The sequence below is a fragment of the Streptomyces sp. NPDC008001 genome, assembly GCF_042958085.1.
Classification (GTDB): domain Bacteria; phylum Actinomycetota; class Actinomycetes; order Streptomycetales; family Streptomycetaceae; genus Streptomyces.
Map to the genome: position 1 here is coordinate 1 of NZ_JBIBIZ010000009.1, position 56,701 is coordinate 56,701.

Here is a 56,701-nt window from a genome sequence, read left to right on the forward strand (position 1 = left end):
ACACCGACATGATGCTGGCCGCCGCCCGCGCCCTCGCCGACGTCGTCACCGAGGACGAACTCAACGCCAACTACATCATCCCCAGCGTCTTCAACGAGAAGGTCTCGGGGACGGTCGCGGGCGCGGTGCGCGAGGCCGCGAAGGCCGCCGGCGCGGCTGTGACGGGCACCACGACCGTCTGATGACGGCGCGTCGCGGGCCTTCGGGCCCGCGACCTGCCCCTAAGGTGTCGGGCAGAAATCAGGCCGCAGAAATGCGGCTGTATCCGAGGCTGTGCCGCTTTCCGTGTGACTCTCCAGGGTGCCGGATTGGCTTTCCCGCCACTGGTGGGGGCAGGATGCGTAACCGGGCGCGAGGGTCTGGCAACGGACCCGGGTCCGGGGACTGTCCGAGGGCCCTGGCAGCATCGGCTTCGATCTCACGCCTCATTGGCAAGAAGAACACGGGAGTACAACATGAACCGCAGTGAGCTGGTGGCCGCGCTGGCCGACCGCGCCGAGGTGACCCGCAAGGACGCCGACGCCGTTCTGGCCGCGCTCGCCGAGACCGTCGGCGAGGTCGTCGCCAAGGGCGACGAGAAGGTCACCATCCCCGGCTTCCTGACCTTCGAGCGCACCCACCGTGCCGCTCGGACCGCTCGCAACCCGCAGACGGGTGAGCCGATCCAGATCGCTGCCGGTTACAGCGTGAAGGTCTCCGCGGGCTCCAAGCTCAAGGAAGCCGCCAAGGGCAAGTAAGGCCTTTAGCGCTGCGCTCAGCGCTGGAAGGGCGGTCACCCCGGTCGGGGTGACCGCCCTTCGGGCTTTCCAGGGCCCTCCACGGGGCCTGGGCGGCCCGTGGAGGGCCCTGGGGTCACCCGGATGCGCGAAAGCGCCTGCACGGGCCTTGGATGGCTCGTACAGGCGCTTACGCCCCGTCAGAATGGCTGCCCTCAGGCGCCGGTGTCGCCGCCCGGCATCTCCACGTTCGCCCCGAGGTCCTTCAATTTCTGCATGAAGTTCTCGTAGCCGCGGTTGATCAGGTCGATGCCGTGGACCCGCGAGGTGCCCTCCGCGGCCAGGGCCGCGATCAGGTACGAGAAGCCGCCGCGGAGGTCCGGGACGACCATGTCGGAGCCCTGGAGCTTCGTCGGGCCGGAGACGACCGCCGAGTGCAGGAAGTTGCGCTGGCCGAAGCGGCACGCGGAACCGCCGAGGCACTCGCGGTACAGCTGGATGTGCGCACCCATCTGGTTGAGCGCCGAGGTGAAACCGAGGCGCGACTCGTACACCGTCTCGTGGACGATGGACAGGCCCGACGCCTGCGTCAGCGCGACGACCAGCGGCTGCTGCCAGTCCGTCTGGAAGCCGGGGTGGACGTCCGTCTCCAGCGCGATGGCGTTGAGCGAGCCGCCCGGGTGCCAGAAGCGGATGCCCTCGTCGTCGATCTCGAAGGCGCCACCGACCTTGCGGTAGGTGTTGAGGAAGGTCATCATCGAGCGCTGCTGCGCGCCGCGCACGTAGATGTTGCCCCCGGTGGCCAGCGCCGCGGACGCCCAGGAGGCCGCCTCCAGGCGGTCGGAGAGCGCGCGGTGGTTGTAGCCGCCGAGCTTGTCGACACCGGTGATCCGGATGGTCCGGTCGGTGTCCATGGCGATGATCGCGCCCATCTTCTGCAGCACGCAGATGAGGTCCTCGATCTCCGGCTCCACGGCGGCGTTGGACAGCTCCGTGACGCCCTCCGCCAGCACGGCGGTCAGCAGCACCTGCTCGGTCGCGCCGACCGAGGGGTAGGGCAGGCGGATCTTGCAGCCGCGCAGCCGCTGCGGGGCCTCCAGGTACTGGCCGCCCTCGCGCTTCTCGATGGTCGCGCCGAACTGGCGCAGCACCTCGAAGTGGAAGTCGATCGGCCGGCCGCCGATGTCGCAGCCGCCCAGGCCCGGGATGAAGGCGTGGCCGAGCCGGTGCAGCAGCGGGCCGCAGAGCAGGATCGGGATGCGCGAGGAGCCGGCGTGCGCGTCGATGTCCGCGACGTTGGCGCTCTCCACGTACGTGGGGTCGAGGACCAGCTCGCCGGGCTCGTCGCCGGGGCGGACGGTCACACCGTGCAGCTGCAGCAGTCCGCGCACGACGCGCACGTCGCGGATGTCGGGGACGTTCCGCAGCCGGCTGGGACCGTGCCCGAGCAGCGCGGCGACCATGGCCTTCGGCACGAGGTTCTTCGCGCCGCGGACACGGATCTCGCCCTCGAGCGGGGTACCGCCGTGGACAAGCAGGACATCGTCAGGGCCGGTCATGGATCTCGCGTTCCTGGAGTTGGGCAGGGGGCAAGAAGAAAGGGTAATGCGACCAGGGGGCCGTCCTGCATGCCCGAGGGGCCTCCGGGCACGTCATGGCTTTGCAACAACACGCTCCGTTAATGGAATGGTCGCTACCGGTTATCGGCGGCGCGCCGGTGGCCACCCCTTTCTTGCCGGACCGGACGTCCACTCCCCGCGCGGGCCCGAAATGCGGGATCATGTGCCCATGTCCGAGGTGTCCTCGCTCACAGGACGACTGCTTGTCGCGACACCGGCGCTCGCTGACCCGAATTTCGACCGCGCGGTGGTGTTGCTGCTCGATCACGACGAGGAGGGTTCCCTCGGAGTGGTCCTGAACCGCCCGACCCCGGTCGGCGTGGCCGACATCCTGGAGTCCTGGGCGGCGCTGGCCGGGGAGCCGGGCGTGGTCTTCCAGGGCGGTCCGGTCTCGCTCGACTCGGCGCTGGGCGTGGCGGTCGTGCCGGGGGAGGGGCGCGAGAAGGCGGGCTCCGCCGCCGCCGGCGACGGCCCGCTCGGCTGGCGCCGCGTCCACGGCGCGATCGGCCTCGTCGACCTGGAGGCCCCGCCGGAGCTGCTCGCGGCCGCCCTCGGCTCGCTGCGGATCTTCGCCGGCTACGCGGGCTGGGGGCCGGGCCAGCTGGAGGACGAGCTGGTCGAGGGCGCGTGGTACGTGGTGGAGTCCGAGCCGGGTGACGTCTCCTCGCCCGACCCGTCCCAGTTGTGGCGCGCGGTGCTCCGGCGCCAGCGGAACGAGCTGGCCATGGTGGCCACGTATCCGGACGATCCGAGCCTGAACTGACGCCGCGCGCCGCGCCGTGGCCCTCGCTGGGGGCCCGCCCGGGCGGCGGCGCGTCCTGCGGCGGGCGGCGGTGCGTCCTGTGGGGGAAACGGCCGGACCGGGGATCGGACCTCGGCCGCGCTCCCCAGTACCCTTGGAGACCATGAGCACTCTTGAGCCCGAGCGCGGGGCAGGGACCGGCACCCTCGTAGAGCCGACGCCGCAGGTGTCGCACGGCGACGGCGACCACGAGCGCTACGCCCACTACGTCCAGAAGGACAAGATCATGGAGAGCGCGCTCTCCGGTTCCCCGGTCGTCGCCCTGTGCGGCAAGGTCTGGGTCCCCGGGCGCGACCCGAAGAAGTACCCGGTCTGCCCGATGTGCAAGGAGATCTTCGAGGGCATGGGCGCCGGCGGAGACGACAAGGGCGGCAAGGGCGGCAAGGGCGGCGACAAGAAGTAGTCCCCGGCCTCCCCGCCGCAGGCCCCACATCCTTCCCGGCCCCTGGGGCGCGCTTCGGCGCGCACCGGGGGCCGCGTGCGTTGCACGGTGTGCTTTCGCCGATCACAGAGTGGTCGAGACCTCTTGCCGGGCGCTGTGACGCGCACCTACGCTCCTGCCAGTTGTGCTGAGCGAAACGCCCATTGCGCATGTTGCAACGCGTTGGTTGCAACGCCACCCGGGAGGGATCCCATGACGCTGTCCGGCTGCTTATCCGGCTTATCGGTCTTACCGGGCCTATCCCGTTCGTCCGGCCGTCCCTCCGGCCACTTGTCCGGCCGCTTGTCCGGCCCCTCGGGATCGTCCGGCGTGGCGGCCCTGGTGGCGGCCGCCGCCCTCGCCGCCGTCCTGTCCTCCTGCGCCCCCTCCACGGCCACGGGTGCGGCGCAAGGCGACGACCGTACGGGCCGCCTGCGGGTCTGGCTCTTCCGGGAGGTCGGCAACGCGCCCAAGGCCGCCGTGGTCGACAGAGCCGTCGCCGCCTTCGCCCGGGAGCACCGCGGCGTCCGCGTCGACGTCACCTACATCCCCGTCGAGACGCGCGCCCAGCGGATCAAAGCCGCCTTCAACGACCCCCGGAGCGCCCCGGACGTCATCGAGTACGGCAACACCGACACCGCCGCCTATGTGAAGGACGGCGGACTGGCGGACGTCACCGCCGACTTCGCCGCCTGGCCCGAGGCGAAGGACACCGACCCCGCCGCCCGCCGCTCGGTCACCGTGGACGGGAAGGTCTACGGCGCCCCGCTGTTCGTCGGCGTCCGCGCCCTCTACTACCGCACCGACGTCTTCCGCGACCTCGGACTCCGCCCTCCGCGCACCCTGGCGCAGCTCGCGGAGACCGCGCGCCGCATCCACCGGGAGCGGCCGGAGCTCTACGGGCTCGTGGTGGGCGGCTCGTACACGTACGGCGCACTGCCCTTCGTATGGGCCAACGGCGGCGAGATAGCGGAGAAGAAGGGCAGGAAGTACGCCGCGACCATCGACAGCGCGGCCGCAAAGCGGGGCATCAGCGAGTACACCGCCCTTTTCGGCGACCACAACTGCCCGCCCGCCAAGTGCGCGCAGCTGGGCGGCAACGCCACCGTCGAGGCGTTCGCGGCGGGCAAGGCGGCCATGGCCATCGGCGGGGACTTCAGCCACCGGGCCGTCGAGAACGGCAAGGCCAAGGGCAAGTACGCGGTCGTGCCGCTGCCCGGCGTCGGCGACGGCAGCATCGCCCCCGCCTTCTCGGGCGGGAACAACCTCGGTGTCCTCAAGAGCAGTTCGCACCGCACGCTCGCCGTCGATCTGCTGCGGACCCTCACCGGCAAGCGCACCCAGTCCGGCCTCTTCGACGCCATGGGCTTCCTGCCCACCTACACGGACGTGCGCCGGGAAGCCGCCCGCAGACAGCCGTACGTGGAGCCCTTCGTGAGGACGCTCGCGTCCGGTGCGGCCTTCGTGCCCGTGACGCCCGCCTGGGGCGCCATCGACGCGGGCCAGGTCCTGCCGGTCATGTTCCAGGAGATCGTGAGCGGCCGCAGGAGCGTGGACGACGCGGCGTCGGCCGCGGCGAAGAAGATGAACAGCGCCTTCAGAGCGGCGGGCTGAGGCGATGCGGGCCCGCAACGGGATACGCGGCGCCTCCGGCGGAACGCGTGCTCCCGGCCGGGGTGCCGGCGGCGCCCGGACCCCCTGGCTCTACCTCGCCCCCGCCCTCGTCCTCCTCGGCGGCCTCCTGGTCTACCCCGTCTACCAGCTCGGGCTCATCTCCTTCCTGGAGTACACCCAGGCTCAGGTCAGCGGCGGCCGCCCGACCTCCTTCCAGGGCTTCGGCAACTATGCCGCGCTCTTCCGCGACGGCCAGTTCCGGGAGGTGCTCGTCACCACCGTCCTCTTCGCGGCCGCCTGCGTGCTCTGCACCCTCGCCGCCGGCTGCGCGCTCGCCGTGCTCCTCACCCGCGTCCGCGCGCTGCCGCGCCTGGCCCTGACGGCCGCCGCGCTCGGCGCCTGGGCCACGCCCGCCGTCACCGGATCGACCGTCTGGCTCTTCCTCTTCGACGCCGACTTCGGGCCTGTGGACAAGTTGCTCACCCGGCTCGGGATGAGCGGTTTCGACGGCTACGCGTGGACGTACGACCGCTACAGCGCCTTCGCGCTCGTCCTCCTCGAAGTCGTCTGGTGCTCGTTCCCCTTCGTGATGGTGACCGTCTACGCCGGCATCCGGGCCGTCCCGAGCGAGGTCCTGGAGGCCGCCGCCCTGGACGGCGCCTCGCAGTGGCGCATCTGGCGCGGGGTCACGGCGCCGATGCTCCGGCCGGTCCTGGTCGTCGTCACCATCCAGTCGGTCATCTGGGACTTCAAGGTCTTCACCCAGATCTACGTCATGACCAACGGCGGCGGAGTCGCCGGGCAGAACCTGACCCTGAACGTCTACGCGTACCAGAAGGCGTTCGCGTCGTCGCAGTACAGCCTCGGCTCGGCGATCGGCGTCGTCATGCTGCTGATCCTGCTCGGGGTCACCCTCGGGTACTTGCGGCTGCTGCGGCGCCAGGGGGAGGAGATATGAGCTTCACCCGGGTCCGCAGCCTCCCATACCTCCGCCGCGTCCTCCGTGTCCGCCGGCCGTGGCGCCTCGCCGCCGAGGCCGCCGCGCTGCTGACTGCCGCCGTGGTCGCCTTCCCCCTCTACTGGATGGCCCTGTCCGCGCTGAAACCGGTCGGCGAAGTGCAGTCGGACCGGCCCCGCCCGTGGACCTCCGCGCCCACCCTGGACGCCTTCCGCCGCGTCTTCGGTCAGCAGGACTTCGCGCGCTACTTCCTCAACAGCCTGCTCGTCGCGGGCACCGTGGTCGTCGTCTCCGCGCTCGTGGCCTTCCTCGCCGCGACCGCCGTCACCCGCTTCCGCTTCCGGTTCCGGACGACCCTGCTCGTGATGTTCCTCGTCGCCCAGATGGTGCCCGTCGAAGCGCTCACCATCCCGCTGTTCTTCCTGCTGCGCGACGCCGGCGCGTACGTGCCCGGCATCGGCCTCAACACACTCGGCGCGCTGATCCTGCCGCACATCGCCTTCTCGCTGCCCTTCGCGATCTGGATGCTGCGCGGCTTCGTCCGGGCGGTGCCGGAGGCGCTGGAGGAGGCCGCGTACCTCGACGGGGCGAGCCGCGCCCGCTTCCTGTGGCAGATCCTCTTCCCGCTGGTCCTGCCCGGGCTCGTCGCCACGAGCGTCTTCTCGTTCATCTCGACGTGGAACGACTTCCTCTTCGCGAAGTCCTTCATCGTCAGCGCCACCGAGAACTCCACCCTGCCGATGGCGCTCCTCGTCTTCTTCAAGGACGAGGGCAACGACTGGGGCGGCATCATGGCGGCGTCGACCGTCATGACCGTGCCGGTCCTCGTCTTCTTCGTACTCGTGCAGCGCAGGCTCGTGTCGGGCCTGGGCGGAGCGGTGAAGGATTGATGCCATGAGTCGTTCCGGAAAGTCCGCTTCCCGCCCGGAGCCGTCCCTTGCGGAGCCTCTTGCGGACCTGATCCCCGCTCCCCGCGGCATCGACGGGATCCCGCCCCACGGCGTCTTCGTCCTCGACCAGTACACCGCCGTCAGCGCCGCGCCCGGCACGGAGAGCGTCGCGCACTGGCTGCGCACCACGATCGGCGCGGCCACCGGCCTGCCCCTGCCCGCCGGTGACGACCCCTATGGGCCCGGCGACCCCCAGGACCCCGATGACGATGAACACCACGACCGCATCGTCCTCCGCATACGCCCGGAGGTGACGCGCGAGCTCGGCCCGGAGGGATACCGCCTCCGTGTCGAGGGTGACGGAATCGTCATCGACGGCGGCAGCGCAGCCGGCGTCTTCTGGGGCGCGCAGACCCTGCGTCAGCTGCTCGGCCCCGAGGCCTTCCGGCGGGCGCCCGTGACGGGCCGGCACGAGTGGACGGTGCCGATGGCCGCCGTGGAGGACGCGCCACGCTTCCGCTGGCGCGGCGTCCTCCTCGACGTGGCCCGCCACTTCCTGCCCAAGGACGGCGTGCTGCGGTACCTGGACCTGCTCGCCGCCCACAAGCTCAACGTCCTGCACCTGCACCTGACGGACGACCAGGGCTGGCGCATCGAGATCCTGCGCCACCCCCGGCTCACCGAGGTGGGCGCGTGGCGCTCCCGCACCAAGCTCGGCCACCGGGCCTCGCCGGTGTGGGACGAGCGGCCGCACGGCGGCTACTACACGCAGGACGACATCCGCGAGATCGTCGCGTACGCCGCCGAGCGCCACATCACCGTCGTCCCCGAGATCGACATCCCGGGCCACTCACAGGCCGCCATCGCCGCCTACCCCTGGCTCGGCAACACCGACGTCGTCGACACGTCGGCCCTGACGGTCCGGGACACGTGGGGCATCAGCCCGAACGTCCTCGCCCCGTCCGACCGGACCCTCGCCTTCTACGAGGACGTCCTCACCGAGGTCCTCGCCCTCTTCCCCTCGCCGTTCGTGCACATCGGCGGCGACGAGTGCCCCAAGGACCAGTGGCGGGCGTCGCCGGCCGCGCAGGCCCGGATCCGCGAACTGGGGCTGGCCGGCGAGGACGAGCTGCAGAGCTGGTTCGTCCGGCACTTCGACCGCTGGCTGGCCGAGCGCGGTCGGCGCCTGGCCGGCTGGGACGAGATCCTCGAAGGAGGCCTCGCGGAAGGCGCCACGGTCTCCTCGTGGCGCGGCTACGCGGGCGGCATCGCGGCGGCGCGCGCCGGGCACGACGTCGTCATGTGCCCCGAACAGCAGGTGTACCTGGACCACCGGCAGGCGGACGGCCCGGACGAGCCCGTGCCCATCGGCTACGTCCGCACCCTGGAGGACGTCTACCGCTTCGAGCCCGTTCCGCCGGAGCTCACCGGGGCCGAGGCCGCCCGCGTCCTGGGCGCCCAGGCCAACCTCTGGAGCGAGGTGACGGAGGACCAGCAACGCGTCGACTACCAGGCCTTCCCGCGCCTCGCCGCCTTCGCCGAGACGGTCTGGTCGCGGCTGCCCGCCCCCGCCGAGCGCGACTACCCGGCTTTCGAACGCCGTATGACCGCCCATTACGCCCGGCTCGACGCCCTGGGCGTCGGCTACCGGCCTCCGGGCGGCCCCCGGCCCTGGCAGCGCCGCCCCGGCCTCCTCGGACGCCCGATCGAGGGCGCGCCCCCGATCGTGTGAGCCACGGCCAAGCTGCGCGTCCCGGCGGCGGGCGGCTGGCACGGTGGTCCTTCACACACTGCCGTAAGTCGTAAAAAGGCCCCCTAACAATGGCAATCCGTGCACAGTGGGGACACCCCCGAAAATCGGACCATTCGCATTGCGGGGGACGGATCGGCGGTTCGTGGACCCTCGCGACGGCGGAGTCCGAAGATGTGCCAGAGTTGCCACGTCCGGGCCGTGAGGACGTACCGTACGGCGGGATCGTACGGCGGGATCAGGCCGGACAGCCGGGACCACCGGGGAAGGGGCAGCTGGGTTGACCACGCACGCACCGCAGGCGGCGCACAAGGTGACGCTGCCGGGCTCGCTCGACGAGGCCGTGGCGGCGCTGGCCGCCATGCCCGCGGCCGTGCCCGTCGCGGGTGGCACCGATCTGATGGCGGCCGTCAACTCCGGTCTGCTGCGGCCGGCGGGCCTCGTCGGCCTCGGCCGCATCAGCGAGATCCGCGGCTGGCAGTACCAGGACGGCCACGCCCTGCTCGGCGCCGGCCTCACCCACGCCCGGATGGGCCGCCCGGACTTCGCGGCCCTCATCCCGGCGCTCGCCGCCGCCGCGCGCGCCGCCGGCCCGCCCCAGATCCGCAACGCCGGCACGCTCGGGGGCAACATCGCCTCCGCCGCGCCGACCGGCGACGCCCTGCCCGTTCTCGCCGCCCTCGAAGCCTCCCTCGTCATCGCCGGGCCCGGCGGCAGCCGCCGCGAGATCCCCGTCGGCCACCTCCTGGCCGGTTACGAGATGCTCGGCCCGGGCGAGCTCATCGGCTACGTCCGCGTGCCGCTCCTGCACGCCCCGCAGACCTTCCTCAAGGCCACCGGACGCACCGGCCCGGGCCGCGCCACCGCGTCCGTGGCCGTCGTCCTCGACCCCGCCCGGCGGGGCGTGCGCTGCGCGGTGGGCGCCGTCGCGCCCATGCCGCTGCGCCCCCTCGACGCCGAGCGCTGGGTCGCCTCCCTCATCGACTGGGACGGCGAGCGCACGCTCGCCCCCGAGGCGTGCGCCGCCTTCGGCGAGTACGTCGCCGCGGCGTGCATCCCGGACCCCGCGCCCGCTCCCGACGGCGGGGAGCCGGGCACCCTGCCGCCCGCCGCGCTGCACCTGCGTCGTACGGTGGCGACTCTGGCCCGCCGAGCACTGGGGAGGGCACTCGCGTGAGTGACGAACAGCGACAGGCCCGCACGGCCGGCCCGGGCGGCTGGCAGCCGGTTCCGGGCGGCGGGGAGTACGACGAGGGCACCACGTTCCTCCAGCTGCCCCCGGAGCTCCTCGCCCACCCGGGCGCGGCCGCGTCCGGCACGGGCGCCTGGGACCCGCTGGCCGCGGCCGGTTCGGGCGGGTACACGCCGCCGCCGGCGGACTCCTGGCAGCACGCGCCGTCGGCTGCGGGGACGCACGGACAGTACGGGCAGCAGGGGCAGCACGGACAGCACGGGCAGTGGGGGTACCAGCAGGCCGGGGCGCCTGCCGGTGACGCGCACGCCGATGACGCCTACGTCGATGACGCTTACGCCGATGAGGCTCACCCCGCCGGTGCCTACACCGGCGACGCTCACTACAACGACGCCGACCCGCATGACACCGCGCAGTGGCCGGTGCCGGGTGACGGTTCGACGGGGCAGTGGTCCGTGCCGGTCGTGGGCGACGACCCCGTGGACGAGTCCGGCGAGTACCTCGTCCACGGCGGCCATGCCCCGGAGTCCGCGGGTGCGGCGCCCGGCCAGGCCCACGCTCCGGCGCCCGGCCAAGCTCACGCTCCGGCGCCCGGTCAGGCCCATGCCCCGGCGCATGATCCGGCTCCCGCTCCTTGGGCGGCGCAGCCCGTCGACGACTCCTGGCGCCAGTCCCTGGCCGCGGCCACGCCTGCTGCCGGTACGCCGGTGGTGAGCGACGGCGGAACCGGTCAGTGGTCGGTTCCGGTTGCGGAGTCTTCTGCGGTGCCTTCTGCTTCTGCGGAGCCTTCTGCGGCGCCGGCCGTGGACGTGACGGGCGCGTTCACCGTGCCGCAGTACGTCACCGATGTCACCGGTACGGGCGACAATCCGGCCGGGGCGGCGTCGGACAGCGGGCAGCAGCCTGCCGCGGAGACGGTGGAGACGGCCGCGCCGATGGTGTCGATGGCGGAGCGGGAAGGCCCGGCCGGTGCGCCGGAGCCGTCCGCGCAGCCTCAGCCTCAGCCTCAGCAGCAGCCGCTGCACGCGGGGGCGTTCCCGCACCAGGAAGGCCGGCCGGAGGCCCCCTCGGATGGTCACGCCGAGGTCCACGCCGACGGCCACTCGGATGTCCATGCCGATGCCCATCCGGACGCCCGTCCGGACGCCCTTCCGGAGCAGGCCGGGCAGCTGCCCGGCGAGGCCGGGCAGCACGCCCAGCCCACCCTGCCGCAGGATCCGGCGCAGCCCCCGCAGCCCCCGCAGCCTGCCCAGCCCACGCTGCCCGAGCAGTTCGTACCGCCGCAGGGCGGGCCGGACGCGGCCGAAGCCGTAGCGGATGCGGCGCCGGCGGCCGCCCCGGCCGAGGCCGGCGACGATTCGGCCGGGCACGGCTCCAGCGGACACGACTCCACCGGGCATGACCCCGTCGCGCCCGACCCGCTCGGCCACGACCCGCTCGGTTCCGACCCGCTCGGCCACGACCCCCTCGCCGGGCCGCACACCGAGCACCCCTGCACCTCGTACGTCCTCCGCGTCAACGGCACCGACCGGCCCGTGACGGACGCCTGGATCGGCGAGTCGCTGCTGTACGTGCTGCGCGAGCGCCTCGGTCTGGCCGGGGCCAAGGACGGCTGTTCGCAGGGCGAGTGCGGGGCCTGCTCCGTGCAGGTCGACGGGCGGCTCGTCGCGTCGTGCCTCGTGCCGGCGGCCACGGCCGCCGGTTCGGAGGTCCGTACGGTCGAGGGCCTGGCCGTCGACGGCCGGCCGTCGGACGTGCAGCGGGCGCTCGCCGAGTGCGGCGCCGTGCAGTGCGGCTTCTGCGTGCCGGGCATGGCGATGACCATGCACGACCTGCTGGAGGGCAACCACGCTCCGACCGAGCTGGAGACCCGCCAGGCCCTCTGCGGCAACCTCTGCCGCTGCTCGGGCTACCGGGGCGTGCTCGACGCGGTCCGCCAGGTCGTCGACGAGCGCGAGGCGGCCGCGGCGCACGAGCAGGAGCTCCAGCAGGATCTTCAGGACACGCATCAGCAGCACGAAGCTGCGCAGCCGGATGCGGACCAGGCCCGCATCCCGCACCAGGCGGGCCCGCACGGCGGGGGCAGCGGAAAGGCGACGGCATGACGGGAAGCGGCGGAATGGGCGGTATGACGGGAATGGCCGGCGCGGCCGACGGCGGCGCCACGGCCATCACCGTCCCCCTGCTCACCTCGCCCGGCCACGCCGAACCGTCGCACGGCATCGGCGCCTCCCTCCTCCCGGCCGACGCGGAGGCCAAGACCCAGGGCATCTACCCGTACGCGGCCGACCTGTGGGCCGAGGGGCTGCTGTGGGCCGCGCTGCTGCGCTCCCCGCACCCGCACGCCCGCATCCTGTCGATCGACACCTCCGAGGCCGCCCGGATGCCGGGCGTCCGTGCCGTCATCACGCACGCGGACGTGCCGGGCGACGCCGCGCACGGCCGCAGGATCGCCGACCGCCCGGTGTTCGCGTCCGGCATCGTGCGCCACCACGGCGAGCCGATCGCCGCCGTCGCGGCCGACCACCCCGACACGGCGCGGCTGGCCGCGGCGGCCATCGCCGTCGAGTACGAGGTGCTGGAGCCGGTCACCGACCCCGAGCAGGCGTTCTCCGCCGAGCCGCTGCACCCCGACGGCAACCTGATCCGGCACATCCCGCTGCGCTTCGGCGACCCGGAGGCGGTCGGCGAGGTGATCGTCGAGGGCCTGTACCGGATCGGCCGCCAGGACCCGGCGCCCATCGGGGCCGAGGCCGGCCTGGCCGTGCCCCGCCCAGACGGCGGCGTCGAGATCTACACGGCGTCGACGGATCCCCACGCCGACCGCGACCTGGCCGCCGCCTGCTTCGGCCTGGAGCCCGAGCGCGTGCGGGTCGTCGTCACCGGCGTGCCCGGGGCGATGGGCGACCGCGAGGACCCCGGCATGCAGCTGCCGCTCGGCCTGCTCGCGCTCCGCACGGGCCACCCGGTGAAGCTCGTCGCCACCCGCGAGGAGTCCTTCCTCGCCCACCCGCACCGCCACCCCACGCTGCTGCGCTACCGCCACCACGCGGACGCCGACGGCAAGCTGGTGAAGGTCGAGGCGCAGATCCTGCTGGACGCCGGCGCCTACGCCGACTCGTCCTCGGACGCGCTCGCCGCCGCCGTGGCCTTCGCCTGCGGCCCGTACGTCGTGCCGCACGCCTTCGTCGAAGGCTGGGCCGTGCGCACCAACAACCCGCCGTCCGGCCACGTGCGCGGCGAGGGCGCCATGCAGGTGTGCGCCGCGTACGAGGGCCAGATGGACAAGCTCGCGGCGCGCCTGGGCCTCGACCCGGCGGAGCTGCGCCTGCGCAACGTACTGGCCACGGGCGACCTGCTGCCCACCGGCCAGACCGTCACCTGCCCGGCGCCCGTCGCCGAACTCCTGCGCGCCGTCCGCGACTACCCCCTGCCCGCCTTCCCCGCCGACGACCCCGAGACGGAGTGGCTCCTCCCTGGCGGCCCCGACGGCGCGGGCGAGCCGGGCGCGGTGCGGCGCGGCGTCGGCTACGGCCTGGGCATGGTGCACATGCTCGGCGCGGAGGGCGCGGACGAGGTCTCCACGGCGACGGTCAAGGTGACGGGCCCGACGGCCACGGTCATCTGCGCGGCCGTCGAGACGGGCCAGGGCTTCGCCACGCTGGCCCGCCAGATCGTCCAGGAGGTCCTCGGCCTGGACGAGGTCTACGTCGCCCCCGTCGACACCGACCAGCCCCCGTCCGGCCCCGGCGCGCACAGCCGCCACACGTGGGTCTCGGGCGGTGCGGTCGAGCGGGCGGCGCGGATGGTGCGGACGCAACTGCTGCAGCCGCTCGCCGCCCAGTTCGGCATGTCGGCGGAGCTGCTGACGATCGCCGACGGCAAGATCACGTCGTACGACGGCGTCCTGAGCACGACGGTCGCCGAGGCCCTGGAGGGCAAGGAACTCTGGGCCACGGCCCAGTGCCGCCCGCACCCCACGGAGCCGCTGGACGAGTCGGGCCAGGGCGACGCGTTCGTGGGCATGGCGTTCTGCGCCGTGCGCGCGGTCGTCGACGTGGACGTGGAACTCGGCTCGGTGCGCGTGGTCGAGATGGCGGTGGCCCAGGACGTGGGCCGCGTGCTGAACCCCCTCCAGGCCCGCGCCCGCATCGAAGCCGGCATCACCCAGGGCGTCGGCGCGGCCCTGACCGAAAACCTCCGCACGGCCGCGGGCCAGGTCCGCCGCCCGGACTTCACGGGCTACGCCCTTCCCACGTCACTGGACACCCCGGACGTCCACATCGTGAAGCTGGTCGAGGAGCGGGACGTCGTTGCTCCTTTCGGGGCCAAGGCGATCAGCGCCGTACCGGTGGTCACGAGCCCGGCAGCAGTAGCAGCAGCCGTACGCGCCGCCACGGGCCGCCCGGTCAACCGCCTCCCGATCCGCCCGCAGGCGGCGGTGGCCGTCAACTCCTGAGCACCCGCACTTATGTGAGTGTCACTGCCCGGCAGTAGTGTGTAGCGTGAAGTTACATGTGACGGCCGGAGGTTGGCGGGGAACCGGCGGCCGGCGGGTGGGGAAGGCTGTGAAGAGGCGCACGTGACCGAGCATGCATCGCCGGGGGGATCGGCGGAGGGCCCGCAGGGCAGCGACCTGGCCCTCGAACTGGCCTCGTTGAAGAAGTTCAAGGGCCGGGTCGACGAACTGCTGCGAACGCTGGACGAATCCGACGGATCACCACATCAAGTAGCCGACACGGCCCTGTCATCGGCCGACCTCGGCAAAGACTTCAGCGCGGCGGACGCGCTGTACGGCATCTACTACACGGTCCACAACGACCTGATGACGCTGGCTCAGCTCCTCAACGACCAGATCGAGGCCATGGGTGCCGCCGTGCTGGACGCCCACGGGGGCTACGCCAACACGGACGCGGAGGAGCGGGAGAAGCTCTGGGCGATCCACGAGCGGATACAGCGCCAGTATGACCCCAAACTGGACCCGGAAGCCGACCAGGCCCGGCCCCACACGTCGCGAACCGGACCCCGCACGGAACTGCGCACCAACAGCGGCCACGGCGGGACCGGCGGATCAGACGGCCACAGCAACTTCTAGACGAGGGAAGGACGAACAGCACTCATGACCGCCCGAATCCCGGCCAAAAGCGATAAAGACCCTCGTCTCCCTCCGATGTGCACGCCCGTCCAAGACTTCTACACCATGCCGCACGAGAAACTGCAGGCCATGGTCGAGCACGCGGACCATCACCGCGTCATCGCCGTCGGCCACAAACTCAACGGCGCGGGCCAGGCCATCAAGAAGCTCGGCGACGACCTCAAGAAGCACATGGAAGGCGTTATCTGGTCGGGCCAGGCCGGCGAGGCCTTCCGCAGGTGGGGCCACTCCATGGCCAATGAGACCATCCGGCTCGGCGACTACGCCCTGAAGGCCGACGAGTGGCTGGGCCACGCCTCCAGGGACCTCAGCAGGGCGAAGGCCATGCCGAAGTACTCGCCCGAGGACAAGGCCACAGTCGACACCTGGCTGAAGAAACAACTCCTCCCACTGAAGGAGGTCCCCCCACCCTGGATGGAAGGCCTCAAGCCCGAAAGCCCCACGGACAGCCCCACGCACAAGGAGGCGTGGGACGCCCAGGAACGACTCAGGGAGAAGCAGAAGGCGGCGGCCGGCTTGATGAAGGCGCTGTCGGAGTCGTACGACCACTCGGGGACGCAGCTGCTGCAGGCGGTCAGGCCTAATTTTCGGCCTATGCCGGATGACGTGATGCCGGGCCGCCAAGATCCCACCCGGGAAGAACGTGAACATCTGGCTTTGCCTGGTGGCGGCTCCGGTGCACTGCCGTCTGGTGGAGTTGCAGGAGGTTCGCCAGCGGATTATGCGGGCGGCATTTCAACCGGTGGCGACGCCGGAGGCGTGCAGAAGTCAACCGCAACCGTAGGGCAGCCAAGTCGACGGCCAGACTTGGACCTGTCCGGCGGTGTTGAAGCACCACACCGCGTACCGGTCCCGCAGCCGGACCGGTATCCGGTCATTCCATCAGATGCCGGGAAACCTCAGATTCCTGTGCCGCACGTTCCTGTCCCGGGCTGGCCGATGCCTGACCGACGGAGCACCGATCCAGGACGCCGCCCAGGGGGGCCTATCCCTGAACGAGGGGCTAGGCCGACACCTAGGGTCCCAGGACCGGGCCCCGGGGCTGGTGCCAGTCGTCGTCCGGACATGAGGGTGCCGAATTTTCCGCGCGACGGGATTGTCGGTGGGCGTCCCACGCCGCGCGGACCGTCCGTGCCGACGCAGAACCCCAGTCGGTCTCCGGTCTTCGGCGCGGAGCCGTCCCAGAGGCAGAGTCAGCCCCGTTCTCCCATGGCCCCGGGGGCGGGTTTCGGCGGAGTGTCGACACCTCCGACGGGAGGATCAGGGGACGCAGTTGGCCGTGCTAGGGCATCAGAGCCTGGTGGAGTCGTCGGGCGTCGTCCGGGGCAAAGCCCAGAGAGGGGTGGCAGTACGGCTTTCACCCCGGGCGGTACGGGCTTGGTCCGGGGCGGTGCTGCGGGAGAGAGTCGCGGCAACTCGTCAGCTAGACGCGGCATGATGGGCGGCTTCATGCCTCCTGCGGGTGTGGGAGGCGTTACCTCGGAGCGGCCGTCCGGGGGGCGACGTCCTGACTATCTCGTCGAGGACGAGGAGACCTGGACCCAGGACGATAAGCGCGTTGTGCCCCCGGTCATCGAGTAGAGGAAGTCCGCATGCGTAGTACCTGTGCCGTACGTGGCACATGGGCGGGAACGGCTATCGCCGTTCTCGCCTCGCTGGTCTTGGTGTCGGTCTCGTCAGCCCACGCCGACACCATCCGCTCCCGTCAGTGGCATTTGGACGCCATGCACGCGGAAGAGATGTGGGAGACCAGCACTGGCGCAGGAGTCACGGTTGCAGTGATCGACACAGGCGTTGATGCGAGACTTCCTGATCTACGGGGACAGGTTCTGGAAGGGAAGAACTTCTCAGGGCAGCCAGGCGATGCACGAAGAGACAATGATGGTCATGGCAGCAGCATGGCAGGTCTCATCGCCGGTACGGGAAAGAGAGGTAGCGACACAGGATCCTATGGCCTTGCCCCTGGCGTAAAGGTCCTTCCTGTCCGCGTTGAAGCGAATAAAGACTTGTTGGACCAGAATCAAGCGATGGTCGACGCGCTCTACTATGCGGCGGATTCGGATGCAAAGATCATAAACATCTCCCTGGGTAGTCCGCGCCGGAGCGATGAGGCGGAGAAGGCCGTCGCCTATGCCCTAAGGAAGGGGAAACTGGTCTTCGCTGCGGTCGGCAACTCGGGAGACAAGAGCAACGCGGTGGAGTATCCAGCTGCCTACCCAGGTGTCATCGGCGTGGCTGGTCTCGACCAGAATGGTGACACCGCAAGTTGGTCGCAACATGGCCCTCAGGTGGACTTGTCCGCGCCTGGAGCCGGTGTCATCTCCGCCTGCCCGGGCGGCACGGAAGTCTGCCGAGGCAGCGGCACCAGCGGCGCCTCCGCCCTAGCCGCCGCCTCCGCCGCCCTAATCTGGTCCGTCCACCCCACCTGGACCGCAAACCAGGTAACCCGCGTCCTCATCAACACCGCCGGCGGCACCGGCACGGCTGAAAAGCGCAACGATTACGTCGGCTACGGCGCCGTCCGCCCCCGTATCGCCCTCAAGGACCCGGGCGACCCGGGCCCGGCCGACGTGAACCCCCTCCCGGGCCCGACCGCGTCGCAGGAACCGAAGAATGGTGACGGCACGGACACCGCCGACAGACTCTCCAAGCACGCCGGCACCGAAGCCTCGGCCAACAACGGTGGTCTCTCCACCAAATGGATCGCCCTCGGCGCCGGAGCAGCAGTCCTGCTGGGCGCGGCCATCGCCACCCCCATCGTCCTCAGCCGCCGCCGCAAGACCGATCGAGGTAGCGCCGCCCTCTGAAGCCCCAAGGCCGGGTCACGGGAGTTTCAGGTCATGGCAGCCGTGCGTCTTCGCTGAGTGTTCGGCGAATGCCTTGAGGGCAGCGCGTTCGAACTGTGGGTCCGGATTCTTGACGGTAAGGCCCTTGCCGGGGCCGACCATGATGGGTTTCAGCGTGTAGAACGAGCGTGTCGAGCTGTCGGCGCACTGGGCGCTGCCGTATCCCCGGTGGGCTTTTTCGTCGAATCCGGAATCGTCGGTCACATCGAACTCTCTGGCCGCACGGCGGACGTTCTCGGCGAGGCTCCCGTAGGAAGCCGTCAGCCGGTAGAGCTGGTAACCGTGGGCGTCGTTCAGGTAGCAGCCCTCCGCCAGTGTGTGCGGATCGGAGGGGGCATCCCCCGCGGAGGTCGCTCCGGCCCGCCGGACGCCTTCACTGAGGGCCACCACTGGGGCGCACACCCCTGTCGCCTTGTCGAGAGGGACGCGGTGCCGGACAGGGTCCGGTGCGACGCTGCTCGTGACCGCCCTGCCCACGGGGGCATCGCAGCCGAACTTTTCGGCCGCGTTCTTCGCGGTGCTGGTGGTAAATCGGGCGAGGCCTGCGCGACTCTCGTCATCAGCCTTTATGTAGAGGGCCTGCGAGGTGACAAGCAAGCCTTCGTTCTGCTTGTTGCGGCATGTGAGCTCGACGATCCCGAAAAGCTGGTCGTCGTCAGCGGCGATCGACCCGGGCCAGCCCGCCCCGATCGGGACGATGCCGGTGCGGGTGTCTTGTTGCAGCTGATACTGCAGTGTCCGCGTGGCGGTGCGGGCCTTCGAGTTCCAGTGGATGTCAACAGCGAGAACGCTGTGGGCGTCCCGGTCCTTCAGTACACAGTTGGTGATGTCGGCGTGGTCCTCGGGGAAGAGGAAGCCGAACTGGTGGTCTTGCATCGCATAGACCCGGCTCCCGGCCGAAACCGATCGGGCGTCCTCCTTGGAGAGCAGACCTTTACAGGCGGCTTTCAAGGATCGCTCGTCGCGCCAGCTCTCGTAGCCACCCGAAAGGTAGAAGGTTCCTCCGGCCACGAACAGCAGGCAGACGAGAACAGCGAATACGGTAATCAGTCGGCGAGGACGGGTGCGAGACACGGCAATGGTCCTTGTACGAGGGCGTGGATGAATCGGGCAGCAGGGCGGGCGCTGTCATGCCGTTCCTGCCCGGAACCCAGGCTCCGGAGGAGTGCACTCACGGAAGCTGTACGTCCGAGCATCCGTGACGTTCCGCTGAGCCCTTCACGAACGCAGCCAAGAGCTCGCGCTGTAGGTCAGCATCGACTGATGCCGAGGCCTTCCCGGCAGAGTCGTAGACGAGACCACTGGTGAAACGGGCTGTTCCAAAGAAGTTGTGGCATTGCGTACTTGCCCACGCGGCCCCGGAATTCTGGTCGAGGCCGGCGGGGGAAGGGGTCGGCAAAGCCTGTGTGCTGAGGAGATCACGGGCGTATGGGCCGTAGTAGGCAGAGAACCGGTACACAGAGTTCCCCTCGGCGTCCAACAGGTTGCAGTCCTCAATGAGGGAATTGTCGAGGGGTGTGTCAATCACCTTACGGATGCCCTTTGATGAAAGAGCGGAAGCGAAGGGGATCATGGCTCGGCAGCTTCCGGTTGCCTGATGGAGGGGCGGCAGCTTGCGCACCCTCTTCAGCGGGGCAGTGGCAGAGTGCACGGGGTCGCCCATCTGCGCGTTACAACCCCATTTGTGGGCCGCGTTTTGGGCGGCCAGGGTTGATACTTTGGCCAGAGCGCCGAATCCTTGGTCGACCTCATCCTCGATGAGTCCTCGATAGGACCTGACGCTCACCAGAAGGCTCTTGTCCATCCCCTGGCACGCCAGCAGCACACTTGCGTCTCCGTGGCCGCCGGACCAAGTCATGGATCCCGTCCAGCCGTTCCCGATCGGAGTAGCGGTTCCGCCGTCGCCGGCGAAGTTGACCCGGCCAAGGGCGGATAGCGGCATGCCGGCCTGGCCACTCCACCCTATGCCGAACTGAGTGGTCCCCTTTTTCCCTTCCTGTGCCTTGACGGAGCAGCCGTCCAGCCACCCGGCATTACCCTCGATCATTCGTTCACTCGTGCCGTGCAGGTCGTCCGACATCATCAGAGATTCGAGTTCACCGCGCGGCAGAATCCCTTGGCAGGTTTGAGTCAGTAACTTTTCGGCCTGCCAGTGAGAGTATCCGCCGAAGGCGAAAAATGCCCCTGCGCATGCCAGCGCAATCGTCAGCGTGAGGGCGGTGATGAGCATGGCACGACGGCGTCCCTTTATATTTGGACTCGCAGCTTCGCCCTCTGGATGCGCGGGAACTCGCTTGTTCATACTGACGTGTTCGCTTCCTGGTGTGTGCTGCAGCACTGTGTGATCGTTCGGCCCGGAGCCGCAGCCCTGCTGGACGTCACCCCCACCGTTCTCGGCAGCCGCAGAAAATCCGCTGCCCGGAGCTAGCCTTGGCGGGCGGTCGTGCCGTTGGCTCGGGCGCCCGCCTGCTTCGCCAGTCCGAACGCCGTCACCACGACGGCTCCTGCCAAGCACAACCCTGCGTAGCCCAGGTGCCGGCTCCGGGCGACGGCGCAATCCAGGTTGTACGTGGTGGACCCGACTTCTTCCCGCGGAAAAATAACCGAGCCGCACTTCAGTCGCTTAGTCTCCTTCTCGAAGATGCCATAGCTCTTTTCGAACTCGATGGGCATGAGGAGAGCAAGGACGGCACCGGCCGCCAATAGCACCAGCAGGACCAGTCGAACCTGGTGTGCCGCCTTTCCAGGGTGTCTGTCCGAGGCGCTCTTCGAGCTCGGAGTCGTGGTGTCCTGCTGTGCTTGATCCGCCATGCTTGCCTCTCTCTGACGGCTCCTCTGCAGAGCCCTTAGTTCGGTCGAAGGTAGGTGAGTGCCTTGTTGCGACCGGCTGAATAACTCTGCTCGGCTTCCTGCCTCATCTGCTTCACATCGTTGTAATGCGGGTCCCGGGGTTCCGTCGGGTCGATGTGTCGTGTCTTCGCAGAGGCGTCGATGAGATCCTTCACCGAAGCGGTGTCCTTGGTCCAGTCCTTGGCGAGTTCTCCGCGAGCCTTCTCGTCGGCAAGGTTCTTGATGTCCTTGGACCAGTCATAGGCAGCGGCGTCAATGGTTCGCTGTGCGGCGTCGCCTATGATCGGCAACCCGGTCACAGGAGCTCCGCCGAGGTGATAGCCGTACCGGGCCACATCGTCTGCCCAGGTCTTGCGCGCATCCTGCGTATCCATAATGACGTCAGCGCCAACTGCATTGAGCGCGCCGAAGGCCACTCCTACATCCCGGCTGGGCACGTTCCAATCGGTGTTTGCGCCGCTCGGCCTGTCCGGCATTCTGGCCAGCACGTCCGCCGAGTACGCGCGCTCTGTGTTGTAGATCAGGGAGAAATTCTTAGGGTCGTCGGACACTCCGCGAATCACTCTGACGAGACTCTGCTGATCCACCGCCAGGTGTGACTCGCCATCCTTGGTCCATGGGTTCTTGAGCCCACCCTCGTATCCATATCTCGGGTTCTGCCCTGTCAAGATCTCATGAGTATCGGGAGCATAGCCCGCAATTGTCCGGGCTATCGGACTGCGAAGATTCTCCGGAAGCTTGTCCCCGAATGTGCCGTTGAGGGACTCGATGGTGTTCTGCATGACCCGTGCCTGGCCCACGGTGTGGGGATCGGCCAGCTTCGCCGAGCTTTCGGGGGTGTGCCCTGTCGCTGCGGCCTCGATGGCCGAAGCGAGACCTTTGCGCGCGTCCGGGTCCTCAACCTTCCTGAACTGATCGGCATCCGGGTGCGAGTAATTTCCCGTAAGTTCGTAACGTGTCTTCCAGTCTCTGTCGTGTATGAGATACCGCAGGCGGTCGTTGCTGTTGCCGGGGCCCGGGTCGAGGAACTTCTCGGCTGTCTTGGGATCGCGGGCAGCAATGCCAAGAAGACTGTCGAGCGGGTCGGCCGCCAGCCAGCGCGGTGGATGAGCGAGTTTGTTTCCGCTCGGCATGTCCCAAGCGCCGGGGTGCTTTTTCTCGGCAGCGATGATGTCATCGCCCAGGTCGGTGATGAACCTGGCGGAATAGCCGCTTCCTTGCGACATCAGCGTCACGAGTGACTGGTAGCCCCGCACCTGTACTTTCTGCCGGCTGTCGACGACCTCCGTGCCGATCTTGCGCAGCCCTTCTCGCCACTTGTCGTAGAAGGTCGAATCCGGGTTGCTGGTTGCTGTCGCCAGAGTGTTCGCCAAGCCCCTTTCGATGCTACTGAAGTCGGATTTTGAGGCTTCGCTTGCCCCATCCACGCCCTCCTGCAGGCGATTCGTAAGGAGCAGGGTCCTTCTTGGGCCAAGCGAATCGAGGAGGGTCTGGCTGAATTCCTTGTTCTTCTCGTTGTCCCGGAACAGGCGCTGCATCTCGGCCATTTCCTTGGCGTCGAGGTGTCCCGTTGAGCTGAGCTTGGTCGCCAGTTCGGCTTGGCGGCGTCCTTCGACCTTCTCGATGTCGCCTTCGGCCTTGGCATTGAAGCTGTGGTCGATACCGTCGTTCTTGTCGGTGTCTTGGACAGCGGCTGTGAGGGCCAGCTTGACGCCCTGGTCGGCGTCGTCGAAGGCCTGGACGAGATCGCCAATGGACTTGGTCCAAGAGCTCTCCGTCGTGTGGAGGTCCGGGTCGTGACGCGCCGCGTTCGCGAGAACCTTGTCCGCCTTCTCGAAATCGAAGCGGGCGGTGCCGTCGTCGGACACCCTCATGCCCGCCTCTTCGGCCTTGGCGACCTGTGCCTTGAGTTTGCCGCGCAGATCCGTGAACTGGGCGTGTGCGTCACGCAGGAGAGAGGCGATCGCACGCGCCTCCGTGGCGGCAGCGGTGAACTGCTCGTACGTCTGCTTGTGGGTCATCTCCGCGAACGTGCGGGCGACGCCGGTCCACGAGCCGTCGGTGGCGACGCTCCGCACCTGGCTGTCGTAGACCTTCTGGACGGACTCGAAGTCCTTCGCGGCCTTGTCCCACTCCTCGGCGGCCTTCGTCAGCAGGCCGAGGTCGGTGGTCATGACCTGGTGATAGGTGAGCATGGTCCGGCCGTGCCTTTCAGTAGTCCGCCAGGCGGGACGCGAACGGCGGCTTGCTATCACCCTGGCCGGGCCCGGGCAGCACCGGGGGCGCAGCGGGGAAGCGGCGGTCGAATTCGCCACCCAGGCCCTTGTCGGCACCCTGGAGCAGCACATTGGTCCCGCTCAGGGCGGACTTCTCTGCGGAGAGACGGTTCTGCAGGGCCTTCACCGATGCCTGCCAGCCCTTCAGGGCCTCGTTAATGCCGGTCCCGGTCGCCCAGTCTTTGAAGCCCTTGCCCGCGGCCTCCATGGCGGTGTCCATGAGCTTGCCGGCGGCGCCGGTGTCGGGCTGGATGTGCTGTTCCAGGGCTGCGACGGCCGCCTTCTTCTTGGAGGCGGAGGAGGCGAGCCCCTGGTCGCCACCTGTCCCGCCGGGCGTGCCCGGGGACGTGCCGTTGAGTCGCGTGTGCGGCTGACCGGCCCCTTGGGTGCTGATGTGGCCTATTGATTCCGCCTGCAGCTTGCCCCACTCGTCTTCGAACCCCACGGTCCGTCAGTCCCACCCCTGTGGCATCAGCCGCACCAGGGCATTCAGATGTTCGAAACTAGCAAGGGTTGCATGTCGGATGCAGCTACTTGCGCATCCTTGATGAGCACGACATCACAGGCAGGGAGGGTGTTCTGCGGTCGGGGTGGCACCGGGCTCATGCCGCCGTCGGCGCGGGTGGTCACAACGTGGTGGCTCCGCGCCAGATCCACCCGGATTCCAGCACCACTTGCCGCAGGGCGTTCTTCACGTCGCGCGTGTCCAATGTCGTGACCTTACGCCGCCGGCCGTCGGGCCCCCGCTCGTACTTCCACTCCACCGTGAATGCTCGCCCACGGCTGTACGTGTGCTGCATGGACGGCCGGCCACCGAGGGAAGACCATTGCTCCTGGACGAACCGCACCTCGTGTCCTGACGGGTCCAGACGCATCCGGAGCCTGAGTCTCAGCTCCTCCAGCCGACGGGAGTCGTCGAAAATAGTGGTCCGGAACCACCACTCCGCCACCACGTCGGCGTTCTCGGCAGGGCCGGCCTCCCGTATGCGGTACGGCACACGCAGGCCAGTGACCGCGAGGAGCGCGCTCCGGACATCGTCGGCGGAAAGCGGTGTGACATCGCTGTCGGGGTACTTGGTTCCGAGCCATTTGTCTCGAAGGCGGCCCATGGTTAAGCCCCCGTGCCGGTGGCCGGGGGTCCGGTGCGTGACCGAAGTGCTTCAAAGGGCCCGGGATTCATGGGCGTTCCCCCTGCGTAGCGCTCTACCTGTCAGCGCCGAGCGGTGCAGCGGACGCCTGGCGGGCACTGTACAGACCTGCCGGTTCGGCCCTCTGCGGGGGCTTGCCGCGTGGGGGCGATTCGTCGGGCGAGCGCGACCGGCCCGGTTCCGCCTGGAGGCCGTGGCGGGAATCGAACCCGCGTTACTCGCTTTGCAGGCGAGTCCCTGAACCACTCGGGCACACGGCCAAGTTGTGCTCCTGGGGATTGACGGTACGGGGGCGGGTCGGCCCGTTCAATGGGGGTGGGCCGGGCGCAATGCGACTGCCATCTCGCGTTCACGCTTCACACGTCACGCTTCACACGTCACGTATTCACGCGTGCTTGCCCTCATGGGCCTCCGGGTCGTGGCCCCTCGTCAGGAAGGACTCCACCACCGGGCGGAAGAGGTCCGGCTCGTCGACCCAGGGGTAGTGGCCCACGCCGTGGAGGGTGCGGACGGCGGCCGTGCGGAAGGACGTCGCGACCAGTTCGCCGGCGCGCAGGCCTGCCAGGGCGTCGCGGTCGCCCGTGATGACGAGGACGGGGCACTTGACGTCGGGGAGGCGGGCGAGGAGGGCCTGGCGGGCCGGTTCGTCGACGCCTTGCCAGAAGCCGGCGCGGGGGACCGGGCCGAGCTGGGCGGGTTCGGTGGCGGCGTGGGCGCGCTGGGGGGCGTCCCAGCGGCCGTAGCCCATGGGGGCCGCGCGCAGCAGGAGGCTGCGGACCTCGTCCAGGTCGGAGGTGGTGGGGAGGGTGTGGACGGCCACGTAGGCGTCCGGCCACCAGTCCTCGTCCGCGCGGGACTCGAAGATCTCCTCGGCGTCGTCGGGCAGCTCGCCCTGGAGCCGGGACCCGGGGGTGACCAGGACCAGCCGGGTGAGGCGGTGGCCGTACTGCGCCGCGTACGCCTGGGCCGTCGCGCACGCCGCGTCGTGGGCGAGCAGGGCGAAGGACTCCAGGCCCAGGTGGGTGCGGAGGGACTCCAGGTCCTCGGCGAGCGCCGGGAACGCGTACCCCCACGGTTCGGGCGAGGGCGGCGAGGCCCCCGTGCCGCGGCTGTCCGGGATGACGAGCGGGCGGTGGGCGTCCAGCCCGCCCAGGTCGCCCAGGTACGCGGCGTCACGGCCCGGGCCGCCCGCCAGGCACACCAGCGGAGCGGCCTCCTCCGGGCTCCCCGGGCGCTCCACGACCCGGTAGCGCAGCTTCAGCCCGTCGTACGACGTGTAAGACGCGTATTGCGACATAAGTCCACCTTGCCCCATCTGCTCGCTGATCCAGAAGCAACCCCCCGCCTCTTACCCCGCTATCCCAAATTCCGCTTATGATTCCGGCGTGTTCGACTCGCGGCACATCAAGACGTTCCACGCGGTGGTCACGGCCGGTTCGTACTCCGCGGCCGCCCGCGTGCTCGGCTACACGCAGCCCGCGATCACCCAGCAGATGAAGGCGCTGGAGCGCTCCGTCGGCACCCCGCTGTTCATCCGCGTCGGCCGCCGGATGCAGCTCACCGAGGCCGGAGAGGCGCTCTCGCGGCACGCGGAGACCATCCTCGACAGCCTCACCGCCGCCCAGCAGCAGATGAGTTCGCTGACGCGGCTGCGCGCCGGCCGCGTCCGCGTCTGCGCCTTCCCCAGCGCCAGCGCCACGCTCATACCGGAGGCGCTCGCACGGCTCGCCGCCGAGCACCCGGGCATCCGCGTCGAGCTCCTGGAGGGCGAGCCGCCCGACTCGCTGCGCCGCCTCGTCCGCGGCGAGTGCGACATCACCCTCGCCTTCACCTACCCCGGCCTGCACGAGCAGGTCCCCGAGGAGCTGGTGGAGATACCCCTCATGGAGGACCAGCTCACGGTCCTGATGCCCATAGGGCACCCCCTCGCCCGCCGCCGCGCCGTCAAGCTCGCCGACCTGTCCGGGGAGCGCTGGATCGCCGGCTGCCTGCGCTGCCGCACCAACTTCCTCCACGAGTGCGCCGAGGTCGGCTTCGCGCCCGACATAGCCTTCACCACCGACGACAACCTCGTCGTGCAGTCCCTCGTCGCCGAAGGGCTCGGCATCGCGATGATGCCCGGCCTGGTGCTGTCCTTCATGCGCCACGACCGGATCACCGGACGCGCCCTGGACCCGGCCTCGCGCCGCCAGGTCTCGGCGTACGTGCTGCGCGAACACCTGCGGATCCCGGCGACCGCACTCGTCCTGGACGAACTCAAGGCGGTCGCCGCCCGGCGCGTGGGCTGCTGACCGCACGTCGGCCGCCCCGTAAACCGGTCAGCCGATTCATAAGCGCTCGTTGGGTTCCCGTCAAAAGACTGTCGTTGGACCCGCCGGACCGCCCGCCCCGACCCTGCACTCATGACCACTCCCACCGCAGCCCGGACGACCGCGCGCCTCGCCCAGCTCGTCGACGACGTCAGGGAAGCCGTAGGCCGTGGCCTGCCGCCCGACACGACGGCCTACATCGTCGGTGAGCGGCTCGCCGCCCACCTCGGCGCCGACGACCTGCTCACCGCCGAACAGCGCGAGGGCGACCCCGACCACTACCGGCAGCACATCCTGCACGCCGAGCACGACGGCAGCTTCTCCGTCGTCGCGCTCGTGTGGATGCCCGGCCAGCAGACCGCCGTCCACGACCACGTCTCGTGGTGCGTCACCGGCGTCCACGAGGGCACCGAGAGCGAGCGCCGCTACCGCCTCGTGCCCGACGGCACGACCGCCCGCCTGGTCGCCACCGAGGACGTCGTCAACCACCAGGGCGACGTGTGCGGCTTCGCCCCGCCCGGCGACATCCACCGCGTCCGCAACGCCTGTACGGCCAAGGCGATCTCCCTGCACATCTACGGCGCCGACATCTCCCGCCTCGGCTCCAGCGTCCGCCGCGTCTACGACCTGCCGGCCGACGAGATCTGATGGCACTCCTCACCGAACGACGGACGGCGGCGGCACCGCCCCGGACCGCCCCCGGCAAGCTCCCGGGCCTCGCCACCGCCGCCGCGGGCGTGGCCGTCGCCTGGGTCGTGCACCTGCTCGTCCCGGCCGTCCCCATGCTCACCGCCGCCGTCGTCCTCGGCATCGCGGCGGCCCACGTCCCGGGCGTACGGGCATGGGTGCGCGGTGCCGCCCGGCCCGGCCTCACCCTCGCCGGCAAGCGGCTGATGCGGATCGGCGTCGTCCTGCTCGGTCTCAAACTCGGCCTCGACGACGTCCTCGGCCTCGGCTGGGCCACCGTCGCCATGGTGATCGCCGTCGTGGCGGCCACCTTCGCCGGCACGCTCTGGCTCGGCCGCCGCCTCGGGCTCCGCGGCGACCAGCCGCTGCTCATCGCCACCGGCTACTCGATCTGCGGCGCCTCGGCGATCGGCGCGGTCAGCGAGGTCTCCGGCAGCGACGAGGAGGACGTGGCGACCTCCGTCGCCCTGGTCACCCTCTGCGGCACCCTCGCCATCGCCGTCCTGCCGCTCCTGCACCACCCGCTCGGCCTGGACGACGCGCAGTTCGGCCGCTGGGTCGGCGCGGGCGTGCACGACGTCGGGCAGGTCGTGGCCACCGCGCAGACCGCCGGGCCGGCCGCGCTCACCGACGCCGTCCTGGTCAAGCTCATGCGGGTGGCGCTGCTCGCGCCGCTCGTCGCCGCGGTGGCCGTCTCCGTGCGGCAGCGGCGCCGGGGCCCGGTGAAGGCGTCCGGGAAGCGGCCCCCGCTCGTGCCGCTGTTCGTGCTCGGCTTCCTCGCCATGGTCGCCGTCCGCACCACCGGCTGGGTACCGGCCGCCGGGCTGGACCTCGCCGCGCACGCCCAGGAGCTCCTGCTCGCCACCGCCCTCTTCGGGCTCGGCAGCGCCGTCCACCTGCCGTCACTGGTCCGTACGGGCGGGCGCGTCGCGGCGCTGGGCCTGTGCTCGTGGGTGGTGATCGCGGGGGCCTCGTACGGGGGTGTCATGCTGACGACTTGACCGGGTACGTGCGGTCCCGGGCGCCGCACGTACGGTCCCGGTCGCCCGTACGTGCGATCCCGGTCGCCGCGGATTCCGCCGGACCTTCGCCGCGGTGATTGCGCGCCGCGACGGCGGGGGGGCGGGCCCCGGCCCGCGTCGGTGCTCGGCAGCAGCGCTGCCCGGCCCTGTGGGCCATCCGGACCATTTCGGCCATCCGAAGTGTTTAGGACCCAAGTCCCACCCGATCTCCTCCCCGCGGCACGTGCCCGGACCCGCTCCCCTCCGTACGCTCAAGCGGTATGACCGCCGCCGAATCCATGACGCCAGCCCAGGACACCGCCCCGCACGACGCCCCGGCCGACGACCCCGCCCCCGGCATACTCGGCCGCCGTCACCGGGCCCTCACCCTCGGCATCATCTCGGTCGTCTCCCTGATCGCCTTCGAGTCGAGCGCGGTCAACACCGCCATGCCCGTGGCGGCCCGCGCGCTCGACGGGATCGGCCTCTACGCCTTCGCCTTCTCCGCCTTCTTCACCGCGAGCCTCTTCGCGATGACCCTGTCGGGGGAGTGGTGCGACCGGGCGGGCCCCCTCACCCCCCTCTTCACCGGCATCGCCGCCTTCGGCACGGGCCTCGTCATCGCGGGCTCGGCGCAGCGCATGTGGATGTTCGTCGCCGGACGCGGGGTGCAGGGCATCGGCGGCGGGCTGGTGATCGTGGCGCTGTACGTGGTGGTCGGCCGGGCGTACCCGGAGCGGCTGCGGGCCGCCGTCATGGCATCCTTCTCGGCGGCCTGGGTGGTGCCGGTGATCGTCGGCCCGCTGGTGGCGGGGACCGTCACCGAGCAGATCGGCTGGCGCTGGGTGTTCCTGGCGATCCCGGTGCTGATCCTGCTGCCCCTCGCCGTGATGCTGCCGGCCCTGCGCGCCCTGCCGCCCGCCGGTGAGCCGGGGACGGCCGACCGGCGCCGCATCCTGCTGGCGCTCGCCGTCGCGTCCGGGGCGGGCCTGCTGCAGTACGCGGGCCAGGGCCTCACCCCCTGGGCCCTGCTGCCGGCCGCCGCCGGGCTGGCCCTGCTCGTGCCGTGCGTCCGGCGCCTGCTGCCGCGCGGCACCTTCCGCGCCGTCCGCGGGCTGCCCTCCGTCGTGCTGCTGCGCGGCCTCGCGCAGGGCTCCTTCCTGGCGGCCGAGAGCTTCATCCCCCTGATGCTCGTCACCGAGCGCGGCCTGTCCGCGACCCTCGCCGGCCTCTCCCTCACGGGCGGCGGCCTGACCTGGGCGCTCGGTTCGTACACCCAGAGCCGGCGCCGGGCCGAGCCGTACCGCGAGCGGCTGATGAGCCTCGGCATGGTGCTGGTGGCGCTCGCGGTCGCGCTGATGGCGACGGTGCTGGTGCACGGCGTGCCGGTGTGGGCGGCCGGCGCGTCCTGGGTGATCGGCGGCTACGGCATGGGCCTGACGATCTCCAGCGGCGCGGTGCTCCTGCTGAAGCTGTCCCGGCCGGGTGAGGAGGGCACCAACGCGGCCTCCCTGCAGACGTCCGACGCGCTCGGCAGCATCCTCCTCGTCGGGCTGGCCGGAGTGCTCTTCGTCTCCTTCGGCGGGGGCTCGACGGCCGTGGGGGAGGCCGCCGCGGCGGCCCCGCCGCACGCCTTCGCAGCCGTCTTCGCGGCCGCGGCGGCGTTCGCGCTGGTGGGCGCGTACGTGGCCACCCGGCTCGTGCCGCGGGAGGCCGCCGGCCGCGATGTGACCTCGGTCCCACCCTCGGGTGACCCCGGGGCGTAACCCCGGAGCGTGAACCGCGGCCCCGGTAGGCTGACGCGGTTGCCGACCGCCGAACCACCCGACGGAGACCGTGACTACCACCACCACCAACCACCATCTCTCCCCTGCTTTCCCCGGCCGGGCGCCTTGGGGTACCGCGAACAAGCTCCGCGCCTGGCAGCAGGGCGCCATGGAGAGGTACGTCCAGGAGCAGCCGCGCGACTTCCTCGCCGTCGCCACCCCCGGCGCCGGCAAGACGACCTTCGCGCTCACCCTGGCCTCCTGGCTGCTGCACCACCACGTCGTCCAGCAGGTGACCGTCGTCGCCCCGACCGAGCACCTGAAGAAGCAGTGGGCGGAGGCGGCGGCCCGGATAGGCATCAAGCTCGACCCTGAGTACAGCGCGGGCCCCCTCGGCCGCGAGTACCACGGCGTCGCCGTCACCTACGCCGGCGTGGGCGTGCGCCCCATGCTCCACCGCAACCGCTGCGAGCAGCGCAAGACCCTCGTCATCCTCGACGAGATCCACCACGCCGGTGATTCCAAGTCCTGGGGCGAGGCGTGCCTGGAGGCCTTCGAGCCCGCCACGCGCCGGCTCGCCCTGACCGGCACGCCCTTCCGCTCGGACACCAACCCCATCCCGTTCGTCACGTACGAGGAGGGCAACGACGGCATCCGCCGCTCGTCCGCGGACTACACGTACGGCTACGGCAACGCCCTCGCCGACGGCGTCGTCCGCCCGGTCATCTTCCTCTCCTACAGCGGCAACATGCGCTGGCGCACCAAGGCGGGCGACGAGATCGCGGCCCGCCTCGGCGAGCCCATGACCAAGGACGCCGTCTCCCAGGCCTGGCGCACCGCGCTCGACCCGCGCGGCGAGTGGATGCCGAACGTGCTGCGCGCGGCCGACCGCCGCCTGACCGAGGTGCGCAAGTCCATCCCGGACGCGGGCGCCCTCGTGATCGCCTCGGACCAGGAGTCCGCCCGCGCCTACGCCAAGCTGATCCGCGAGATCACCGGCGAGGGCGCCACGCTCGTGCTGTCCGACGACAGCGGCGCCTCCCAGCGCATCGACGACTTCTCGCACGGCACCGACCGCTGGATGGTCGCCGTCCGCATGGTGTCGGAGGGCGTGGACGTGCCCCGGCTGGCGGTCGGCGTCTACGCGACGACGATCTCCACGCCGCTGTTCTTCGCCCAGGCCGTCGGCCGCTTCGTGCGTTCCCGGCGGCGCGGCGAGACCGCGTCCGTGTTCCTGCCCACCGTGCCCGACCTGCTGACCTTCGCCAACGAGATGGAGGTCGAGCGCGACCACGTCCTCGACAAGCCGAAGAAGGGCGACGGCGAGGAGGACCCGTACGCGGAGGAGGACAAGCTCCTCGCCGAGGCGGAGCGGCAGCAGGACGAGGACACCGGCACCGACGACCAACTCTCCTTCGAGGCGCTGGAGTCGGACGCCGTCTTCGACCGGGTGCTCTACAACAACGCCGAGTTCGGCATGCAGGCGCACGCGGGCAGCGAGGAGGAGCAGGACTACCTCGGCATCCCCGGGCTGCTGGAGCCCGAGCAGGTGCAGCTGCTGCTGCAGAAGCGGCAGGCGCGGCAGATCGCGCACAGCCGCAAGCGGCCGGACGCGGAGGCGGACCTCCTCGAACTGCCCGCGGAGCGGCGGCCGGTGGTCACCCACAAGGAGCTCCTGGAGCTCCGCAAGCAGCTGAACACGCTGGTCGGCGCCTACGTCCACCAGAGCGGCAAGCCGCATGGCGTCATCCACACCGAACTGCGCCGCGTGTGCGGCGGCCCGCCGAGCGCGGAGGCCACGGCCGGGCAGCTCAACGAGCGCATCCGCAAGGTGCGGGAGTGGGCCACGCGCATGAAGTAGCGCGGAAGGCCCGGGCGGAAGCGTGAAGTACGTACGGGCGTAAAGGCCCGAAAGCCCGGAGAAACGTGAAAGCCACGGAGAAATCCGTATTGCTCCGGACGGGATCCGGGGCTGGTGTCCGCATGGTGGGACACCGGCCCCGGTATCCGTAATTCGCCCCTGCCCTGACCGGATCGCGGGCAGACTCTTCCGATGAGCGGACCGGCGGCGCTACGGTGCCGGTCACGCACACGCCCCGTGGCAGCGCCGCCACGGAGCGCAGCCGGTGCACGCAGCAACGCATGCAGCAGTGCAGTGCACGAAGCGACAAGCCGCCGGCGGCCCTCTCCTCGCGCGCTGCCGGCACGGGACCGGCGGCGCACCCCACCCGACGAGAGCCGCCATACATCGGAGGAGGGGCGTCGTGACAGCGGAGACCTCGCAGACGCTCGACCGGGGACTGCGCGTCCTCAAACTGCTTGCCGACACCGACCACGGCCTGACCGTCACCGAGCTGTCCACCCGGCTCGGAGTCAACAGGACCGTCGTCTACCGCCTGCTCGCCACACTGGAGCAGCACGCGCTGGTCCGCCGTGACATCGGCGGCCGCGCCCGGGTGGGCCTGGGGGTGCTGAGGCTCGGCCGCCAGGTGCACCCGCTGGTGCGCGAGGCGGCCCTGCCCGCCCTGCGCTCCCTGGCCGAGGACATCGGGGCCACCGCCCACCTCACGCTCGTCGACGGCACCGAGGCGCTCGCGGTCGCCGTCGTCGAGCCGACCTGGACGGACTACCACGTGGCCTACCGCGCGGGCTTCCGCCACCCCCTGGACCGGGGCGCGGCCGGGCGCGCCATCCTCGCCGCCCGCCGCGGCGAGGCCGACGGCCCCGGCTACGCCCTCACCCACGGCGAGCTGGAGGCCGGCGCGAGCGGCGCGGCGGCCCCGCTGCTCGGGGTCCTGGGGATCGAGGGCAGCGTGGGGGTGGTGATGCTCGCGGACACGATCCCCGAGCGTGTGGGACCCCGTGTGATGGAGGCCGCGAAGGAGGTCGCGGACGCCCTGCGCTGACGTCCGCGTACGTGTGCCCGCGTACGCGTGCCCGCGTCCCTTCCGCCGCCACCGCGCCTCGCCCGGCGAGGCCGCGTGTCACGGAAGGGACGCCGGTGAACTAGATTCGCTGCATGCCCGCTCCGACCACGACCGCCCGGTCCCGCCGCGCCCGGACCCTCGCCGTCTGTGCCGTGCCCGTCGTCGCCCTGCTCGCCTCGGTGCCCTTCGTGCCGCTGCCGTTCTCGGTGGCGCAGCCCGGCTCGACGGTGGACGTGCTCGGCGCCCACGAGGGCAAGCAGGTGATCGCGGTCGAGGGCGCCCCGGCACGGAAGACCACCGGCCAGCTGCGCATGACCACGATCGTGGTGACGGGCCCGCGCGTGGACGTGGACCTCGGCGACGTGATCAGCGGCTGGACCCGTACGGACCGGGCCGTCATGCCGCACGACGCCGTGTACCCCGTCGGCGACTCCGACGCGGAGGTCGACGCGCACAACCAGGAGGAGATGAAGAAGTCGCAGGACGCCGCCACCGACGCCGCCCTGCGCTACCTGCACCGTTCGCCCGGCGAGCTCAAGGTCGGCCTCAGCCTCGCCGACGTGGGCGGGCCGAGCGCCGGGCTGCTCTTCACCCTCGGCATCATCGACAAGGTCGACGGCGACGGCCGCGGCGGCGACCTGACCGGCGGGCGCACCATCGCGGGCACGGGCACGATCGACGCCGACGGGACGGTCGGCGCGGTCGGCGGCGTCCCGCTGAAGACGCAGGCGGCCCGGCGCGACGGCGCGACGGTCTTCCTCGTCCCGCAGGGCGAGTGCTCGGACGCGAAGGCCAACCTGCCCAAGGGCCTGCGGCTCGTCCCCGTGGAGAAGCTGCAGGACGCGATCAAGTCCCTGCGCGCCCTGGCGTCGGGCGACGAGAACAACGTCCCCACCTGCTGAACCGCCGCCCCTGCAGCCACCAGCCCCCACACCCCCCTGCCCCGCCTCTCACTCGCTGATGAACCCCTCCTTCAGCAGCCACTCCCTGGCGACCTCCCGCGGGTCCTTGCCCTCGACGTCCACCGCGGCGTTGAGCTCCCGCGCCACGTCGTTGTCGAGCTTGGCCGTGATGGGGGCGAGGATGTCCTTGATCGCCGGATAGCGGCGCAGGGTGGCGCTGTTGATCTCCGGGGCGGCGTTGTAGTCGGGGAAGAAGCGCTTGTCGTCGCGCATGACGACGAGACGCATGGCGGTGATGCGGCCGTCGGTGGTGAAGACCTCGCCGAAGCCGCAGGAGGCGCCGCCGGAGACCTGGGTGTAGATGATGCCGCCGTCCATCTTCTGGATGCGGGACGCGGGCACGTTCATGCCGTACGCCTTCGCCATGCCCTGCAGGCCGTCGTCGCGGGCGGCGAACTCGGTCTCCACGCACAGGGTCACGGCCCGCGGGTCGCGCCTCGACAGGGCGGCCACGTCCGACAGGGTGCGGGTGCCGTAGCGGCGGGCGGCGGCGCGGTTCATCGCCAGGGCGTAGGTGTTGTCGAGCGCGGCGGGCGCGAGCCAGGTGAGGCCGTTGCGGGCGTCGGCGTCGCGGACGGCCCGCCACTGCCGCTGCGGGTCGGGGATCGGCCGGTCGTGGCCGAGGTAGGTGATCCAGGCGGTGCCCGTGTACTCGTACATGGCGTCCGCGCCCCCGGACCTGACCGCCTCGCGGGCCCCGATCGAGCCCTGGATGTTGGTGCGGTCGAGCACGCTCGCCCCGGCGGCCTTGAAGGCCAGGCCCATGATCTGGCCGAGCACGATGTTCTCGCTGAAGCTCTTGGACGTGACGGTCAGGGCGGCGCCCTTGAGCGGCAGGCCCTGCCCGACCGAGCCCGGCCGCACGCCGTCGGCCAGCGGGGAGCCGCTGGTCAGCCCGCAGCCGCCGGTGGACGCCAGGAGCAGCACCAGTGCCGCCGCCGGTGCCGCCCGGGCCGCTGCGCGCCGGCCGCCCATCTCAGGACGCCTCCAGTCCGCGCGGCCGCAGCAGCAGCTCGGCCAGGGACGCCAGCCAGTCCACCAGCAGGGCGAGCGCCACGGTCAGGACGGACCCCAGCACCAGGACCGGCATCCGCTGGTTGGTGATGCCCGACGCGATCAGGTCGCCGAGCCCGCCGCCCCCGCCGAAGTAGGCGAGCGTCGCCGTCCCCACGTTGAGGACGAGCGCGGTCCGGACGCCGGCGAGGATCAGCGGTACGGCCAGGGGCAGTTCGACCCGGCGCAGCACCCCGGCGGCCGACATGCCGATGCCGCGCGCGGCCTCCACCAGCGTCGGGTCGATGGCGCGCAGCCCCGCGACGGTGTTGGCCAGCACGGGCAGCACCGCGTAGACGACCATGCCGACGAGTGCGGCCTGCATGCCGATGCCCAGCCAGATCACCAGCAGCGCCAGCAGGCCGATCGCGGGCGTGGCCTGGCCGACGTTGGCGACGGCGATGACGGCGGGCGCGGCGGGGCGCACCCGGCGGCGGGTGAGCAGGATGCCCAGCGGGATGGCGATGACGAGGACGAAGAAGGTGGAGACGACGGTGAGGACGATGTGCTGCTGCAGCCGCAGCCAGACGTTGCCGTCGGCGAGCGAGTTGCGGGCGACGGAGTCGAGGTCGGCGCCGCGGAACCACAGCCAGGTCGCCAGCAGCAGAACCAGCAGGAAGGCGGGCAGGACGGTCAGCCGCTGCCAGGTGACGCGGCGGGGCGGGGGCGCGCCGGGCGCGCGGGCGGCGCCCCCGGCCCTCGCCCCGGCCGGCCTCTCCTCCGCAGCCCTTCCTTCCGCGGCCTTCTCCTCCGCAGCCCTCTCCTCCGCGGTCCCTTTCTCCGCGGCCTCCGTCTCCGCGGCCCTGGTGTCCGTCCCCGGCTCCCCGTGACTCACGCCAGCTCCTCCGGGGCGTCGGTCGTGCCCTCCTGCTCCTCCAGGACCTGCTGGGCGCGCTGCTCCTCCAGCAGGTGCTGGTGCTCGACGGCGTCCAGGCGGTCCTCCTCCAGCAGCTCGTGCACGGAGTTCATCAGCGTCTCCATGTCGACCACGCCCTCGTAGCGGCCGCGCCGCCCGGTGACCGGCACCCGGCCGGCGTTGTCGGTGAGGACGGCCTCCAGGGCGTCGCGCAGCGTCGCGTCGCGGGTGACGGTGTCGTGCACGAGGGTGCCCGCGCGGGCGAGCGACCCCTGGGCGCGCATCAGGTCGCCGCGGCGCAGCCACTTGTACGGGCGGTGGTGGCGGTCCAGCAGCAGCACCTCGTTGGCGGTGCCGCGGCGCAGCCGGTCGAAGATCGTCTGGAGCGGGTCGTCGATGGTGGCGGTGGGGAAGTCGACGACGCCCACGTCCCGCACGCGCGTGAGGTTGAGCCGTTTGAGGGCCGCGCCCGCGCCCACGAAGCCCGAGACGAAGTCGTCGGCGGGGTTGGTGAGGATGGCTTCCGGGGTGTCGAACTGGGCGATGTGCGAGCGCTCGCGGAGCACCGCGATCCGGTCGCCGAGCTTGATGGCCTCGTCGAAGTCGTGGGTGACGAACACGATCGTCTTGTGCAGCTCGTGCTGCAGCCGGATCAGCTCGTCCTGCAGGTGGTCGCGGGTGATCGGGTCGACGGCCCCGAACGGCTCGTCCATCAGCAGCACCGGCGGGTCGGCGGCCAGGGCGCGGGCCACGCCGACCCGCTGCTGCTGCCCGCCGGAGAGCTGGCGCGGATAGCGGCCCTGGAACTCGCCGGGGTCGAGCCCCACCAGGTCGAGCATCTCCTCCACCCGTTCGGCGATCCGCCGCTTGGACCAGCCGGTCATGCGCGGGACGAGCGCGATGTTCTGCGCGACGGTCATGTGGGGGAAGAGCCCGGAGGCCTGGATGGCGTAGCCGATCTTGCGGCGCAGCCGGACCGGGTCGATGCCGGTGACGTCCTCGCCGTCGATGCGGATCCGGCCCGACGTCGGCTCGATCAGCCGGTTGATCATCTTCATGGTGGTGGTCTTGCCGCAGCCGGACGGGCCGACGAAGACCACCAGCTCACCGGCCTTGATGTCCATGTTGACGCAGTCCACGGCGGGTGCCGGGTTGCCGGGATAGCGCTTGGTGAGGTTCTCCAGCCGGATGGTGGCCCCGGAGGTCCGCGCCGGGGGAGCGGCCGGCGCCCCGGGCACGGATCCCTCGCGCGCGGATCCCTCAGGCACGGATCCCCCTCGGGATGGTCAGCCTGCCGATCAGCACGTAGCCCGCGTCGAAGAGCAGGGCGAGCACGATGATCCCGAGCGTCCCCGCGAGAACCTGGTTGAGGGCGTTGGCGCTGCCCAGCGAGGAGACGCCGCGGAAGATCTCGTTGCCGAGCCCGGGCCCGGAGGCGTACGCGGCGACCGCCGCGATGCCCATCAGCATCTGCGTGGCCACCCGGATCCCGGTGAGGATCGGCGGCCAGGCGAGCGGCAGCTCGACGCGCAGCAGCCGGGCCGCGCGGGACATCCCGATCCCCTTCGCGGCGTCCACGAGCGAGGGGTCCACGCCCCGCAGCCCCACGACCGCGTTGCGGACGATCGGCAGCAGCCCGTAGAGCACGAGGGCCGTGACCGTCGGCGCCACGCCCAGGCCCGTGAGCGGGATGAGCAGGCCGAGCAGGGCCAGCGAGGGGACGGTCAGCAGGGTCGCCGTCGTGGTCACCGCCAGGTTCCCGGCCCACTCGCTGCGGTACGTGAGCACCCCGATCACCACGCCGATGAACGTCGCGGCCACCATGCACTGGAAGACGGCGCTGGCGTGCTGGTAGGTGTCCGCCAGCAGCTGCGCGCGGCGGCCGGCGAGGTACTCCCAGAAGCTCACCGGCTCGCCTCCCTCTCGCGCCTCAGGGCCGGTACGGGTCCTGCGACGCCTGCTGCACCAGCGGGATGATCCGCAGCGGCACGGCGTTCTCCATGACGATCGCCGTGGAGGCCCGCACGATGCCATCAAAACCCACAACCCGGTCGATCACACGCTGGAGGTCGGCGTTCGAGCGTGCGACCAGGCGGCAGAGCATGTCGCCGCGCCCCGTCGTGGTGTGCAGCTCCAGCACCTCGGGAACGGTCGCGAGGTGCGCCCGGACGTCCCCGCCCTGCCCCTGCTTGATCTCCAGGGTTGCGAAGGCCGTCACCGGATAGCCGAGGGCCGCCGGGTCCACGTCCGGGCCGAAGCCGCGGATGACCCCCTGCGACTGCAGCCGGTCCAGCCGCGCCTGGACGGTCCCGCGGGCCACGCCCAGCCGGCGTGAGGCCTCCAGCACGCCGATCCGCGGCTCCTCCGCCAGCAGCTCGATCAGCCGGCCGTCCAAACGATCGATCGCCATGCGGTCCTCCCAGTGGTCAGCATGTACAGATCGCCCGGTGTAACCGTCGGTCTGCTATGCAGTCTGCCCAGTGAATACGCAAACTATTGCGCACCTTGTGGATCGGCGGGACCCTGCGGCCATGACACAGACCACCGATCACACCCCGCACACCGCACGGCAGGCCGACCCCTTCCCGGTCAAGGGGATGGACGCGGTCGTCTTCGCCGTCGGCAACGCCAAGCAGGCCGCCCACTACTACTCCACCGCCTTCGGCATGAAGCTCGTCGCCTACCGCGGCCCGGAGAACGGCAGCCGGGAGACCGCCGCCTACGTCCTGGAGTCCGGCGGCGCCCGCTTCGTCCTCACGACGGTCATCAAGGCCGTGACCGACCACGGCCGCTTCCTCGCCGAGCACGTCGCCGAGCACGGTGACGGCGTCGTCGACCTCGCCATCGAGGTGCCGGACGCGCGCGCCGCCTACGCCTACGCCGTCGAGCACGGCGCGACCGGCCTGGAGGCCCCGCACGAGCTCACGGACGAGCACGGCACGGTCGTCCTCGCCGCCATCGCCACGTACGGCAAGACCCGCCACACCCTGGTCGAGCGCTCCGGGTACACCGGCCCGTACCTCCCCGGCTTCGTCGCCGCCCAGCCCCTCGTCGAGCCCGGCGACCGGCCCGGGGGTGCGGGGGTGTCCCCCGCAAGGTACTTCCAGGCCATCGACCACTGCGTGGGCAACGTCGAGCTCGGCAGGATGGACGAGTGGGTGGCGTTCTACAACAACGTCATGCACTTCACGAACATGAAGGAGTTCGTGGGCGACGACATCGCCACCGAGTACTCCGCCCTCATGTCGAAGGTCGTCGCGGACGGCACCCGCAAGGTGAAGTTCCCGCTCAACGAGCCGGCCGTCGCGAAGAAGAAGTCGCAGATCGACGAGTACCTCGAGTTCTACAACGGCCCGGGCGTCCAGCACATCGCCCTCGCCACGAACGACATCGTCGCGACCGTGCGCGCCATGCGGGCCGCGGGCGTGCAGTTCCTCGACACCCCGGACTCGTACTACGACACGCTGGGGGAGTGGGTCGGCGAGACCCGCGTCCCCGTCGACACCCTCCGCGAACTGAAGATCCTCGCGGACCGCGACGAGGACGGCTACCTGCTGCAGATCTTCACCAAGCCGGTGCAGGACCGGCCGACGGTCTTCTTCGAGATGATCGAGCGGCACGGCTCGATGGGCTTCGGCAAGGGCAACTTCAAGGCGCTCTTCGAGGCGATCGAGCGGGAGCAGGAGAAGCGCGGCAACCTCTGACGGCCCCCGCCGCCGGACGGGCCCGGTCCGGGAACCGGACGGGCCCGGTTCGGGAAGGGGCGGCCCGGGGAAGGACCCCCGCATGGGCGATCTGATCGAGCACCTGCGCGAAGGCCTCCCCCCGGAAGCCGTCCTCACCGACCCGGACGTCACCGCGTCCTACGCCAACGACATGGCGAGCTTCTGCACCGCGGGCCGGCCGGCCGTCGTCACCCTCCCCCGCACGGTGGAGCACGTGCAGCACATCATGCGCACCGCCACCGCCCTGCGCGTCCCCGTCGTCCCGCAAGGCGCCCGCACCGGCCTCTCCGGCGCGGCCAACGCCGCCGACGGCTGCATCGTGCTCTCCCTCGTCAAGATGGACCGCATCCTGGAGATCGACGCCGACGACCGGGTCGCGGTCGTCGAACCGGGCGTCGTCAACGCCGCCCTCTCCCGCGCCGTCGCCGAGCAGGGCCTGTACTACCCGCCCGACCCGTCCAGCTGGGAGCAGTGCACCATCGGCGGCAACATCGGCACCGCCTCCGGCGGCCTGTGCTGCGTGAAGTACGGCGTCACCGCCGAGTACGTCCTCGGCCTCGACGTCGTCCTCGCCGACGGCCGGCTGCTGCGGACGGGCCGCCGCACGGCCAAGGGCGTCGCCGGCTACGACCTCACCCGCCTGTTCGTCGGCTCCGAGGGCAGCCTCGGCGTCGTCGTCCGGGCCGTCCTCGCGCTCCGGCCCGCGCCGCCCCAACAGCTCGCCCTGGCGGCCGAGTTCCCCTCGGTCCGCGCGGCCGCCGAGGCCGTCCGGCAGATCATGGCCCGCGGCCACGCCCCCTCACTGCTGGAGCTCATGGACCGCACGACCGTCCGCGCCGTCAACGCCATGGCCAGGATGGGCCTCCCGGAGACCACCGAAGCCCTCCTCCTCGCCGCCTTCGACACCCCCGACCCCGCGCAGGACCTCGCCGCCGTCGCCGCCCTGTGCACGGCCGCAGGCGCCGACCAGGTCGTCCCCGCCGAGGACCCCGCCGAGTCCGAGCTGCTCCTGCAGGCCCGCCGGCTCGCCCTCACCGCCCTGGAGACCCTCCGGCCCGCCACCATGATCGACGACGTGTGCGTGCCCCGCTCCCGCCTCGCCGACATGCTGGAGGGCACCGAGGAGATCGCCCGCAAGCACGGGCTCACCATCGGCGTCTGCGCCCACGCCGGCGACGGCAACACCCACCCCGTCGTCTGCTTCGACCCCGCCGACGCCGGCGAAGCGCGCCGGGCCCGCGAGTCCTTCGACGCCATCATGGCCCTCGGCCTGGAACTGGGCGGCACGATCACCGGCGAACACGGCGTCGGCGTCCTGAAGAAGGAGTGGCTGGCGAGAGAACTGGGCCCGGTGGGCCTGGAGGTCCAGCGCGGAATCAAGGCGGTCCTCGACCCCCACAACCTCCTCAACCCGGGCAAGGTGCTGGACCTGTAAGGCACTTGACGCACCGGCGCGTCACGCGCCCAGGATCTCCTTCAGCGCCGCGTCCAGCTCCAGCCGCTCCGGCTCCGACCCCGGCGCCACCACCCGCAGCGTCCGCTCCAGCCACGCCGACACCGCCGGCGCCGGGGCCTCCAGCAGCGCCGCGCCGTCCGGCGACGACAGCGCCAGGCGCACCACGCTGCGCCCGTCCGTCCGCGTCGGCCACACCCGTACGTCCCCGCTGCCGCACGGCCGGAACACCCCCTCCACCAGCAGCTCGCGCGCGAACGTCCAGTGCACGGGGGCGTCCGACGTGACGTGGAAGACGATGTGCACCGCGTACGGGTCGGCCGTCCGGTAGCTCAGCCGCGACGGCACGGGGATGCTGCGCTCGGGCGACAGCACCAGGTCGATCTCCAGCTCTCTTTCCACCACGGTGTGCATGAAGTGCGCCCTCTCTGCTCTGCTTCCGTCGGTCCGTGGCCCCTCGCGAACGGGCCCGCACCGACAGAGAGCGCATCGACCACCCCGCCATTACGCGACTTCGGCGGACCGGTGGTGCCCACCCGGTCCGTACCCCTTCCGCGGCCGGCCCGGTGCCCGGCACCGGCCCGCCGGTCGCACGTGTGAGTGGTCCCGCCCGCGGGACGGCCGCAGAGTGGAGAGCCGTCTGGTAGACCTGTGTGCAGCGCGCCCGGTTGCCTTTTGTGCATAGAGGTCATGAGGTACGGGAGCGGCGCGCCCCACGTCGCTCGAGTGCGGCAGACTGCTTGTCGTCGCCCGCCCCACCGAGCACCGACACCGCAGTACGGCCGAGCAGATACGGGACATCGGAGACCATGAGCGCCCCTTCCTCAGGATCCGCCGACAACAGCCCCGCGCAAGGGTTCTATCCGGACCCGTCGATTCCTGGCTATATCCGTTACTGGAGCGGCACCGCCTGGGTGCCCGGCACGAGCCGGCCCGCGCCCGCCGAGGGGGAGCCGATGCCCGCGCCGCCCGCCGGCGCCCCCAAGCCCCAGGCGCCCGCGCTCGCGTCGCCCGTGCCGCCGACCCCGCGCCACCCCGGCCCCGGCCGGCAGCCCGCACAGCGCCCCGACGAGACGGGCCCGATGTTCCTCGACGAGGAGCCGGCCCTGCGCGACGCCCGCTCGGAGGAGACCCCCGCCTGGCGCGCGGAGCCCGCCCGCCAGGAGGGCTTCGGCGGCGAGCAGGACCAGCGCGTCTCCTGGGGCGACGGCCCCGGCGCCGGCCCGGGCGGGGCGATGCCCGGGCCCCGCGACCCGCGCATCGCCCCGCCCGCGGGCGTCGGCCCGGCCCGCTCCGAGCCGCGCCGCCCCGAGCCGCAGCCCGCCGGCGAGCCCGCGCCAGTAGGCCGCGCCGAGAGCAATGTCCCCGCCGTCCGGCCGGGCGGCACGATGCAGCTGCGCACGTCCGGTAAGCCCCTCCCGTCGTCCGCCGCCCCCGGCTGGCCGGACGCCCGCGCCGAGGAGGCGCAGGCCCAGCCGCCCGCCGGGCCGCAGTCCCTGCCGCCGGAGCGCCAGGCGCTGCCCGCCGTGGCCCCGGCGGCCGCGCTGCCGGCTCCCGCCCGGCCCGCTCCGGCCGCCCTGCCCGAGCGGCAGGAGCCCCGTCAGCCGGAGCCCGGTCAGCCGGAATCCCGCCGGCCGGAAGCGCGCCGGCCCGAGCCCCTTCCGCAGCAGCCCCGTGCGCAGGAGCTGCCCCGCACCGCGGAGCAGGCCCGGCCCGCGGCCGGCGGCTGGGCCCAGCAGGTGCAGCAGCTGGCCAAGCAGCAGCCCCCGGCCTCCTCGTCCGCCGCCCCTGCCGCCTCCTCCGAGGTGGCCGCGCCGTGGAAGCCCGTGAAGGACGACCCGTTCCTGCGGGCCGCGCAGGAGCAGGGCCGCCCCGCGCCGCTGGGCCGCCGGCTCGTCGCCCGCCTGGTCGACTCCGCCGTGCTGGGGGCCGTCGTCAGCGCCGTGGCCGTGCCGCTGTGGGCCAAGGCCGTCGACCACATCGACACCAAGGTCGAGCAGGCGAAGCAGTCCGGCGAGACGGTCACGGTCTGGCTGCTCGACGGCACGACCGGCACGTACCTGGCCATCGTGGTGGGCGTCCTGCTCGTCGCCGGCGTGGTCCTGGAGGCGCTGCCGACCGCCAAGTGGGGACGCACGCTGGGTAAGCGGCTGTGCGGGACCCGCGTCCTGGACATCGAGTCGCACGACACCCCGCGCTTCGGCGCTGCGCTGCGCCGCTGGCTGGTGTACGGGGGGCTCGGCGTGCTGGGCATCGGGGTGATCGGCGCGCTGTGGTGCGTCTTCGACCGGCCGTGGCGGCAGTGCTGGCACGACAAGGCGGCGCGCACGTTCGTGGCGGCCGGGAAGCGCTGACCCGAACGGCACACCGGCGGATGCGGTGTGCCGCACCCTGCGTTCTACTCGGGCCATGAGCACCGAGCCTCCGCCGCCGGCCCCCGACAACGACCCGCTCCGGAAACGGCCCGAGGAGCCGCCCCCGCCGGGGTCCCAGCCCCCTCCAAAGCCGCCGCCACCGCCCACGCCCCCGCCCCCGCCCCCGTCAGGGCCCCCGCCGGGGCCCGGGGGCGGCGGTGCGTACGGCGGCGGGCCGTACGGTGGCGATCCGTACGGCGGTGGTGGCCCGTACGGCGGCGGGCCCGGGAACCCCTACGGGGACCAGTTCGGCGCCGCCGACCCGCTCGCGGGCATGCCCCCGCTCGCGAACCGCTTCAAGCGGCTGGTCGCCCGCATCATCGACTCGCTGCTGGTGTCGATCCCGGTCACGGTCGTCTTCAAGGCCGCGATGTGGGACTGGGATCCGGCGAACTGGAACGACGGCCGGTCCACGAGCCTCGGCATCATCATCGCCGTCGTCTACTTCGTCTATGAGGGGCTGATGCTCACCAGACGGGGTCAGACCGTCGGCAAGATGGCGATGAGCATCCGGGTGGCGATGCTGGAGAACGGCGCGATCCCCGAGGGTGGCCCGGGCTGGACGCGCGCCGCCGTGTACAGCCTGCCGCAGGTGGTGCCCTGCTGCGGCTTCCTCTTCTGGCTGGTCAACGTGCTCTGGTGCACCTGGGACATGCCCTATCACCAGTGCGTCCACGACAAGGCGGCGAAGACGGTGGTGGTCTCCGCCGTGCATTGAGGGTCAGCGGTGCCGGTGGGCGGTCAACCGTGCAGGGAGTGCTCGCTCAGCCGCGACTCGGTGGGCAGGGACGTGTGTTGCCGTGGTACCCGGGGCCTGCGGGAGCCGGCGCGCGGTGCCGGGAAGGCAACGGCGACGAACAGGCCGAGTGCGAGCGCGGCGACGGCGATGACCGCGATCCCGATCCCCGAGCGCGTCTGCGACAGCAGCAGCATGGCGAGGGTCGAGAAGACGATGGTGGCCGATCCGTAGGTTATCTGTGCAGGGGTCGGACGCGGCATGGCGGGATCCGTCCTCGGAGCAAAGGTGTGGGGTGCGGAGCCGGCTGGTGCACGGGGAGCCACCCCCGGCGGCGACCGGGGGCAAAGGTGTACACCAAAACGACTCTACGGTCCTGTCTGCCCGAGCGGAACTGCTGGTAAGCGTGACCTAACACACGGTGCCGGAGCACGGGGGGCGCACGGAGTCATCCGCCGGTCCAAGAGGCGAGATGAGCGCGCCCGTTGCTGTCCGAAATCCGCAACATAAAAGCCGGATAACGTACTTGCTCTTCCGTCGCTAGTCAAGATCTGTCTTTTCGAGCGTCACTCCGGTCAAATACCTCCACAGTTCTTACTGGGGAGGACATTCACAAGTGAACAGCAGCCAACGGAGGCTCGCCAGATCCGCCGCCGTGGCCACGGTCGTCGCGCTCGGCGCGGCGGCCCTGACCGCGGGGACCACGGCCGGGATCGCCCAGGCGGCCACCACTGCCGACACGCCGTCGAGCATCGAGCGCCACGACCCGGAGCAGGCCGGGAAGGGCGTCGAGCACGACCTCAAGGGCCCGTACAGCAAGAAGAACGAGGCGCAGCGCAAGGCTGCCCTCGACAAGGTCATATCCGGCGACGCCCGCGCCGAGCAGCGCGGTGCGTCGAAGGTCGTCCAGCTCGGCAAGGGGAAGTACGTCGAGCTGGCCCGGGAGAAGACCGACAAGATCTTCACGATCCTCGTGGACTTCGGCGACAAGGTCGACGACACCACGATGTACGACCCGGACGGGCCGGACGGGCCCAAGCCGCCCGTCAAGAAGTACGGCGGCCAGCCGGGCCCGGCGCACAACCAGATCAAGCAGCCGGACCGCAAGAACGACAACAGCACGGCCTGGCAGAAGGACTACGACCGCCAGCACTACCAGGACCTGTACTTCTCGCACGACAAGGACAAGGAGTCCCTGGCGAAGTACTACGAGAAGCAGTCCTCGGGCCGCTACTCGGTCGACGGCCAGGTCACCGACTGGGTCAGGGTTCCCTGGAACGAGGCCCGTTACGGCTCCAACTACTGCGGCTCCACCAACTGCCCCAGCGCCTGGGACCTGGTGCGCGACGGCGTCAACCAGTGGGTGAAGGACCAGAAGGCGGCCGGGCGCAGCGACGCCGACATCAAGTCGACCCTCGCCCAGTACGACCAGTGGGACCGCAACGACTACAACCACAACGGCAACTTCAACGAGCCGGACGGTTACATCGACCACTTCCAGATCGTCCACGCCGGCGAGGACGAGTCCGCCGGCGGCGGTGCGCAGAAGACCGACGCGATCTGGGCGCACCGCTGGTACGCGTACGGCTCGGACGCCGGCAAGACCGGCCCCGCCGCCAACAAGGCGGGCGGCACGCAGATCGGTGACACCGGCTTCTGGGTCGGCGACTACACGATGCAGCCGGAGAACGGCGGCCTCGGCGTCTTCGCCCACGAGTACGGTCACGACCTGGGCCTGCCGGATGAGTACGACACCACCGGCACCGGTGAGTCCTCCGTCGCCTACTGGTCGCTGATGTCCTCCGGTTCCTGGCTGGGCCGCGGCAAGGACACCATCGGTGACCTGCCCGGCGACATGAGCGCCTGGGACAAGCTGCAGCTGGGCTGGCTCAACTACGACAAGGCGAAGGCGGCGACCCGGTCGACGCACAAGCTGGGCGTGGCCGAGTACAACACCAAGGACAAGCAGGCGCTCGTCGTCAACCTGCCCGACAAGGCGGTCAAGACCGACGTCGTCAAGCCCGCCGAGGGCAGCAAGCAGTGGTGGGGCGGTCAGGCCGACGACCTGAAGAACACCCTGACCCGCCCGGTCGACCTCACTGGCAAGTCCAAGGCGAGCCTGGACCTTTCGGGCTGGTGGGACATCGAGGCCAACTACGACTACCTCTACACCGAGGTGTCCACCGACGGCGGCGCCAACTGGGTGCCCGTCGACGGCACGGCCGACGGCAAGGCCATCACGCGCGACGGCGGCGACAAGCCCGCCCTGACCGGCCAGTCCGGCGCGTACAAGAAGCTGTCGTACCCGCTCGACGCGTACGCCGGCAAGAAGTTCGACCTGCGCTTCCGCTACACCACGGACGGCGGCACCACCGGCAAGGGCTTCACGGCCGACGCCATCAGCCTCACCGCCGACGGCGCGACCCTCTTCACCGACGGTGCCGAGGGCGACGACAACGGCTGGACGGCGAAGGGCTTCTCGCGCATCGGCGAGTCCTTCACCAAGGACTACCCGCAGTACTACATCGCCGAGAACCGCCAGTACGTCTCGTACGACACGACCCTCAAGGCCGGTCCGTACAACTTCGGCTGGAAGAAGGACCGTCCGGGCTGGGTGGAGCACTACCCGTACCAGAACGGTCTCCTGATCTGGAAGTGGGACACCTCGCAGGCCGACAACAACGTCGGCGTGCACCCGGGTACCGGCCGCATCCTGCCGGTCGACGCGCACCCGCAGATCGAGAAGTGGGCCGACGGCTCGGTCATGCGCAACCGCTTCCAGGCGTACGACTCGCCCTTCAGCTGGTTCCCGAGCGACGGCTACACCGTCCACCAGGACGGCGTCGCGGCCCGTGTGAAGGCCAAGCTCGGTACGCCGGTCTTCGACGACCACAAGGGCACGTACTGGAGCAAGGACAACCCGACCGGCGGTGTGCAGGTTACTGACACCAACACCCGGATCAAGATCCTCTGGGAGGCGCCCAGCGGCTCCTCGATGACCGTCCAGGTGGGTCCGTCGGGTAAGTAACCCCCGCACGATCTGCATTTGTGCAGGTCAGAGCGGTATCGGCCGTCGCCCTCTAGCGGGCGGCGGCCGATCGCGTTTAGATGACTGCCGTGACGCTGTTATTGACACCCCGGCCCGGGGAGAGGTGACGCGGGCATGGCAGGCGGTGGTTTCTGCAAGCTGCCGGGCGGCAGTGTGGTCGTCGCGCTGTACCTTCCGGGGCCGCCCGGCGGCGGTGCGACGCCGGGTGCGCGGGTGCGGGTGCTGGTGCACGCCGCGAACCGGGCGCGTGCCCTGACGCGCCTGCGGAACCTCGGCCTCCGGGCCGTCTACCTGCGGGGCAATACGGAGCCGCCCACGCCGGACGAGATAACCGCGGTCCTCCACCACCCGGACGGCCTGGTCTGGCGCGCGGCGCCGGACGACGACACGGAATCGTGGCACCCGATAAGGATGCTGCTGCGCGGGGCGCCCGCGGCCTAGCCCGGCGGTGCCGGGCCCCGCCCGGCCGTCACGTCACCCGGTCGCCACCACCGGCTTGCCGCTGAGCTCGATGCCCGCCGCCCGCATCTCCTCCAGCGCCTTCTCCGTCGTCCCCGGCGCGACCCCGGCCGTCAGGTCGAGCAGGACGTGGGTCGAGAAGCCTTCCCGCGCCGCGTCCAGCGCGGTGGCGCGGACGCAGTGGTCCGTGGCGATGCCGACCACGTCGACCTCCGTGACGCCCCGCTCGCGGAGCCAGTCCGCCAGGGGCACCCCGTTCTCGTCGGTGCCCTCGAAACCGCTGTAGGCGGCCGCGTGGGCCCCCTTGTCGAAGACGGCGTCTATCGCGCCGGAGGCGACGACCGGGGCGAAGTTCGGGTGGAAGCCGGAGCCCTCCGTGCCGGCGACACAGTGCGGCGGCCAGCTGGTCTCGTAGTCCGGGTGGGGGGAGAAGTGCGCGCCGGGGTCTATGTGGTGGTCGCGGGTGGCGACGACGTGCCGGTAGCCGGCCGTGGCCTCGCCGACGAGGTCGGTGATGGCCGCGGCCACGTCCGCTCCGCCCGCCACCGCGAGGCTGCCGCCCTCACAGAAGTCGTTCTGCACGTCGACGATGATCAGTGCACGCTGCATAGTGCGGATCCTTTGCGGAAGGGCCCCTCGGCCGGCAGTGCGGATCCCGGCTGTACGGATCGTCTCTCTGTGACCGAGGGTAGTGACTTCCGTTGCCCAATGGGAGAGGGACCCGGAGCGGGGGGAGGCCCCGCCCGGGCGCACGGGACGGCACGGGGCCGCGCGGGGCCTGTCAGAGGTGTGCTGCGGTGTTCTGCGGGGCGTCAGAGGTATTCGGTGGGCAGGACGGGCTCGCCGCGCGAGAGCTGGGTCGCCGAGAGCGGGAGCGCCGCCCGGGCCGCGGCGTGCCGGTCCCGCGCGGCGTCCAGGGGCTCGCGGGCGACGACCTCGCCGCCGCGGACGAGCTCCACCAGCAGCTGCCGGTCGGCCAGCTCCGGCGGTACCGGCCCGGTGCCCACGACCTCGGCCTCGGCCACTCCGGCCGCGTCGGGCCGGCGCGCCGCCCACTTGCGGCCGCCGACGGAGGCCTTGCCGCCCATCGACTTCTTGGCGACGGGCCGCAGCGGGGCGTCCGGGCCGGCCTCGTCCGCGCGGGCGACGAGCTTGTAGACCATGGAGCAGGTGGGGTGCCCGCTGCCGGTCACCAGCTGGGTGCCGACCCCGTAGGCGTCGACGGGGGCCGCGGCGAGCGAGGCGATGGCGTACTCGTCGAGGTCGCTGGTGACGACGATCTTCGTCTTGGTGGCCCCCAGGTCGTCGAGCTGCTGCCGCACCCGGTGCGCGAGCAGCAGCAGGTCGCCGGAGTCGATGCGGACGGCGCCGAGCTCCGGGCCCGCGATCTCCACGGCCGTCCGGACGGCCTCGGCGACGTCGTAGGTGTCCACGAGCAGGGTCGTGCCCCCGCCGAGCGAGTCGACCTGGGCGGTGAAGGCGTCGCGCTCGCTGTCGTGCAGCAGCGTGAAGGCGTGCGCACTGGTGCCGACGGTCGGGATGCTGTACCGGAAGCCGGCCGCCAGGTCGGAGGTGGAGGCGAAGCCGCCCACGTACGCGGCGCGGGCGGCGGCGACGGCCGCCAGCTCGTGGGTGCGCCGGGCGCCCATCTCGATCAGCGGGCGCCCGCCGGCGGCGACGGCCATCCGGGAGGCCGCGGCGGCGACGGCCGAGTCGTGGTTGAGGATCGAGAGGATCACGGTCTCCAGCAGCACCGCCTCGGCGAAGGTGCCCTCGACGCGCAGGATCGGCGAGCCGGGGAAGTAGACCTCGCCCTCGGGGTAGCCCAGGATGTCCCCGCGGAAGCGGTAGCCGGCGAGCCAGGCGAGCGTCGGCTCGTCCACGATCTTCTGGGCCGCGAGGAAGTCCAGCACTCCGCCGTCGAAGCGGAAGTTCTCCACGGCGTCCAGGACCCGGCCGGTGCCTCCCACGACGCCGTAGCGGCGCCCCTCGGGCAGCCGGCGGGTGAAGACCTCGAAGACCGAGCGCCGGTCGGCGGTGCCGGAGCGCAGCGCCGCCTGCAGCATCGTGAGTTCGTACCGGTCGGTGAAGAGGGCCGTCGACGGAACGTCCACCGGCAGCCTCAAGTCCGCAGCGTTCATGGAACGAGATGCTACCCCCAATACTCGTCACTTTGACGATTTCTATGCCGTGACGCCCGGCACCCCCGGCCGTCCGGTCGACGCGCGGCCCGGAGGCACCCCCCTTTGTGCATCGCACGGCCCCGAGTGGCAGCATGGGAAACGTGAGTGTTGCACCGGTCGAGATCGAACGCCCCGAGTCGAGCGAGGCCCCGTACGCGGTGGCCGAGCCCGACGTCCCCTGGGTCACCCTGGTGCACAACGACCCCGTCAACCTCATGAGTTATGTGACGTATGTCTTCCAGGCGTACTTCGGCTACTCCAAGGACAAGGCCCACAAGCTGATGCTCGACGTCCATCACAAGGGGCGCGCCACCGTCTCCAGCGGCAGCCGCGAGGAGATGGAGCGCGACGTGCAGGCGATGCACGGCTACGGGCTGTGGGCGACGCTGTCGCAGGACCGTTGATGGCCGGCCACTTCGAGCCGCTGTCCGGCGGCGGGGCCGCCGTGGCCCTGGACGAGGTCGAGGTCTCCATCCTGCGCAGCCTGGCCGTCCAGCTGCTGGAGCTGATCGGGCCCGGCGAGGACGCCTCCGGCCCCGACGGCGCCGACCCGCTCGCGCGGCTCTTCGCCGAGGGCCCCAGCGAGCCGCCGTCCGACCCCGCGCTGGCCCGGCTCTTCCCCGACGCCTATGGCGACCCGGGCACCGAGCAGGACCCGCGGGAGCGCGCGTACGCCGCCGAGTTCCGCCGCTACACCGAGAACGACCTGCGCGACCGCAAGCGCGAGGACGCCCTCGCGGTCGTCCGCTCGCTGGACTCGCTCGGCGCGGCCGGGGACGAGGCCGCCGTGCTGCGGCTCGCGCCCGAGGACGGCCGCCGCTGGCTGGGTGCGCTCAACGATCTCCGGCTGGCCATCGGCGCGCGGCTGGAAATCACCCATGAGGACGACAGCGAGGCCCTGCTCCGGCTGGCGGACGACGATCCGCGCAAGCCGATGGTGATGGCCTATCTCTGGCTGGGCGGACTGCAAGAATCGCTGGTAGATGCACTGATGGGCTGATCGATCGACGACATCCGGGCGTCCGCTCAGGGAAGCATCAAGTCCGGATAACGATCGGATCACCGTAGTGGCGGCTATTAACTAGCCTTTCCCCTATTGTCCGCATTTCTTTGTGGTGTGCGTCACGAGAGCATCGTCCTTCTTCAGACGATCTACCGGCCACTCGTGATACATCTTGCCGACCTGCCTCCGTGACGCCACCCATGTTCACGGCGGGAGCGCTGAGCCGGCCGACCGTCGGCACTCGCAGGACTCCATCCGGGGGGATCGGAACCCGATCCGGAGCAACCGGATCGGTATGGAGAAAGGCGCACCACCATGACCTCTGAGCAGGTCGCGGCCCGCACCGCGGACGCAGTCGCGGAACCGGGTCACAAGGGAAGCGGCAAGACGGCTTCCGAGGGTTACGAGCGGGGACTCGGTAACCGGCAGATTCAGATGATCGCCATTGGTGGCGCCATCGGCACCGGCCTCTTCCTCGGCGCGGGGAAGGCCATATCGAAGGCCGGCCCGAGCCTGATCCTGGCTTATGCAATCGCCGGTCTGGTCATCTTCTTCATCATGCGAGCGCTCGGCGAGCTGCTCATGTACCGCCCGGTGTCGGGCTCCTTCTCGGACTACGCCCGGGAGTTCCTCGGCCCCTTCTGGGGCTATGTGACCGGATGGACGTACTGGCTCTTCTGGGTCGTCACCGGAATCGTCGAGGTCACCGCAGCGGCCTCCTATGTGCAGTACTGGAACAAGTCGATCCCGCAATGGGTCGCCGCACTGGTCTTCACCGTCGTCCTCTACTTCGCCAACCTGATCTCCGTGAAGCTCTTCGGTGAGCTGGAGTTCTGGTTCTCCATGGTCAAGGTCACCGCCATCATCGGCATGATCCTGATCGGCATCGGCGTGCTGACCATCGGCTTCTCCGACGCCGGTGACACCGCCACCGTCACCAACCTCTGGAACGACGGCGGCTTCTTCCCGCACGGCATCGGCAACACCCTGATGACCCTGCAGATCGTCATGTTCGCCTTCCTCGCCGTCGAGCTCGTCGGCGTCACCGCGGGCGAGGCGAAGGACCCGGAGAAGACGCTCCCCAAGGCGATCAACACCGTGCCGTGGCGCATCGCCGTCTTCTACATCGGCGCGCTGATCATCATCCTGGCCGTGGTCCCGTGGGGCGAGTTCATGCCCGGCGTGAGCCCGTTCGTGGCCGCCTTCCAGAAGATCGGCCTGCCCGCCGGCGCCGGCATCGTCAACTTCGTCGTCCTCACCGCGGCGCTGTCCTCCTGCAACTCGGGCATGTACTCCACCGGCCGCATGCTGCGCGACCTGTCGCTCAACGGCCAGGGCCCGAAGTTCTTCGGCCAGCTCACCAAGCGCGGCCTGCCGCTGCGCGGCACCACCTTCTCCGCCGCGCTGATGCTGGTCGGCGTCGTGATCAACTACGAGTGGCCGGGCAAGGCGTTCGACTACGTCGTCTCCTTCGCGACCATCTCCGGCATGTGGGCCTGGATCGTGATCCTCGTCGCCCAGCTGCGCTACCGCCGCAAGGCCGACCGCGGCGAGCTCCCGCAGTCCGCGTTCCGCGCCCCCGGCGCGCCGTGGACCAGCCTCTTCGCCCTCGCCTTCATCCTCATGGTGATCGTGATGATGGGCATCGACAAGGACGCGCGGATCTCGCTGTACTGCGCCCCGGTCTGGGCGCTGATCATGTGGGTGTCCTACCGCGTCCTGAAGTCCCGCAACCCGCAGGCCTTCGAGCGCAAGGACTACAGCCGGGCCGTCGAGCCCGCCGAGCCCGTCGAGGCCGGCCAGGCCGCCTGAGGCTCCGCCCCCGGCACCTGAAAGGCCGGTTGTCCGGCATCCGGGCCCTCCCGTACCACTCCTCGGTACGGGAGGGCCCGTCCCTTTACCCGGGCGAACACCGCGTGCCTATCCTGGGCCGCATGCTGACCATCACGCAGGACCTGTACGACCGGATCGTCGCGCACGCCCGCGCCGACCACCCCGACGAGGCCTGCGGCGTGATCGCCGGCCCGGCCGGCAGCGACCGCCCCGAGCGGTTCATCCCCATGCTCAACGCGGCCCGGTCGCCCACGTTCTACGAGTTCGACTCGGCGGACCTGCTCAAGCTCTACCGCGAGATGGACGACCGCGACGAGGAGCCCGTGGTCATCTACCACTCGCACACGGCCACCGAGGCCTACCCCTCCCGCACGGACATCTCGTACGCCAACGAGCCCGCCGCCCACTACGTGCTCGTCTCCACCGCCGACACCGACGGCGAGGGCCCCTTCCAGTTCCGCTCGTTCCGCATAGTGGACGGCCAGGTCACGGAAGAGGATGTCACCGTGGTCCCCGGCGCCTGAGCTCCGGCCCTCCCGCGGCCCGCGCTGTCCGCATGCCGGTACGAACCTCCGGCGGCCGCACAGGGAATCGATACGATCGCCCCAGGTGTCCCACCCGCACGCCGACAGGAGCCACATCATGGCCATCGAGGTCCGTATCCCGACCATCCTCCGCACCTACACCGACGGGGCGAAGGCCGTCGAAGGCAACGGCGCCACCCTCGACGAGCTCTTCAAGGACCTCGACAGCCGCCACACGGGCATCCGCGAGCGCCTGGTCGACGAGTCCGGCGAGCTGCGCCGCTTCGTCAACGTCTACCTCAACGACGAGGACGTCCGCTTCCTCGCCGGCATCGGCACCGAGCTCGGCGACGGCGACAGCGTCACCATCCTCCCGGCGGTCGCCGGCGGAGCGGCCTGAGAAGCCGAGGGCCGAGAGCCGAGAAGGCAAGAAGGCGAGAAGCCCGCTCATGCGCTACGACAGCCACCTGGCCTCGGTCGGCAACACCCCGCTGGTGCGGCTGCCCAGGCTCTCCCCCTCCGAGTCGGTCCGGGTCTGGGCCAAGCTGGAGGACCGCAACCCCACCGGCTCGGTCAAGGACCGCCCCGCCCTGCACATGATCGAGCAGGCGGAGCGGTCCGGGCGGCTCACCCCGGGCTGCACCATCCTGGAGCCCACCTCCGGCAACACCGGCATCTCGCTCGCCATGGCCGCCCGCCTCAAGGGCTACCGCATCGTGTGCGTCATGCCGGAGAACACCAGCGAGGAGCGGCGGCAGCTGCTCGCCATGTGGGGCGCGGAGATCATCTCCTCGCCCGCCGCGGGCGGCTCCAACACCGCCGTCCGCGTCGCCAAGGAGCTCGCCGCCGAGCACACCGACTGGGTGATGCTCTACCAGTACGGCAACCCCGACAACGCCGGCGCGCACTACGCCGGCACCGGCCCCGAGATCCTCGCCGACCTCCCGGAGATCACCCACTTCGTCGCCGGCCTCGGCACCACCGGCACCCTCATGGGCGTCGGCCGCTACCTGCGCGAGCACAAGCCCGGCGTGAGCATCGTCGCCGCCGAGCCGCGCTACGACGACCTCGTCTACGGCCTGCGCAACCTCGACGAGGGCTTCGTCCCCGAGCTCTACGACGCCTCCGTCCTCACCACCCGCTTCTCGGTCGGCTCGGAGGACGCGGTCCGCCGCACCCGCGAGCTCCTCACCGAGGAGGGCATCTTCGCGGGCGTCTCCACCGGCGCCGTCCTGCACGCCGCCCTGGGCGTGGCCCGCAAGGCCGAACGGGCGGGGGAGAGCGCCGACATCGCCTTCGTCGTGGCCGACGGCGGCTGGAAATACCTCTCGACGGGCATCTACACCGCCCCCACGACGGAAGCGGCCGTCGAGGCCCTGCACGGCCAGCTCTGGGCATAGCGCCGCCTCCCGCGCGCCGGGCCGCGCGCGTCGGTGCCGGTGGCGGCGGGTTCCCCGGGCCCCGCCGCACCCCCGGCCCGGCCCGGCCGCACGGGGCGCGCCCAGAAGGGTCCGTACCGGTGACTTCAGCCACAACCCCACCTCACGGAGGAGCGGGCGTCCCGTTCGCGCCTTACGCTCGACGGACCGCATGGCCCCCCGTCACGAGTCAACGGAGGTTCAGGCCCGCATGAAGCTCACCGTCGTCGGATGCTCGGGGTCGTTCCCGTCCACGGAATCGGCCTGTTCGAGCTACCTCGTCGAGGCCGACGGCTTCCGGCTGCTCCTCGACATGGGCAACGGTGCCCTCGGCGAGCTGCAGCGCCACATCGGTCTCTACGACCTCGACGCCATCCTGCTCTCGCACCTGCACCCCGACCACTGCATCGACATGTGCGGCTATTTCGTGGCCCGCTACTACCGGCACGACGGCGGCCGCGCCGGTGCCATCCCCGTCTACGGGCCGCGCGACACCGAGCGCCGGCTGGCCACCGCCTACGGGGACGTGCCCGACGAGTCCTGCATGCGCGAGGTGTTCGACTTCCGCACCCTCGCCCCGGGCACCTTTTCCGTGGGTCCCCTGACCGTCCGCACGGACCGGGTGCGCCACCCCGTGGAGGCCTTCGCCTTCCGCGTCGAGCACGACGGCAGGGCCCTCGTCTACTCCGGCGACACCGGCCCCTGCCAGGAGCTGCACGAGCTGGCCGGCGGGGCCGACCTGCTGCTCTGCGAGGCGTCGTTCACCCACGGCAAGGAGGACATCCCGGACCTCCACCTCAACGGCCGGGAGGCCGGCGAGCACGCCGCGCGGGCCGGCGTCGGACGGCTGGTCCTGACCCACATCCCGCCGTGGACCGACCCCCAGGTCAACCTCCGCGACGCCCAGAAGTCCTTCGACGGGCCGGTCGAACTCGCCCGCGCGGGCGCGGTGTACGAACTCTGAGCCCTCGTCCTTTTTGTTTTCCGGAAACGCGCATGCAAAATGCCCCCGAAATCCCATGGATTTCGGGGGCATTTACCTGCAATGTGCAGAGGTTAAGGGGTCAGGCCTTCAATTCGGCCGACTCCTCCGCGGATTCGCGGCCGGGGGTCTTGAGGTCGAACTTCGTGATGGCGAAGCGGAAGACCACATAGTAGATCGCGGCGAAGCACAGGCCCACGAGGACCAGCAGCCACGGCTTCGAGGCGATGCCCAGGTTCAGTGCGAAGTCGATGACGCCGGCCGAGAAGCCGAAGCCGTCCTTCATGCCGAGCGCCCAGGTCAGGGCCATCGAGACACCGGTCAGCACCGCGTGGATCGCGTAGAGCACCGGCGCGACGAACATGAACGTGAACTCGATCGGCTCGGTCACGCCGGTGACGAAGGCGGTGAGCGCGAGGGAGAACATCATGCCGCCGACGACCTTGCGGTTCTCCGGGCGGGCGCAGTGGACGATCGCGAGGCAGGCCGCCGGCAGCGCGAACATCATGATCGGGAAGAAGCCCGTCATGAACTGGCCGGCGTTCGGGTCGCCGGCGAGGAAGCGGGCGATGTCGCCGTTGACGGTGCCCTTGGGGCCGTCGTACGAGCCGGCCTGGAACCACGGGAAGGAGTTCAGCAGGTGGTGCATGCCGACCGGGATCAGACCGCGGTTGGCGACGCCGAAGATGCCCGCGCCCACCGCGCCGGAGCCGACCAGCCACTCGCCGAAGTTGTGCAGACCCGTGCCGAGCACCGGCCAGATGTAGCCGAAGACGACGCCGATGAGCAGACCCGCGAAGGAGGAGAGGATCGGCACCAGGCGGCGGCCGCCGAAGAAGCCCGCCCAGTCGGGCAGCTTGGTGCGGTAGAAGCGCTGGTATATGAGCGCGACCACGAGGCCCATCACGACGCCGCCGAGGACCTTGGCGTCGACGGCCTGCTCCACCATGGCGACCTTGTGGTCGACCACGGCCTCCTTCTTCGGGAGGCTGCCGTCGGTGAAGGTGCCGAGCACCTTGGAGAAGACCAGGTAACCGGCCACGGCGGCCAGGGCCGTCGAGCCGTCCGACTTCTTCGCGTAGCCGATCGCGACACCCACGGCGAACAGCAGCGCCATGTTGTCG

General features: G+C 71.0%; 51 protein-coding genes, 1 tRNA gene and 1 pseudogene (1 of these 53 cut by a window edge). 33 read left to right on the top strand and 20 right to left on the bottom strand.

The window, feature by feature from the left end:
- Together ACFZCD_RS23765 and ACFZCD_RS23770 are read left to right on the top strand one after the other, a co-directional pair.
- A pseudogene (locus ACFZCD_RS23765) lies at positions 1-182 on the top strand (NAD-dependent malic enzyme); the annotation flags it as partial.
- A 273-nt stretch (positions 183-455) separates the two neighbouring features.
- Positions 456-737 (top strand): HU family DNA-binding protein, encoded by a 282-nt coding sequence (locus ACFZCD_RS23770; RefSeq protein ID WP_004951951.1) that lies wholly within the window; start codon positions 456-458, stop codon positions 735-737.
- A 194-nt stretch (positions 738-931) separates the two neighbouring features.
- On the opposite strand, the gene murA is transcribed toward ACFZCD_RS23770, so the two are convergent.
- The gene (murA, locus tag ACFZCD_RS23775) at positions 932-2,275 is read right to left on the bottom strand and encodes a UDP-N-acetylglucosamine 1-carboxyvinyltransferase (protein WP_058044239.1); all 1,344 of its coding nucleotides are present in this window, start codon (positions 2,273-2,275) and stop codon (positions 932-934) included.
- Between the two features lie 229 nt (positions 2,276-2,504).
- Here murA and ACFZCD_RS23780 point away from each other — a divergent pair, with 229 nt between their 5' ends.
- From ACFZCD_RS23780 to ACFZCD_RS23825, 10 genes are all read left to right on the top strand, one after another.
- Positions 2,505-3,098, top strand: a complete 594-nt coding sequence (locus ACFZCD_RS23780; RefSeq protein WP_391834041.1) for a YqgE/AlgH family protein — start codon at positions 2,505-2,507, stop codon at positions 3,096-3,098.
- A 142-nt stretch (positions 3,099-3,240) separates the two neighbouring features.
- Positions 3,241-3,540, top strand: coding sequence for a DUF3039 domain-containing protein (locus ACFZCD_RS23785; RefSeq protein WP_391834043.1), 300 nt, complete (start codon positions 3,241-3,243; stop codon positions 3,538-3,540).
- 348 nt (positions 3,541-3,888) lie between these two features.
- Positions 3,889-5,172, top strand: coding sequence for an extracellular solute-binding protein (locus ACFZCD_RS23790; RefSeq protein ID WP_391834045.1), 1,284 nt, complete (start codon positions 3,889-3,891; stop codon positions 5,170-5,172).
- A gap of 4 nt (positions 5,173-5,176) precedes the next feature.
- Positions 5,177-6,130 (top strand): carbohydrate ABC transporter permease, encoded by a 954-nt coding sequence (locus ACFZCD_RS23795; RefSeq protein WP_391834047.1) that lies wholly within the window; start codon positions 5,177-5,179, stop codon positions 6,128-6,130.
- The gene (locus ACFZCD_RS23800; RefSeq protein ID WP_391834049.1) at positions 6,127-7,020 is read left to right on the top strand and encodes a carbohydrate ABC transporter permease; all 894 of its coding nucleotides are present in this window, start codon (positions 6,127-6,129) and stop codon (positions 7,018-7,020) included. The genes ACFZCD_RS23795 and ACFZCD_RS23800 overlap by 4 nt, the downstream gene beginning before the upstream one ends.
- A gap of 4 nt (positions 7,021-7,024) precedes the next feature.
- On the top strand, positions 7,025-8,752 hold the full coding sequence (locus ACFZCD_RS23805; protein WP_391834051.1) for a beta-N-acetylhexosaminidase: 1,728 nt from the start codon (positions 7,025-7,027) through the stop codon (positions 8,750-8,752).
- A gap of 298 nt (positions 8,753-9,050) precedes the next feature.
- Complete coding sequence (locus ACFZCD_RS23810) at positions 9,051-9,947, top strand: FAD binding domain-containing protein (protein WP_391834053.1); 897 nt, start codon at positions 9,051-9,053, stop codon at positions 9,945-9,947.
- A complete protein-coding gene (locus ACFZCD_RS23815) occupies positions 9,944-12,067 on the top strand; it encodes a 2Fe-2S iron-sulfur cluster-binding protein (protein ID WP_391834055.1) in 2,124 nt (707 codons plus the stop codon). Before ACFZCD_RS23810 ends, ACFZCD_RS23815 begins: the two co-directional genes overlap by 4 nt.
- 32 nt (positions 12,068-12,099) lie before the next feature.
- Positions 12,100-14,421, top strand: a complete 2,322-nt coding sequence (locus ACFZCD_RS23820; RefSeq protein ID WP_391834812.1) for a xanthine dehydrogenase family protein molybdopterin-binding subunit — start codon at positions 12,100-12,102, stop codon at positions 14,419-14,421.
- A 123-nt stretch (positions 14,422-14,544) separates the two neighbouring features.
- Complete coding sequence (locus ACFZCD_RS23825) at positions 14,545-15,057, top strand: hypothetical protein (RefSeq protein ID WP_391834057.1); 513 nt, start codon at positions 14,545-14,547, stop codon at positions 15,055-15,057.
- Here ACFZCD_RS23825 and ACFZCD_RS23830 read toward each other — a convergent pair.
- Complete coding sequence (locus ACFZCD_RS23830) at positions 15,034-15,411, bottom strand: hypothetical protein (RefSeq protein ID WP_391834059.1); 378 nt, start codon at positions 15,409-15,411, stop codon at positions 15,034-15,036. The genes ACFZCD_RS23825 and ACFZCD_RS23830 overlap by 24 nt on opposite strands.
- 1,298 nt (positions 15,412-16,709) lie before the next feature.
- Here ACFZCD_RS23830 and mycP point away from each other — a divergent pair.
- Positions 16,710-17,924, top strand: coding sequence for a type VII secretion-associated serine protease mycosin (gene mycP, locus ACFZCD_RS23835; RefSeq protein ID WP_391834061.1), 1,215 nt, complete (start codon positions 16,710-16,712; stop codon positions 17,922-17,924).
- Between the two features lie 15 nt (positions 17,925-17,939).
- Here the strand turns inward: mycP and ACFZCD_RS23840 are convergent, their stop codons facing one another.
- The 8 genes from ACFZCD_RS23840 to ACFZCD_RS23875 form a co-directional block, all read right to left on the bottom strand.
- The gene (locus tag ACFZCD_RS23840) at positions 17,940-19,037 is read right to left on the bottom strand and encodes a hypothetical protein (protein WP_391834063.1); all 1,098 of its coding nucleotides are present in this window, start codon (positions 19,035-19,037) and stop codon (positions 17,940-17,942) included.
- Positions 19,038-19,134: 97 nt separating this feature from the next.
- Positions 19,135-20,193, bottom strand: coding sequence for a hypothetical protein (locus tag ACFZCD_RS23845; protein ID WP_391834065.1), 1,059 nt, complete (start codon positions 20,191-20,193; stop codon positions 19,135-19,137).
- A gap of 194 nt (positions 20,194-20,387) precedes the next feature.
- Positions 20,388-20,774 carry a hypothetical protein gene (locus ACFZCD_RS23850; protein WP_391834067.1) on the bottom strand — a complete coding sequence of 129 codons (387 nt, stop codon included), beginning with the start codon at positions 20,772-20,774 and terminating at the stop codon, positions 20,388-20,390.
- A 35-nt stretch (positions 20,775-20,809) separates the two neighbouring features.
- A complete protein-coding gene (locus tag ACFZCD_RS23855) occupies positions 20,810-22,987 on the bottom strand; it encodes a hypothetical protein (protein ID WP_391834069.1) in 2,178 nt (725 codons plus the stop codon).
- A gap of 37 nt (positions 22,988-23,024) precedes the next feature.
- Entirely contained in the window at positions 23,025-23,534 is a 510-nt protein-coding gene (locus ACFZCD_RS23860; RefSeq protein ID WP_391834071.1) for a hypothetical protein, read from the bottom strand.
- Between the two features lie 181 nt (positions 23,535-23,715).
- Entirely contained in the window at positions 23,716-24,198 is a 483-nt protein-coding gene (locus tag ACFZCD_RS23865) for a hypothetical protein (RefSeq protein WP_391834073.1), read from the bottom strand.
- A gap of 224 nt (positions 24,199-24,422) precedes the next feature.
- Positions 24,423-24,497 (bottom strand) — tRNA-Cys (locus tag ACFZCD_RS23870).
- A 125-nt stretch (positions 24,498-24,622) separates the two neighbouring features.
- Positions 24,623-25,534 (bottom strand): alpha/beta fold hydrolase, encoded by a 912-nt coding sequence (locus tag ACFZCD_RS23875; RefSeq protein ID WP_391834075.1) that lies wholly within the window; start codon positions 25,532-25,534, stop codon positions 24,623-24,625.
- 88 nt (positions 25,535-25,622) lie between these two features.
- Here ACFZCD_RS23875 and ACFZCD_RS23880 point away from each other — a divergent pair, with 88 nt between their 5' ends.
- From ACFZCD_RS23880 to ACFZCD_RS23910, 7 genes are all read left to right on the top strand, one after another.
- Positions 25,623-26,528: a LysR family transcriptional regulator gene (locus tag ACFZCD_RS23880; RefSeq protein WP_391834077.1), complete on the top strand. Its 906-nt coding sequence runs from the start codon at positions 25,623-25,625 to the stop codon at positions 26,526-26,528.
- Between the two features lie 111 nt (positions 26,529-26,639).
- Complete coding sequence (locus ACFZCD_RS23885; RefSeq protein WP_391834079.1) at positions 26,640-27,194, top strand: cysteine dioxygenase; 555 nt, start codon at positions 26,640-26,642, stop codon at positions 27,192-27,194.
- On the top strand, positions 27,194-28,234 hold the full coding sequence (locus ACFZCD_RS23890) for a YeiH family protein (RefSeq protein ID WP_391834081.1): 1,041 nt from the start codon (positions 27,194-27,196) through the stop codon (positions 28,232-28,234). Before ACFZCD_RS23885 ends, ACFZCD_RS23890 begins: the two co-directional genes overlap by 1 nt.
- Positions 28,235-28,515: 281 nt before the next feature.
- Positions 28,516-30,000: an MFS transporter gene (locus tag ACFZCD_RS23895; RefSeq protein ID WP_391834083.1), complete on the top strand. Its 1,485-nt coding sequence runs from the start codon at positions 28,516-28,518 to the stop codon at positions 29,998-30,000.
- Positions 30,001-30,070: 70 nt separating this feature from the next.
- Positions 30,071-31,861: a DEAD/DEAH box helicase gene (locus ACFZCD_RS23900; RefSeq protein WP_391834085.1), complete on the top strand. Its 1,791-nt coding sequence runs from the start codon at positions 30,071-30,073 to the stop codon at positions 31,859-31,861.
- 403 nt (positions 31,862-32,264) lie between these two features.
- On the top strand, positions 32,265-32,906 hold the full coding sequence (locus tag ACFZCD_RS23905; RefSeq protein WP_391834087.1) for an IclR family transcriptional regulator: 642 nt from the start codon (positions 32,265-32,267) through the stop codon (positions 32,904-32,906).
- Between the two features lie 113 nt (positions 32,907-33,019).
- The gene (locus tag ACFZCD_RS23910; protein WP_391834089.1) at positions 33,020-33,829 is read left to right on the top strand and encodes a S16 family serine protease; all 810 of its coding nucleotides are present in this window, start codon (positions 33,020-33,022) and stop codon (positions 33,827-33,829) included.
- Between the two features lie 48 nt (positions 33,830-33,877).
- Here the strand turns inward: ACFZCD_RS23910 and ACFZCD_RS23915 are convergent, their stop codons facing one another.
- The 5 genes from ACFZCD_RS23915 to ACFZCD_RS23935 are packed head-to-tail and all read right to left on the bottom strand — an operon-like array spanning position 33,878 to position 38,208.
- Positions 33,878-34,864: a glycine betaine ABC transporter substrate-binding protein gene (locus ACFZCD_RS23915; RefSeq protein ID WP_391834091.1), complete on the bottom strand. Its 987-nt coding sequence runs from the start codon at positions 34,862-34,864 to the stop codon at positions 33,878-33,880.
- Position 34,865: 1 nt separating this feature from the next.
- A complete protein-coding gene (locus tag ACFZCD_RS23920; protein WP_391834093.1) occupies positions 34,866-35,777 on the bottom strand; it encodes an ABC transporter permease in 912 nt (303 codons plus the stop codon).
- Positions 35,774-37,036 (bottom strand): betaine/proline/choline family ABC transporter ATP-binding protein, encoded by a 1,263-nt coding sequence (locus ACFZCD_RS23925; protein WP_391834814.1) that lies wholly within the window; start codon positions 37,034-37,036, stop codon positions 35,774-35,776. Before ACFZCD_RS23925 ends, ACFZCD_RS23920 begins: the two co-directional genes overlap by 4 nt.
- Positions 37,037-37,058: 22 nt before the next feature.
- Positions 37,059-37,706, bottom strand: coding sequence for an ABC transporter permease (locus tag ACFZCD_RS23930; RefSeq protein ID WP_391834095.1), 648 nt, complete (start codon positions 37,704-37,706; stop codon positions 37,059-37,061).
- A gap of 22 nt (positions 37,707-37,728) precedes the next feature.
- Positions 37,729-38,208: an Lrp/AsnC family transcriptional regulator gene (locus ACFZCD_RS23935; RefSeq protein ID WP_391834097.1), complete on the bottom strand. Its 480-nt coding sequence runs from the start codon at positions 38,206-38,208 to the stop codon at positions 37,729-37,731.
- A 121-nt stretch (positions 38,209-38,329) separates the two neighbouring features.
- Here ACFZCD_RS23935 and hppD point away from each other — a divergent pair, with 121 nt between their 5' ends.
- Positions 38,330-39,502: a 4-hydroxyphenylpyruvate dioxygenase gene (hppD, locus tag ACFZCD_RS23940; protein WP_391834099.1), complete on the top strand. Its 1,173-nt coding sequence runs from the start codon at positions 38,330-38,332 to the stop codon at positions 39,500-39,502.
- A gap of 82 nt (positions 39,503-39,584) precedes the next feature.
- Positions 39,585-40,958: an FAD-binding oxidoreductase gene (locus ACFZCD_RS23945; RefSeq protein WP_391834101.1), complete on the top strand. Its 1,374-nt coding sequence runs from the start codon at positions 39,585-39,587 to the stop codon at positions 40,956-40,958.
- A 21-nt stretch (positions 40,959-40,979) separates the two neighbouring features.
- On the opposite strand, the gene ACFZCD_RS23950 is transcribed toward ACFZCD_RS23945, so the two are convergent.
- Entirely contained in the window at positions 40,980-41,390 is a 411-nt protein-coding gene (locus ACFZCD_RS23950; protein ID WP_391834103.1) for an SsgA family sporulation/cell division regulator, read from the bottom strand.
- A 395-nt stretch (positions 41,391-41,785) separates the two neighbouring features.
- On the opposite strand from ACFZCD_RS23950, the gene ACFZCD_RS23955 reads away from it, so the two are divergent.
- Entirely contained in the window at positions 41,786-43,330 is a 1,545-nt protein-coding gene (locus tag ACFZCD_RS23955; RefSeq protein ID WP_391834105.1) for an RDD family protein, read from the top strand.
- 55 nt (positions 43,331-43,385) lie between these two features.
- A complete protein-coding gene (locus tag ACFZCD_RS23960) occupies positions 43,386-44,108 on the top strand; it encodes an RDD family protein (protein ID WP_391834107.1) in 723 nt (240 codons plus the stop codon).
- Between the two features lie 23 nt (positions 44,109-44,131).
- Here the strand turns inward: ACFZCD_RS23960 and ACFZCD_RS23965 are convergent, their stop codons facing one another.
- Positions 44,132-44,389 carry a hypothetical protein gene (locus tag ACFZCD_RS23965; protein ID WP_391834109.1) on the bottom strand — a complete coding sequence of 86 codons (258 nt, stop codon included), beginning with the start codon at positions 44,387-44,389 and terminating at the stop codon, positions 44,132-44,134.
- 353 nt (positions 44,390-44,742) lie between these two features.
- On the opposite strand from ACFZCD_RS23965, the gene ACFZCD_RS23970 reads away from it, so the two are divergent.
- Positions 44,743-47,154 carry an immune inhibitor A domain-containing protein gene (locus ACFZCD_RS23970; RefSeq protein WP_391834111.1) on the top strand — a complete coding sequence of 804 codons (2,412 nt, stop codon included), beginning with the start codon at positions 44,743-44,745 and terminating at the stop codon, positions 47,152-47,154.
- Between the two features lie 135 nt (positions 47,155-47,289).
- Entirely contained in the window at positions 47,290-47,616 is a 327-nt protein-coding gene (locus ACFZCD_RS23975; protein WP_391834113.1) for a hypothetical protein, read from the top strand.
- A gap of 33 nt (positions 47,617-47,649) precedes the next feature.
- On the opposite strand, the gene ACFZCD_RS23980 is transcribed toward ACFZCD_RS23975, so the two are convergent.
- Both ACFZCD_RS23980 and ACFZCD_RS23985 read right to left on the bottom strand, forming a co-directional pair.
- Positions 47,650-48,243, bottom strand: a complete 594-nt coding sequence (locus ACFZCD_RS23980; RefSeq protein ID WP_391834115.1) for an isochorismatase family protein — start codon at positions 48,241-48,243, stop codon at positions 47,650-47,652.
- A 203-nt stretch (positions 48,244-48,446) separates the two neighbouring features.
- The gene (locus ACFZCD_RS23985; protein ID WP_391834117.1) at positions 48,447-49,775 is read right to left on the bottom strand and encodes a nicotinate phosphoribosyltransferase; all 1,329 of its coding nucleotides are present in this window, start codon (positions 49,773-49,775) and stop codon (positions 48,447-48,449) included.
- 134 nt (positions 49,776-49,909) lie between these two features.
- Here ACFZCD_RS23985 and clpS point away from each other — a divergent pair, with 134 nt between their 5' ends.
- The 7 genes from clpS to ACFZCD_RS24020 all read left to right on the top strand — a co-directional run bounded on the left by clpS (position 49,910) and on the right by ACFZCD_RS24020 (position 55,559).
- Positions 49,910-50,221 carry an ATP-dependent Clp protease adapter ClpS gene (gene clpS, locus ACFZCD_RS23990; protein WP_391834119.1) on the top strand — a complete coding sequence of 104 codons (312 nt, stop codon included), beginning with the start codon at positions 49,910-49,912 and terminating at the stop codon, positions 50,219-50,221.
- Positions 50,221-50,817: a DUF2017 domain-containing protein gene (locus ACFZCD_RS23995; RefSeq protein ID WP_391834121.1), complete on the top strand. Its 597-nt coding sequence runs from the start codon at positions 50,221-50,223 to the stop codon at positions 50,815-50,817. The genes clpS and ACFZCD_RS23995 overlap by 1 nt, the downstream gene beginning before the upstream one ends.
- A 318-nt stretch (positions 50,818-51,135) precedes the next feature.
- The gene (locus tag ACFZCD_RS24000) at positions 51,136-52,632 is read left to right on the top strand and encodes an amino acid permease (RefSeq protein WP_391834123.1); all 1,497 of its coding nucleotides are present in this window, start codon (positions 51,136-51,138) and stop codon (positions 52,630-52,632) included.
- Positions 52,633-52,754: 122 nt separating this feature from the next.
- Positions 52,755-53,177, top strand: a complete 423-nt coding sequence (locus ACFZCD_RS24005) for a Mov34/MPN/PAD-1 family protein (protein WP_391834125.1) — start codon at positions 52,755-52,757, stop codon at positions 53,175-53,177.
- A 118-nt stretch (positions 53,178-53,295) separates the two neighbouring features.
- Entirely contained in the window at positions 53,296-53,577 is a 282-nt protein-coding gene (locus tag ACFZCD_RS24010; protein WP_391834127.1) for a MoaD/ThiS family protein, read from the top strand.
- A 49-nt stretch (positions 53,578-53,626) separates the two neighbouring features.
- Positions 53,627-54,577 (top strand): PLP-dependent cysteine synthase family protein, encoded by a 951-nt coding sequence (locus ACFZCD_RS24015; protein ID WP_391834129.1) that lies wholly within the window; start codon positions 53,627-53,629, stop codon positions 54,575-54,577.
- A gap of 229 nt (positions 54,578-54,806) precedes the next feature.
- A complete protein-coding gene (locus ACFZCD_RS24020; RefSeq protein ID WP_391834131.1) occupies positions 54,807-55,559 on the top strand; it encodes an MBL fold metallo-hydrolase in 753 nt (250 codons plus the stop codon).
- 100 nt (positions 55,560-55,659) lie between these two features.
- Here ACFZCD_RS24020 and ACFZCD_RS24025 read toward each other — a convergent pair whose 3' ends face one another.
- Positions 55,660-56,701 carry the 3' portion of a PTS transporter subunit EIIC gene (locus ACFZCD_RS24025; RefSeq protein ID WP_391834816.1) on the bottom strand. 170 nt of this gene lie beyond the right edge of the window, so 1,042 of the gene's 1,212 nt are visible here — the last part of the coding sequence; its start codon lies beyond the right edge, outside the window — the gene reads right to left on this strand; it ends in the stop codon at positions 55,660-55,662.

Excerpts from the sequence above, each read along its gene's own strand:
- ACFZCD_RS23845 (WP_391834065.1), bottom strand. The coding sequence starts at position 20,193 with ATGCTCATCACCGCCCTCACGCTGACGATTGCGCTGGCATGCGCAGGG.
- ACFZCD_RS23910 (WP_391834089.1), top strand. The coding sequence starts at position 33,020 with ATGCCCGCTCCGACCACGACCGCCCGGTCCCGCCGCGCCCGGACCCTC.
- ACFZCD_RS23795 (WP_391834047.1), top strand. The coding sequence starts at position 5,177 with ATGCGGGCCCGCAACGGGATACGCGGCGCCTCCGGCGGAACGCGTGCT.
- murA (WP_058044239.1), bottom strand. The coding sequence starts at position 2,275 with ATGACCGGCCCTGACGATGTCCTGCTTGTCCACGGCGGTACCCCGCTC.
- ACFZCD_RS23885 (WP_391834079.1), top strand. The coding sequence starts at position 26,640 with ATGACCACTCCCACCGCAGCCCGGACGACCGCGCGCCTCGCCCAGCTC.
- hppD (WP_391834099.1), top strand. The coding sequence starts at position 38,330 with ATGACACAGACCACCGATCACACCCCGCACACCGCACGGCAGGCCGAC.
- clpS (WP_391834119.1), top strand. The coding sequence starts at position 49,910 with ATGGGAAACGTGAGTGTTGCACCGGTCGAGATCGAACGCCCCGAGTCG.
- ACFZCD_RS23935 (WP_391834097.1), bottom strand. The coding sequence starts at position 38,208 with ATGGCGATCGATCGTTTGGACGGCCGGCTGATCGAGCTGCTGGCGGAG.
- ACFZCD_RS23995 (WP_391834121.1), top strand. The coding sequence starts at position 50,221 with ATGGCCGGCCACTTCGAGCCGCTGTCCGGCGGCGGGGCCGCCGTGGCC.
- ACFZCD_RS23805 (WP_391834051.1), top strand. The coding sequence starts at position 7,025 with ATGAGTCGTTCCGGAAAGTCCGCTTCCCGCCCGGAGCCGTCCCTTGCG.
- ACFZCD_RS23780 (WP_391834041.1), top strand. The coding sequence starts at position 2,505 with ATGTCCGAGGTGTCCTCGCTCACAGGACGACTGCTTGTCGCGACACCG.
- ACFZCD_RS23800 (WP_391834049.1), top strand. The coding sequence starts at position 6,127 with ATGAGCTTCACCCGGGTCCGCAGCCTCCCATACCTCCGCCGCGTCCTC.
- ACFZCD_RS23945 (WP_391834101.1), top strand. The coding sequence starts at position 39,585 with ATGGGCGATCTGATCGAGCACCTGCGCGAAGGCCTCCCCCCGGAAGCC.
- ACFZCD_RS24015 (WP_391834129.1), top strand. The coding sequence starts at position 53,627 with ATGCGCTACGACAGCCACCTGGCCTCGGTCGGCAACACCCCGCTGGTG.
- ACFZCD_RS23960 (WP_391834107.1), top strand. The coding sequence starts at position 43,386 with ATGAGCACCGAGCCTCCGCCGCCGGCCCCCGACAACGACCCGCTCCGG.
- ACFZCD_RS23855 (WP_391834069.1), bottom strand. The coding sequence starts at position 22,987 with ATGACCACCGACCTCGGCCTGCTGACGAAGGCCGCCGAGGAGTGGGAC.
- ACFZCD_RS24010 (WP_391834127.1), top strand. The coding sequence starts at position 53,296 with ATGGCCATCGAGGTCCGTATCCCGACCATCCTCCGCACCTACACCGAC.
- ACFZCD_RS24000 (WP_391834123.1), top strand. The coding sequence starts at position 51,136 with ATGACCTCTGAGCAGGTCGCGGCCCGCACCGCGGACGCAGTCGCGGAA.
- mycP (WP_391834061.1), top strand. The coding sequence starts at position 16,710 with ATGCGTAGTACCTGTGCCGTACGTGGCACATGGGCGGGAACGGCTATC.
- ACFZCD_RS23985 (WP_391834117.1), bottom strand. The coding sequence starts at position 49,775 with ATGAACGCTGCGGACTTGAGGCTGCCGGTGGACGTTCCGTCGACGGCC.
- ACFZCD_RS24005 (WP_391834125.1), top strand. The coding sequence starts at position 52,755 with ATGCTGACCATCACGCAGGACCTGTACGACCGGATCGTCGCGCACGCC.
- ACFZCD_RS23865 (WP_391834073.1), bottom strand. The coding sequence starts at position 24,198 with ATGGGCCGCCTTCGAGACAAATGGCTCGGAACCAAGTACCCCGACAGC.
- ACFZCD_RS23980 (WP_391834115.1), bottom strand. The coding sequence starts at position 48,243 with ATGCAGCGTGCACTGATCATCGTCGACGTGCAGAACGACTTCTGTGAG.
- ACFZCD_RS23950 (WP_391834103.1), bottom strand. The coding sequence starts at position 41,390 with ATGCACACCGTGGTGGAAAGAGAGCTGGAGATCGACCTGGTGCTGTCG.
- ACFZCD_RS23915 (WP_391834091.1), bottom strand. The coding sequence starts at position 34,864 with ATGGGCGGCCGGCGCGCAGCGGCCCGGGCGGCACCGGCGGCGGCACTG.
- ACFZCD_RS23965 (WP_391834109.1), bottom strand. The coding sequence starts at position 44,389 with ATGCCGCGTCCGACCCCTGCACAGATAACCTACGGATCGGCCACCATC.
- ACFZCD_RS24020 (WP_391834131.1), top strand. The coding sequence starts at position 54,807 with ATGAAGCTCACCGTCGTCGGATGCTCGGGGTCGTTCCCGTCCACGGAA.
- ACFZCD_RS23820 (WP_391834812.1), top strand. The coding sequence starts at position 12,100 with ATGGCCGGCGCGGCCGACGGCGGCGCCACGGCCATCACCGTCCCCCTG.
- ACFZCD_RS23955 (WP_391834105.1), top strand. The coding sequence starts at position 41,786 with ATGAGCGCCCCTTCCTCAGGATCCGCCGACAACAGCCCCGCGCAAGGG.
- ACFZCD_RS23895 (WP_391834083.1), top strand. The coding sequence starts at position 28,516 with ATGACCGCCGCCGAATCCATGACGCCAGCCCAGGACACCGCCCCGCAC.
- ACFZCD_RS23975 (WP_391834113.1), top strand. The coding sequence starts at position 47,290 with ATGGCAGGCGGTGGTTTCTGCAAGCTGCCGGGCGGCAGTGTGGTCGTC.
- ACFZCD_RS23785 (WP_391834043.1), top strand. The coding sequence starts at position 3,241 with ATGAGCACTCTTGAGCCCGAGCGCGGGGCAGGGACCGGCACCCTCGTA.
- ACFZCD_RS23850 (WP_391834067.1), bottom strand. The coding sequence starts at position 20,774 with ATGGCGGATCAAGCACAGCAGGACACCACGACTCCGAGCTCGAAGAGC.
- ACFZCD_RS23890 (WP_391834081.1), top strand. The coding sequence starts at position 27,194 with ATGGCACTCCTCACCGAACGACGGACGGCGGCGGCACCGCCCCGGACC.
- ACFZCD_RS23875 (WP_391834075.1), bottom strand. The coding sequence starts at position 25,534 with ATGTCGCAATACGCGTCTTACACGTCGTACGACGGGCTGAAGCTGCGC.
- ACFZCD_RS23770 (WP_004951951.1), top strand. The coding sequence starts at position 456 with ATGAACCGCAGTGAGCTGGTGGCCGCGCTGGCCGACCGCGCCGAGGTG.